Raw genomic sequence first — 55,675 nt, forward strand, 5'->3', positions numbered from 1 at the left:
TCGCCGACTACTTCCGCATCCGGCGCGAGCACGCGCTGCCGGCGCTGGAGCGGCTCGTCGCCGCGGGCGAGGTCGAGGAGGTGCGGGTCGAGGGCTGGTCCGCCCCGGCCTATCTCCACGCCGCCGCGCGGCGCCCCCGGTCGGTCTCCGGGCGCGCGCTGCTGTCCCCCTTCGACTCCGCCGTCTGGCACCGCCCCCGGCTCGAGGCGCTCTTCGACTTCCACTACCGCCTCGAGATCTACACCCCGGCTCCGAAGCGGGTGCACGGCTACTACGTGCTGCCCTTCCTGCTCGGCGACGCCCTCGTCGGGCGGGTCGACCTCAAGGCCGACCGCGCCGCGGGCGTCCTGCGGGTGCACCGGGTCGGCTGGGAGAGCGGGCGCGGGGGAGTGCAGGACCGTGCGGAGCTCGACGCCGAGCTCGACCTCATGGCGCGCTGGCTCGAGCTCGGCGCGGTCGCCGGCGTGGCCTAGGGGCGGACCCGCTCCCAGTGGTCGGCCGGTCCCACCGACCCGTCGGGGGCGGTGGCGGCCGCCTCGTGGCCCCAGCGGGAGAACCCGGCGAAGGAGAGGACGGCGTTGCTCGCCGCGTTGTCGGCGGCGGTCTGCGCGACGAGCCGGCGCAGACTGAGCCCGCCGGACTCGCGCGGGGTCAGGGCGTGCTCCGCGGCGAGGGCGGCGGCGGCCTTGGCCACTCCGCGACCTCGGGCCCGGGGGTAGAGGAAGTAGCCGAGCTCGGCGGTGTCACCGTCGGCGAGGGTGCCGCCGTGCACGAAGACGAGCACCTCGCCGAGGGCGACGTCGCTCTGCGCGTCGGCGACGCACCAGTTGACCCCCGACCCGCTCGCCATGGCGTGCCGGCGGCGGTCGAGCCACGCGTCCCACGTCTGCGCCGTCGGCAGGGCGCGGGCCGGCACGTGGTGGCTCGGGTGGTCCGGCTCCTGGACGCTCGCCCGGTCGTCGTCCCGCCACGGGCGCAGCCGGACTGAGCCGTCGGTGAGCACCGGCGGGACGACCCACGGGGTGCGCGGGCTCATCTCCTGCCCGGGGAGCAGCGAGGCGCACCACGCGTCCATCACCGCCCCGTCGCGGCCGGGGACGCGCTGGGGGAGCGTGCCGTGGTCGGTCATGCCGACCCGCCACGCGACGCGCCGCGAGCCCCAGTTGCCGACGTTGGCGTACCAGTACAGGCTCGGCGCGCCCTGCTCAAAGGCCCATGCCGCCCCGAGACGCATCGCGGCCGTCATCACGCCGCGGCCGCGCACCGCCGGGTGGGTGGCGAAGCCGACCTCCCACGGGTGCTGCAGCGAGGGGCCGGGGCGCAGGTCGAGCAGCCCGGCGAAGGGGGCTTCCTCCTCGCCGTCGCCCCCGGTGAGCTCGACGACGAAGATGCGCACACCCCCTTCGTCCTCCCACTGCGAGCCGATGTGCTCGAGGAATTCGGCGGCGTCGTCCGGGCCGTACGGGCTCGGCACGGTGGTCCACCGCAGGGTCTCGGGGTCGGTGCTCTGCTCGACGACGGCCGGCAGGTCGGCCGGCGTCATCGCGCGCAGCCGGACGCGCCCGTCGTCGAGGACCGGCACGCACTGCGGGTAGCTGCTCGTCATGGCGTCACCCTCGCCGCCCATCCCCGTGGGGGGCAAGTCAATTGCCCTGCGGGCGAAGGGGGAACCGCCGCGCGACCCTCTTCGTTGGGCGCTGCTGTGGCGAGGGACTAACCTGACCCACAGTCCACGACCCCCGAGGCTGCAGGGTCTCGCCGCGGGTCGGATGTCGTCGTCAGGAGAGACATACCCGTGAAGATCGTCGAGAAGCTGCTGCGTGCCGGTGAGGGCCGGGTCGTCAAGCGGCTGGAGGGCATCGCCGCGCAGGTCGCCGCCGTCGAGGAGGACTTCGAGGCGATGAGCGACGCCGAGCTGCGAGGTGAGACGGAGAAGTTCCGCGCTCGCCTCGCCGACGGCGAGACGCTGGACGACATCCTCCCCGAGGCCTTCGCGGCCGTGCGCGAGGCGTCCCGCCGCACCATCGGCAAGCGCCACTTCGACGTGCAGGTCATGGGTGGCGCCGCGCTCCACCTGGGCAACGTCGCGGAGATGAAGACCGGTGAGGGCAAGACCCTCGTCGCCACCCTGCCGAGCTATCTCAACGCGCTCGAGGGCAAGGGCGTGCACGTCATCACCGTCAACGACTACCTCGCGCAGTACCAGGCGGACCTCATGGGTCGAGTCCACCGCGCCCTGGGGCTCGAGACCGGCTGCATCCTGTCGCACATGACGCCGGAGGAGCGCCGCGCGGAGTACGCGAAGGACATCACCTACGGCACGAACAACGAGTTCGGCTTCGACTACCTGCGCGACAACATGGCCAACAAGGTCGACGACCTCGTGCAGCGCGGCCACAACTTCTGCATCGTCGACGAGGTCGACTCGATCCTCATCGACGAGGCGCGCACGCCGCTCATCATCTCGGGGCCGGCCGACCAGCCGACGAAGTGGTACGTCGAGTTCGCCAAGCTCGTCACGAAGCTCGAGCGCGGCACCGCCGCCGACACCCTCAAGGGCATCGCGGCGACCGGCGACTACGAGGTCGACGAGAAGAAGCGCACGATCGGCGTGCTCGAGCCGGGCATCGAGAAGATCGAGGACGCCCTCGGCATCGACAACCTCTACGAGAGCGTCAACACCCCCCTCATCGGGTACCTCAACAACGCGATCAAGGCCAAGGAGCTCTTCAAGCGCGACAAGGACTACGTTGTCATCGACGGCGAGGTCCTCATCGTCGACGAGCACACCGGTCGCATCCTCAAGGGGCGTCGCTACAACGAGGGCATGCACCAGGCGATCGAGGCCAAGGAGGGTGTGGAGATCAAGAACGAGAACCAGACCCTGGCGACGATCACCCTGCAGAACTACTTCCGGCTCTACGACAAGCTCTCCGGCATGACGGGCACCGCCCAGACCGAGGCCGCCGAGCTGCACTCGATCTACCAGCTCGGTGTCGTGCCGATCCGCACGAACCGCCCGATGGTCCGCAAGGACCAGGCCGACCTCGTCTACCGCACGGAGGAGGCGAAGTTCCGCGCGGTCGTCGACGACATCGCCGACAAGTACGAGGAGGGCCAGCCGGTCCTCGTCGGCACGACGAGCGTCGAGAAGAGCGAGTACCTCTCCGCCGAGCTGACCAAGCGCGGCGTGAAGCACGAGGTCCTCAACGCCAAGCACCACGAGCGCGAGGCCGCGATCGTCGCCGACGCGGGGCGCAAGGGCGCCGTCACCGTCGCGACGAACATGGCCGGTCGAGGCACCGACATCATGCTCGGCGGCAACCCGGAGTTCCGCGCGGTCGCCGAGCTGAAGAAGCGCGGCCTGGACCCCGAGGAGACCCCGGAGGAGTACGAGGCGGCGTGGGACGACGCGCTCGCCGCCGCCGAGAAGGCCGTCGAGTCCGAGCACGAGGAGGTCACCGAGCTCGGTGGCCTGTACGTCCTGGGCACCGAGCGGCACGAGTCGCGCCGCATCGACAACCAGCTGCGCGGTCGCTCCGGCCGTCAGGGCGACCCGGGCGAGTCCCGCTTCTACCTCTCGCTGCAGGACAGCCTCATGCGGCTCTTCAACGCCGGCTTCGTCGACCGCGTCATGGCGACGGCGAAGATCGACGACGACACCCCCATCGAGGGCAAGCTGCTCTCGCGCTCGATCGAGTCGGCGCAGAGCCAGCTCGAGGGGCAGAACTTCGAGACCCGCAAGAACGTCCTCAAGTACGACGACGTCCTCAACCGCCAGCGCACCGTCGTCTACGACGAGCGGCGCCGGGTGCTCAAGGGCGAGGACCTCGAGGAGCAGGTCCGTCACTTCATGACCGACGTCGCCGGCGGCTACGTCGACGCGGAGACCTCGGCGGGCTTCGCCGAGGACTGGGACCTCGACCGACTGCTCACGGCGCTCGGCGCGGTCTACCCGATCTCCTTCACCAAGGAGGACCTGCTCGAGCGGGCCGGCGGCCTCACCAAGCTCACGGCGACGAACCTGCGCGAGGAGGTCGTCACCGACATCCACGAGGCGTACGACCGCCGCGAGGCCGAGCTCACCCCGCCGGTGGCGCGCGAGCTCGAGCGACGCGTCGTGCTGTCGGTCCTCGACCGCAAGTGGCGCGAGCACCTCTACGAGATGGACTACCTCAAGGAGGGCATCGGCCTGCGGGCGATGGCCCAGCGCGACCCGCTCGTCGAGTACCAGCGCGAGGGCTTCCAGCTCTTCGAGGCGATGAACGAGGCGATCAAGGAGGAGAGCGTCGGCTATCTCTTCAACGCCGAGGTCGAGGTCGACCAGCGCACGAGCGTCGGCGCCGCCCCGATGAGCGTCTCCGACCTCATCGGCTCCGGCTCGGGCGAGGGCGAGGGCGACGTCGCCCACGAGCGTCCGGCGATCCGGGCGAAGGGGCTCGAGGACGAGCCGAGCGCGCGCAACCTGCACTACTCGGCCCCGTCCGAGGACGGCAGCGTCGAGGAGCGCGACGACGACGAGACCGTCACCGCCGGCAGCTCGCGCTCGGAGCGTCGCGCCGCCGCGAAGAAGCAGCGCAAGAAGCGGTGACGACCAAGCGCGACGGGCTGTGAGCCCCCGCCCTCAGGCCACCTGGAGGGCCGTGACGACCCAGCGTCCGTCACGGCCCTCCAGCCGTATCGCCATGGCGCGCAGCCGCCCGCCGTCGTGCACGACGAGGCTGGCCTCGGCGACGTCGTCGCGCGGGTGGCAGACCCGCGCGGTGCGGACCCGGACGCGGCGGACCACCCCTTCGCCCTGACGAAGGGGGTGACCCGCCCGTCGGGCGGCGAGCGCGCCGCGGCGCGCGACGACGGTGTAGACCTCGGGGGAGGTCCACCGCAGCACCTGTGCCGGCGGCCGCGCTCCGTGCATGACCTCGACGACGGCCTGGCCCACGTGGGCCGCCCAGGCCTGGGCGTCGGGGAGCTCGTCGGCCGGGGTCGGCTGGATGCCGAAGACGGCCTCGTCGCTGGCCATCCGGAAGTCGACGGCCAGCGCGTCCTGGACGTAGGGGGTGCGAGGGTCGCGCCGGTCCGCCTCGTCGCGGGTGGGGAGCGGGACGCCGACCGGCCGCGCCGAGGGCGCGGGGACGATGTGGATGGGCGTGCTCATCGCGCGGTCCACCCCGCGGCGGGCAGCGGGTCGGGTGCGTGCAGGACGGTGCCCGGCAGCACGAGGTCGGGGTCGTCGCCGATGACGGCCCGGTTGGTCTCGTACCAGTGCGGCAGGGTCGCGGCGACCTCCTCCGGGGTCGCGCGGGACCCGAGGTGACGCTCGACGACGTCCCACAGGCAGTCGCCGCGGCGCACGACGTGGCTCACGCGCGGCTCGTGCGCCGGGGCCGCTCGGCCACCGATGACCTCGAGCGAGGGCTGCTGCACCGGCCGCGGGCGGTGGGGGGTCCAGCCCGCCGACGGTGCGACGCCGGGGGGAGCGGCCGACCTCTCGTGCGGCACCGCCGTCGCCCGCCAGGAGGCGTCGGGGACCGAGGTGGGCGCGGTGGCACGCCACCCCGGGTCTGGAGCGGGGGCCGAGGACGGGCCTGCGAGGTCCCCGCTGCCACGACCGGGCGTGCCGGTCGTCGCGGCGCTCGCGGACACGCTCGCACCGGGCAGGACCACGGCGACGCTGCTCGTCGTGACGACGACGGCGAGACCCTGGCGCAGGACGGCGGGGGTGACCCGGTCGGCCAGGCGCGTCACGAGACGCCCGAGCCGGCCCGGCAGCGTGGCGACGAGGTGGAGCCCGCTCAGCGCGCAGAGCCATCCGGCACCCGCGCAGGCAGCGACGGCGCACAGGGCGAGCAGGACCGAGCCGGGGTCAGAGCGCTCGAGCTGCGCGACCGCCGTCCGGCAGGCGGCGGCGAGTGCGACCGTCACCGCCGTGGCGGTGACGAAGAAGCCGAAGAGCGCTCCTCGGCCGGTCGTCGTGGTCATCGTCCTCACCTCTGCGTCGTCGGGCTGCCGGTCTGCGACGATCATCTAATGCCGTCAAACAACAGCAAATAACATCAAACGACATCGAGCAACAGGGTGGTCGCCGAGCGGTCATCACGCCGCGCGGCCCACGCCGCTGAGCGCGCGCCCGGCGGGGGAGCCGGCGCGCGGGCAGGATGTCGCCCATGCGCTGGGACCGTCTCTTCGACGACCTCGAGTCGCAGCTCGCCGCCCAGGAGCGTCTCGAGCTCGACAGCGAGGTCGCCGAGCGCACCCGCGTCGAGCGCTCGAAGGTGACGCTCACCGACCGGCTCGTGGGGTCGACGGGAGCCGTCGTCGGAGCGCACCTTCTCGGCGGGCGGCGGCTCGAGGGGGTGCTCGTCGACGTGGGGTCGGGGTGGTTCGTGCTCGAGGCGCGCTCGCGCCCGACACTCGTCGTCACCGGCGCCGTCGTCTCCCTGTCCGGGCTGGCCCGGCGGCCGCGCAGCACGGCGAGCGCACGGCGGCTGACCCTGGGCTACGCGCTGCGAGGGGTGAGCCGGGACCGCCGGGTCGTGCACGTGCACGACGTCGGGGGAGGGCTGACGACCGGCACGATCGACGGGGTCGGGGCCGACGTCGTCGACGTCGGCGAGCACCCCGTGGACGTGCCGCGGCGGGCGGGCGACGTGCGCTCGGTGCGGGTCCTGCCGCTGGCGGCCCTCGCGGCCGTCGCCGACGCGGGGTGAGGCGGCTCAGCCCCTGGGCGAGGCGGGGTCAGCCGTCGCGCTGGGAGTCGACGAAGGCCTTCGTCTGCGAGTACATCCGCTCGATGTAGGCGTCGAGCTCGGTGAGCTCGACGCGCCACTGGCCGCGCCCGCCGACCTTGATCGCCGGCAGCTCTCCGCTGCGCACGAGGGCGTACGCCTGGGCAGCGGAAATGTCGAGGGTCTCGGCGACCTCGCTCAGCGGGACGAATCTCTTGGCCATGGTCTCTCGCACGACGGGCAGGACGGGAGCCGTCAGTCTGCCACTGCTCGCGCGGGGTGCGCCGGAGCCTGTGGAGACCGCGTGCCGCGGGGCCCCGACCTGGGCCATAGTGGGGCACGCAGCCTGCGGGCGTCGCCGAGGACACCCGCCCGTCACCGACGAGAGCCAGGGGAGCACCGTGAGCGCCGATCTGCCCGCACCGACCGCCCGACGACTCTCCGCGCCGAGCTGGAAGGACAGCCGTCTGCTCGTCGGCGTCGTGCTCGTCCTCGCCTCGGTCGTCGTCGGGGCCCTGGCGATCGGCGCGGCCGACGAGCGGGTCGGGGTGTGGGCCGCGGCCTCGGACATGACCCCGGGCGACCCCGTGCGCGAGAGCGACCTCGTGCGCGTCGACGTCTCGCTCGGTGACCAGGCGGGCAAGTACCTGCAGACCGGGCGTGAGTTCCCCCAGGGCGCGACCATCGACCGCGAGCTGCGCCAGGGCGAGCTCGTGCCCCGCTCCGCCCTCATCGACCGCGGCGACCTCACCGTCTTCCCGACCGTCGTCCACGTCCCCGCGACCGATCTCAGCGGCCTGGCGAAGGGGTCGCGCGTCGCGATCTACGCCGCCGCTCCCCTCAGCTCGCAGGACAAGCAGGCTGGCAGGCGACCCGAGTACACCGAGCTGCTCAGCCCGGTAACGGTGCACCGCGTGCCGACGCAGGGCGGCACCGTCATCGGCGGCAGCAGCGCGGACTCGTCCGTCGAGCTGCTCATCCCCGAGGACGAGGTCGAGCGGGTGCTCTCCGCGGACACCGACGCCGACCCACCCCTCCGCGTCGTGGCCAACGGCGGCACCCTCGCCGAGGTCGCGGAGTGATCGACGTCCTCGTCGCGGTCGGCCACGGCTGGGAGAGCCAGCTGGTCACCGCGATCGACGAGGTCCCCGGGGTCCGGGTGGCACGCCGGTGCCCGGACCTGGCGGACCTGCTCGCCGCCGTCGCCGCCGGGCACGGCGACGTCGCCATCGTCTCGGCCGACCTCAGGGGCGTCGGACGCGACGCCGTCGCCCGGATGTCGGGCGACGGCGTGGCCGTCGTCGGGGCGTCGACGGAGGGTGACGAGCCCTCGGAGCGCGTCCTGCGCCAGCTCGGCGTCGAGACCGTCGTCCACCCGGGTCTCGACCGCGACGAGCTGCGCGAGCGCCTGGGCACGGCAGCCCGCAGCACGGCCCGACGCGCCGACGAGACGCAGATCGACGCGCGAGGGCCCGGCGGGGCGGGCGACGACGACACCGTGACCGACGCCGAGCCGGTCCGCGGCCGGGTGGTCGCGGTCTGGGGCCCGACCGGTGCGCCCGGCCGCACCACCGTGGCGGTCGGGGTGGCCAGCGAGGCGGCGGCGCTCGGGGTGCCGACCGTGCTGCTCGACCTCGACACGTACGGTGCCTCGGTCGCCCAGGCGCTGTCGATGCTCGACGAGTCGCCGGGCATCGCGGCGGCGGCCCGGGCGTCCGAGCTGGGCACCCTCGACCTCGTCTCGCTCGCGCGCCTCGCCCCCGAGGTCGCCCCGGGGCTTCGGGTCGTCTCCGGCGTCGTCAGCCCGCAGCGATGGCCCGAGCTGCGTGCCTCGGCGGTCGAGCAGGTCCTCGAGCTGGCGCGGGGGCTCGCCCCGCTCGTCGTCCTCGACCTCGGCTTCTGCGTCGAGGAGGACGAGGAGCTCTCCTACGACACGGCTGCGCCGCGTCGCAACGCGACGACCCTCACCGCGCTCGCGGTCGCCGACGACCTCCTCGTCGTCGGTGCGGGTGACCCCGTCGGCCTGCAACGGCTCGTCCGGGCGGTGCAGTCGTTGGCGTTGGTGCCGAGCCCGCAGCCACGCACCGTCGTCAACAGGGTCCGCGCCGCCGCGGTCGGGCCCGACCCGCAGCGACGGATCTCCGAGTCGCTCGAGCGCTTCGCCGGCCTGACCGGGCTCGTCTTCGTCCCGGACGACCCCGCGGCGACGGACGCGGCGATGCTCGCGGGTGCGACCCTCGCCGAGAGCGCCCCGAGCAGCCCGGTCCGTCTGGCCCTGCGGGCGCTGGCCGCCGACCTCCTCGACGTCGAGGTGCCGCGGGCCGAGCGCCACGAGCGGCGTGGGTTGCGGCGGGCCCGCACGAGGAGCAGGTGAGCAGGCAGGCCCCGTGCGACGATGACCCGGTGAGCCAACGACTGTCCGCCCTCGACTCGTCGTTCCTCTACCTCGAGGACGCCACGCTGCCGATGCACGTCGGGTCGGTGATGATCTTCGAGCCCCCACGTGACGGCTTCGACTACGACAGCCTCGTCGAGCTCATCGCCGAGCGCATCGCGAGCTCGCCGCGCTACCGCCAGCGCGTCCAGAGCGTGCCCGCGCGGCTCGCGAACCCCGTGTGGGTCGACGACGAGGACTTCGACCTCACCTACCACGTGCGCCGCTCCGCGCTCCCGCGTCCGGGTGACGACGAGCAGCTCGAGGAGTTCGTCGCGCGGATCACCTCGCGCCCGCTCGACCGCAGCCGTCCGCTGTGGGAGCTCTACTTCGTCGAGGGGCTGACCGGCGGCCGCTTCGCGATCGTCAGCAAGGCGCACCAGTCGCTCGTCGACGGCATCAACGCCGTCGACGTCGGGCACCTCCTCCTCGACCCCGACGGGGTCCACCCGGACGAGGAGACCCGCCGCCCCACCGGGTCTCCCAGCCCCCTTCGCCTCGTCGCCGACGCCGTCATGGACTCGGTGCGCCGACCCAGCCAGGTCGCCGACAACGTCCGCGGGGGTCTGCGCGACGTCTCCGAGACCGGGCGGCGCGCCCTCGGCCTGGCCGGCGGGCTCGTCTCGACCCTCGCCCAGGTCGGCACGCGCCCGGCCCCGCAGTCGCCGCTCGACGTCACCGTGTCGGGCACCCGTCGGTGGGTCATGGTGCGCACGGACCTCGCGGACTACCGCCGCATCCGGACCAGCCTGACCCGTGGGCGCTACGTCGAGGACGTGACGATCAACGACGTCGTCCTCGCGACGATCACCGGTGCGCTGCGCACGTGGATGCAGAACCGCGGCGAGCACCTGGGCTCGACCGCCGTCATCCGCGTGATGGTCCCGGTGAGCGTCTACGACGAGTCCGGCGACCACCGCTCCGGCTCGCGCCTCACCGCGTGCTTCGTCGACCTGCCCGTCGGCGAGGCCAGCCCGTCGATGCGCCTGCACCAGATCGCCTTCTCGATGCGCCAGCAGATGGAGACCACGCAGGCGGTCGACGCCGCCTCGCTGTCCTCGCTCGGCGGATTCGCGCCGCCCACCCTGCACTCGCTCGGCGCGCGGACCGGAGCGGCGATGACCCGGCGCCTCTTCAACCTCGTCGTGACCAACGTGCCCGGCCCCCAGCAGCCCCTGTACGCCGGTGGAGCGCGGCTGCTCGCGACCTACCCCGTCATGCCGCTCTCGCGCGGGCAGGCGCTCGCCGTGGGGCTGACCTCCTACGACGGGTCGGTCTACTTCGGGCTCAACGCCGACCGTCTCGCGATGCCCGACCTCGACGTGCTCGCCCAGGCGGTCGACGAGGCCCTCGCCGAGCTGCGGGAGAGCCCGCGGGGCGGGGGTCGGTCGTGAGCGTGCGCGTCTACCTGCCGCTGGTCATGTCCGACCTCGCCGCCGTGCAGACCTCCGGCGAGGTCCCGCTCTCCTCCCGCCGCACCGTGCACGCCGTGACGGCGGGGGACCGCGCGGACCACCCGGGCGAGGACGAGGAGGACCTCGAGTTCGAGGCGACCTGCCAGGCGCTCGACAGCGCCGCTGACCGCCGCCGGACGAAGGGTGAGCGCCGCGTCGTCGTCGCCGCCGACGTCGCGTCGGTGGTCGAGCAGGACGCGTGGACCGTCGTCGTCGAGGCCCCCGTCGCCCTGTCCGACGTCGTGTCCTTCCACGTCGAGGAGAGCACCGGCACCGCGCTCGGCGAGGGCTACGACGACCTCCTCTGGTACGACGTCACCGAGCTCGACCAGCTCGTGGCCGAGGCGGGCTGACCGGCGGCCCTGTGGGCGACCCGGCGGCCGCCGGCGACGTGACGGATACGCTGACGGCACCATGCCAGGACACCCCGAGCCGCAGCGTCTGACCGAGCTCGCCACCGAGGTCGGCGGTCTCGGACGGCTCGCGCGGGCCGCTGGCGACGAGCTCCTCGACAGCCTCGTCATGGTGGGCGACCACGGCACCCAGCGGGTCGTCGACGACGCGGTCGACGCCCTCGTGAGCGCGCTGCGCGGGGTTGACGCCGAGTGCGCCGAGCTGGCCTACGTCCTCGGCAGCACCGGCGCCCGGGGCGCGGCGCGCCGCGCTCCCTCCAGCGCGGCGCGACCCGCCGAGGACCACGCCCGCGAGGGACGATGAGCGCCGCGCTGCTGGGTGACGCCGCGTCGGTCTCGGCCCTCGTCGCGTCGCTGCGACGACGGGCCGGCGACCTCGAGGTCCGCGCCGACGAGACCGACGCAGCCCACGCGGCTGCCGCTGCGGGGTGGACCGGTCGCGTGGCCGTCGGGCACCGTCGCCGGGTCGACGCCGTGACGGCGACCAGCCGCGGTGCGGCCGCGCGGATGCGAGAGCTCTCCGACGCGCTCGACGACTTCGCCGCAGCGCTCGGCGAGGCGCAGCACGACCTGCGCCGCGCGAGCGACGAGGCCCGCTCGCACGGGCTCGTCGTGCAGGACGGGCAGGTGCTGCCCGGGTGGGGCATCTCCGGCGAGGCCGACGGCAGCGCGGACGCCGAGCGTGCCGAGACGGCCGAGCGGCTGGGCCGACGGCTGCAGCGCAGCGCGGTCCTGCTCGAGCGCCGCCGAGCGGCCCTGGCCCACCGCGCCGAGGAGGTCTCGAGATGGCTACCGTGAGGCCATGCGCTTCCACCGTGCCTACAGCTTCGACGCCCCCTGCGAGCAGGTCTACGACCTGCTGATGGACGAGGGCTTCCAGCGCGAGCGGGTCGCCCGGACCGGGACCGACCCCCGCGCCGAGGTCACCCGCGGCTCCGACGCCGACGTCGTGAGCATCGTGCTCAACCTGCCCACCGACGGTGCGCCCGGCCCGGCGAAGAAGTTCCTCGGCGACTCCCTCACCGTCACCGACGACCGTCGCTGGGAGAGCGACGCCGCGTCCGACGGCGCCCGACGCGGCACGGTCGTCGTGCGGGTCAAGGGCGCCCCCGTGACGATGGACGGCACCCTCTCCCTCACGCCCGAGGGGCAGGGCTGCAGCCTCGTCGTCGAGGGCGACCTCACGTGCTCCATCCCGCTCGTCGGGCGCTCTCTCGAGGGTCAGATCGCCGAGGTCATCGGGGGCTTCGTCGACAGCGAGGCACGCGCGGTCAGGCGGCGTCTCGGCGCGTGACGGCACGGCGCTAGGCTGGGTGCTGCGAGCCGACGAGGACGTCGGCCACCCGCCGTCGAGACCGCAGATCAAGGATGCCCGAGCACATGGTTCCGCTCTCCGCCGACTCGTCCTCCACCGTCGCCGAGGGGGCCGCCACGGCGGCCGCCGCGGCTGGTGAGGACCCCACCTTCGTCCGCCGCTACCTGCGGCACGTGGACCCGGCCGAGGTCTCCGGCCGACCACCCGAGGACCTGCTCGCGCTCGCGAGCCGGCACCGCTCCGCCGCCGAGCGGCGCTCGGCCGGGCAGTCCCACCTCCACGTGAGCAACGGCTCGGTCGACGTCGTCACCGACGACCGTCCCTTCCTCGTCGACTCCGTCGTCGGGGCGCTCGAGCGCCTGGGCCACCGGGTCACGCTCGTCATCCACCCGCAGTTCGCCGTGCGCCGCGACGACGACGGCCGCATCGTCGACCTGCGCGACGCCCCCACGGGCGGCCAGGGCGTCGCCGCCGGCGAGCTCGCCGAGTCGTGGATGCACGTCGAGACCTCCGCGTCCGCCGCCGACGACGAGGTGCTGACGACGACGGTGCGCGACGTCCTCGACGACGTGCGCTGCGCCGTCCAGGACTGGGAGGCGATGCAGCAGCGCGCGCTGGAGCGCGCCGACGAGATCGCCGCGTCCGGTGACGACGACGAGCTCGACGAGGCCGCCGAGCTGCTGCGCTGGCTGACCCGCGACCACCTCACCTTCCTCGGCATCCGCGACTACACCGTGACCGACGCCGGCATGGAGCCCGTCGCCGGGTCCGGTCTCGGTCTGCTCGCCGACGACGCGTACACCCTCAGCGAGGCCGAGCAGCGCCTGGCGCAGGACCGCGTGGGCGTGCGCATCGGCAAGGGCAGCGCACGCTCGACCGTGCACCGCACCGCCTACCCCGACCACGTCGCCGTGCGCTGGCAGGGCAGCGACGGCTCGCTGCGCGAGACCCGCGTCGTCGGGCTCTTCACCTCGAGCGCCTACACCGAGCCGGTCATCACGATCCCCGTCGTCTCGGCGAAGGTCACCTCGATCCTGCACACCGCCGGGTGGAGCGAGGACTCGCACTCCGGCAACCGGGTCCTGCGCCTGCTCGAGACCTTCCCCCGCGACGAGCTCTTCCAGGACGACGTCGAGCACCTCGACCAGGTCGTGCACTCGATCCTGCGCATCGAGACCCTGCGTCAGACCTCGCTCTACCTGCGCGGCGACGCGCAGCGCCAGTACGTCACCGCCCTCGTCTACCTCTCGCGCGACCGCTACACGACGACGGTGCGCCACCGCATCGAGGAGGTCCTGCTCACCGCGATCGGGGCCGACGAGGCGACCTTCACCGCCCACGTGAGCGAGGACTCCCTCGCGCGGCTGTACTACGTCCTGCGCCGCACCGACGGCAAGCCGGTCTACACCCCGTCCTCGGACGAGGCCGGGTCGCTCGGCGACCGGGTCGCCGCCGCCTCGCGCACGTGGACCGAGCACCTCGCCGCCGCCGCCGAGGAGCGCCTGGGCGATCGCGCCGAGGCGATGCTCGCCCCCTTCGTCCACGGCTTCCCCGTCGACTACCAGGACGACTTCGACGCCGCGCAGACCGTCGCCGATCTCAAGAACCTCGTCTCCATCGACGAGGACCACCGCTTCGAGTGCGTCCTGTACGACCCCCGTCGCGGCCACGGTCGCGACGACGGCGCGACGGTCCGCCGCTTCAAGCTCTTCAGCATCGACCGGGTCTCCCTGGCCCGCGTCATGCCGCTCTTCCACGACCTCGGTCTCGAGGTCGTCGACGAGGAGCCGTACATCGTCACCCGCTCCGACGGCGAGCGCATCGGCGTCTACGACTTCGGCCTGCGGGTCGACGACGCGGGGCTGTGGGATCAGCACACCCACGAGGAGCTCCGCGAGCTCGTCGAGAGCGCGGTCACCGCGGTCTGGTCGGGTCGCGCCGAGTCCGACGCGCTCAACTCGCTCGTCGTCTCCGCCGGTCTCACCTGGCGCCAGGTCGCCCTGCTGCGGACCGTCGCGCGCTACCTGCGCCAGACCCGCACGACGTGGAGCCTGCGCTCGCTCGCCGAGGCGCTCACCGAGCATTCCCAGATCGCCCGCGAGCTCGTCGCGCTCTTCGACGCCCGCTTCGACCCCGACGTCGAGGGTGACGCGCAGGCGCGCGAGGCGGCCCAGGCCGAGATCCGCGGCCGGATCGACGAGCTGCTCGACGACGTCGCCTCGCTGGCGCACGACCGGGTCATCCGCTCCTTCGTCGGCGTGATCGCCGCGACGCTGCGCACGAGCTACTTCCAGCACGACGAGCAGGGCGAGCCGCTGCCGCGGATCAGCCTCAAGCTCGAGCCGCGCAAGGTGCCCGACATGCCCAAGCCGTGGCCCGCCTACGAGATCTGGGTGTGCTCGCCGATGGTCGAGGGCGTGCACCTGCGCTTCGGCGCGGTCGCCCGTGGCGGTCTGCGCTGGAGCGACCGGCGCGACGACTTCCGCACCGAGGTGCTCGGCCTCGTCAAGGCGCAGATGGTCAAGAACGCCGTCATCGTGCCGACCGGCAGCAAGGGCGGCTTCTACGGCAAGCAGCTGCCCGACGCCTCCGCCGACCGCGAGGCGTGGATGGAGGCCGGCCGGGCCGCGTACCGGCAGTTCATCTCAGGTCTGCTCGACATCACCGACAACCGCGTCGGCTCCGAGGTCGTCCCGCCCGAGCGCGTCGTCCGCGTCGACGGCGACGACCCCTACCTCGTCGTCGCGGCCGACAAGGGCACGGCGACCTTCTCCGACCTGGCGAACTCGGTCGCGCAGGAGTACGGCTTCTGGCTCGACGACGCCTTCGCCTCCGGTGGCTCGATCGGCTACGACCACAAGGGCATGGGCATCACGGCCCGTGGCGCGTGGGAGTCGGTCAAGCGGCACTTCCGCGAGATGGGCGTCGACACCCAGAGCGAGGACTTCACCGTCGTCGGCATCGGCGACATGTCCGGTGACGTCTTCGGCAACGGGATGCTCCTGTCCGAGCACATCCGCCTGCTCGCGGCCTTCGACCACCGTCACGTCTTCCTCGACCCGGACCCCGACGCGGCGAGCTCCTTCGCCGAGCGCCGGCGCCTCTTCGACCTGCCGCGCAGCTCGTGGGCCGACTACGACACCTCCCTCATCAGCGAGGGCGGCGGCGTGTGGCCGCGCTCGGCGAAGTCGATCCCCGTGAGCGAGCAGGCCGCGGCCGCGCTCGGTCTCGACGGGGCGACCTCGCTCGCGCCGAACGACCTCATCCGCGCGATCCTCCTCGCGCCGGCCGACCTGCTGTGGAACGGCGGCATCGGCACCTACGTCAAGGCGCAGAGCGAGAGCCACGACGAGGTCGGCGACCGCTCCGGCGACGCCTACCGCGTCGACGGCGCCCAGCTGCGGGCGAAGGTCGTCGGTGAGGGCGGCAACCTCGGCGCCACCCAGCGCGGTCGCATCGAGGCCGCGCAGAGCGGCGTGCGGATCAACACCGACGCCGTCGACAACTCCGCCGGCGTCGACACGAGCGACCACGAGGTCAACATCAAGGTCCTCCTCGGCGACGTCGTGCGCGAGGGCGGTCTCGACGAGCCGGCCCGCGTCGACCTGCTCGCCTCGATGACCGACGAGGTCGGCGAGATGGTCCTGCGCGACAACTACGAGCAGAACGTCCTGCTCGGCAACGCGCGCGCCCAGGGCGGCTCGATGCTCTCGGTCCACGAGACCTTCATGACCGACCTCGAGGAGCGCGGCGAGCTCGACCGCGAGCTCGAGTTCCTGCCGAGCAAGACCGAGGTCGCCCGCCGTCAGGAGGCCGGGCAGGGGCTCACCTCGCCCGAGCTGTCGGTGCTCCTCGCCTACAGCAAGCTCGCGCTCAAGGTCGACCTGCTCGAGTCCGCGACCCCGGACGACCCGGCGACCGAGGACATGCTGCTCTCGTACTTCCCGCAGCGCATCCGGGACGAGTACGGCGACCAGGTGCTCGCGCACCCCCTTCGCCGCCAGATCGTCACCACCGTCCTGGCCAACGACGTCGTCAACCGCGGCGGCATCACCTTCGTGCACCGCGCGGTCACCGAGACCGGCGCGACGCCCGAGCAGGTCGCCCGGGCCTACGTCGTCATCCGCGAGGTCTTCGGTCTCGACGACTACGTCGCCGAGGTCGAGGCGCTCGACGCCGTCGTGCCGACCGAGGTGCAGACGCGGCTCTACCTCGAGTTCCGCCGGCTGCTCGACCGCGGGGTGCGCTGGCTCCTCGCCGCGCGCCCGGGACGGCTGGCGATCCGCGAGGAGATCGAGCGCTTCGCGCCGGTCGTCGCCGAGCTCGGCTCGAGCGTCGGCGGCATGCTCCAGGGCTCGGAGGCGAAGCGGCTCGAGGACAACACCGCCGACCTCGTCGAGCGGGGCGTCCCCGAGCAGCTCGCCGCCCGCGCCGCGTCGCTGCTCGACGGCTACTCGCTGCTCGACATCACCGACATCGCCGCCGACTCGGGGCAGACGCCGGAGCAGGTCGCCGAGCTGTACTACCTCGTCTCGGAGCGCTTCGGCATCGACGACCTGCTGCTGCGCGTCACCGCGCTGCCGCGCGTCGAGCGGTGGGACAGCCTGGCCCGCGGCGCGCTGCGCGACGACCTCTACGCGACGCTGCAGGCGCTCACCCGTTCGGTGCTCGAGTCGAGCTCGGAGCTCAGCGACCCGACGCCCGAGGAGCGGTGGCAGAGCTGGCTCGACGGGCACGACGAGTCGTGGGAGCGCGTGCGCACCTCGCTCGCCAGCATCCGCGCGCTGTCGGCGCCGACCGTCGCCGCCCTGTCCGTCGCGCTGAGGATGCTGCGCTCGGTGACGCGGTGACCCCAGTCCGCACGACGACCGAGGTCTTCGCGGCCAGCGGTCTGACGCAGGCCGAGGTCGAGCGGCTGCGGCTGGTCCTCGAGGACTGGCAGCTGCTCGCCGACCTCGGCTTCTGCGACCTCGTCATGTGGGTGTGCCTCGACGAGGGCTGGGTCGCCGTGGCCCACGCCCGCCCGATGACGGGGCCGATGGCCTTCGTCGACGACATGATCGGGCGGCACGCCTTCGACGACCTGCGCGAGGTCATCGACGCCGCCGCGGACGCGGGTCAGTGCATCGACGCCGACGGCCTGGAGGGCACGACGAAGGTCGCCGCCGTGCCCGTGCGGCTCGGCGGGCGCACGGTCGGCGTCGTCACCCGGCACCAGCCGGGTGGTCGTGACCGCTCGACCAGCCCGCTCGAGCGCACCTACGGCGAGCTCACCGACACGCTGAGCGAGATGCTCGTGCGGGGGGAGTGGCCCTCGGCGTCGGCCCCGACGGGTCAGCGCCGCGGTGCGCCCCGGGTCGCCGACGGGGTCATCCAGCTCGACGAGCGGGGCGAGGTCCTCTTCGCCAGCCCGAACGCCGTGAGCGCGATGCGTCGTCTCGGCCACGACGGCCAGATCCTCGGTGCGGTGCTCGCGCAGGCGATCGGCGGTCTGCCGCGTCTCGACGGCCCGCTCGACGAGGGCCTGGCCATCGTGGTCATGGGTCGCGCCGCGTGGCGCGCCGAGGTGACGGCGGGCGGCCAGGCCGCGACCCTGCGGGCCCTCCCGCTGACACGGGGTGGCGCCCGTCAGGGCGCGATCGTCCTCATCCGCGACATCTCGGACCTGCGGCACCGCGACGAGCAGGTGCTCAGCAAGGACCAGACGATCCGCGAGATCCACCACCGGGTGAAGAACAACCTGCAGACTGTGGCGGCGCTGCTGCGCATGCAGGGGCGCCGGGTCGAGGACGGCGAGGGCCGGCAGGCGCTGCGCGAGGCGGAGCGCCGGGTCGGGGTCATCGCGATGGTCTACGAGACCTTGAGCACCGGCTTCTCCGAGGAGGCCGACTTCGACGAGATCGCCGTGCGCGGGCTGCGCGGCATCATCGAGGTCGCGCGCACCCAGGGCTCGCTCGACTCACGGGTCGAGGGCAGCTTCGGCTGGATGGGCCCGAACGAGGCGACCTCCGTCGCGCTCATCCTCTCCGAGCTCATCCAGAACGCCGTCGAGCACGGCGTGCCCGACGGGGGAGCGATCGTCGTGCGGGCCGAGCGCACCGCGGCGGACGGCGAGGACATCCTGCGGGTGAGCATCACCGACGACGGGGCGGGTTTGCCGGCGGGCTTCCGGCCCAGCCGGGCCGGGCTCGGCACCCGGATCGTCACCTCGATGGTGCAGGACCTGCGTGGCACGATCCGCTGGGAGGACAACCCCCAGGGCGGGACGACCGTGCGCTTCAGCGCCCGGCTGCGTCAGCGCAGCTGACCCCGGGCGACGGGAGAGCCGGTGGCCGCTCCGTGAGGAGCTGGCCGCCGGCTCGGGTCGTGCAGGTGGGTGGGCGTCTCAGCCGGCGCGGCGGGCGCGGGCGTTACGACGCTTGAGCGCGCGGCGCTCGTCCTCGGACAGACCGCCCCAGACGCCGGCGTCCTGGCCGGACTCGATGGCCCACTTGAGGCAGGTGTCGATGACCTCGCAGCGGCGGCACACCTTCTTGGCCTCCTCGATCTGAGCGATCGCGGGGCCGGTGTTGCCGATGGGGAAGAACAGCTCGGGGTCCTCGTCGAGGCAGGCTGACCGGTCGCGCCAATCCATGTAGTCGTGCTCCTTGTCTGTCTGTGGGGCCTAGCGGTGGTGGCCTGGGATCCTGACCCGGGCAGGGGTCAGGGGTGGATCACCAGTCGATCGGCGTTGACGGACGGTGCTCGCTCGGGAGTCCCGGTCGGGGACACCCTGTGCCAACGATCCACGCAGGCTCGATTGTTCCGGGCCGGGGCGCGTGAGGGCAGGCAGGAGCCTGTATCGGGGGCGACCCTCGATGTTAGCCGGGGACGGGCATGTCCCGCTAGGGGTAGCGGCCGGTGAGTTGCCGGCGGGTCTCGGCCCCGTGGTCGTCCCACCCCATCACGGGGGTCCGACGACGCGCCCACCGGGTCGCCCGCGAAGGGCGGCCGACGCGCACCCGGGGCTGATGCCGGGGCGGAGTCGTAGGGTGCGGCCTGTGAGCACCGCACCACGACCCGACGGCGCCCGGACGGGCCTGGCCCCCGCTGCCCTCGTCGCGGGGGCGGTGTGCGCGGTGTACGCGCTCGCCCTGCTCGTCGCGGCCGGCCTGTACCTGCGCGAGCTCGTCACCGGTACGACCGACGTCGCCTCCGCCGCGGCGCTCTCGCTCGTCGTCACCGCGATCTTCACCGTGCTTCTCGCCGCCATGGCCCGCGGGTGGCTCACCGGCCGCCGCTGGCCCCGGACCGCGACGGTCGTGTGGTGCCTGCTCACCCTGCCGGCGATCTGGACCCTCAACACCTCCAACGGCCTGCTCGTCGCCGCCCCGCTCGCGGTGCTGTCGATCGCCGGTCTGCTCGCCGCGATGTCCTCGCCCGCCGCCGACCTGCCGGAGGACACCGTCCACTGAGGCGGTGGTTCGAAGAAGGATCGTCACGTCGAGGTGACAGATCTTCTTCGAACGACGCGGGAGCGCGGGGGTGGTACCTGATCACCGCGGTTGTGTCGCAGCAGGTGACTGACCCGCTGCCCGAGCCGGGAGCGCGACCTGCACCTCGACGGCGACCCCGCGGTCGACGAGGTGGCCCCGGCCCGGGACCCGCGGCGAGGCCAAGACCCGGACGCCCAGGACGTCACCGTCGGAGCGGGCCTGGGGCTGCAGCAGCAGGCCCCGACGCGACCGGCACATCGTCGCGGTCAGCCCCCTGAAGGACGTGGCCGCCGTCGAGCTGCTCGCGGCGAGGAGGACGTCGCCCGAGCGCGAGCAGTGACTGGCGTAGCTGCGCAGGACCGGGTCGAGGGGCGTCTCGTCGAGCGTGTCGAGGTCGTCGACGAGGACGACGAGGTCTTCGTGCGACTGCACGGCGCGCACGAAGGGATCGACCTCCCCGGGACCGATGACGGCGAGCGACGACGAGACGAGCCGCGTCGCCCGTGAGGAGACCTCGAGGACGGGCCGACCCCCCTTCGCCAGCTGCTCGCCGAGGAGCCGCAGAGCCGTGGTGCGTCCCGACCGGCCGGGCCCGACGACCACCCAGGGCCCGCCGTCGACCTCGACCACGACGGGACGGTCCGGGTCGCCGGAGTGGCCGAGCACGAGCCCTTCCGCGTGCGGCAGGTCGTCGAGCGCGACGCTCGCCGGCAGGTCGACGACACGCCACCGCCACGGGTCGCAGGAGTCGGTGGACGGTCGTCCTGCCGGCACGGGCAGTGCCACCTGGGCGAGGACGCCGTCGGGCAGGAGGGCACCACGGCCGGGCACCGCACCGGCGGGCACCAGCGACGGCGGCGCACCGGCGGCCAGGACGTCGCCTCGATCGGGCAGGTGGAGCACGAGACGCCGACGAGCCAGCGACCCGAGCCGTCCCGAGGACAGCTCCCGTCCGCCGGTCACGACGAGACGGATGCCCAGGGACGTGCCGTCACGAGCCACGGACTCGAGCGCGTCGGCGCTCTCGAGGTCGGGCTGGTCGGGCGCCCGGGAGACGAGCGACCAGCCGTCGACGGCGACCACGAGGACGGGCGGGGGCGGGTCCGCCTCGCCCCGCCGCCAGTCAGCCCACCACTGCTCGTACCCGGGACGGCCGCTCGCCCGCAGCGCCTCGCGCCGTGAGCCGATGTCCTCGCGCAGGCGGGCGACCAGCCGGCGAGTCGTGGACCGGTCGCCGGGGTCGACGAGGGACGCCACGTGCGGCTGCCCCCGGGCGCGGTCGGTCGCCGGGGACGGCGGCGCGACGAGGTGGACGACGACGTGAGAGCGCAGGGCAGAGCCCATCCGGCTCACGAGGGAGTGCAGCGCGGTCGTGCGACCTGTCCTCGGGCCGCCGACGACGAGCAGATGACCGTCGCCGAGCGCCCAGGTGAGCGGGTCCTGCCGCTGCTCGTCAGGGTGGTCGGTCAGCCCCCAGACGACGACGTCCGGCGGTGCCGACGGCACCGTGTCGACGACCGCGGGCAGCTGGGGGAGCCACGGCCGGTGCGGCGGGGGTGCGCCGGTGCACTCCCACGCCTCGCGCGCGAGGTCGACCGCCTCGCGCAGGTCGCTGCCTGCTCCCGCCGGGACCTGGTCTGCTCGAGACCACAGGAGCTCGCCCCCTTCGCCGCGGACGGTGAGATGGTCACCGCCACCGCTCCGCCCGCCGACGTACGCGGCCTGGACGGCGGTCGGCGGGCCGTCCCCGGTCCGCAGCAGCCCGCGACCGGGCATCCCCTCCGGGATGCTCGCGGCGTCGGCGCACCCGATGACGTCGTCGCTGTCGACGCGGTCGCGGACCCGCAGCGAGATGCGCAGGTTGACGTTGGCCTTGATCTCGGGCGTGATGATGCCGCCCGGCCGCTGCGTCGCCAGGACGAGGTGGATGCCGAGCGAGCGCCCGACCGCGGCGAGACGCACCATGCCGCTGAGGACGTCGGGCTGCTCCTGGGCGAGGACCCGGAACTCGTCGACCACCACGACGAGCCGGGGCAGGGCGCCCCCGGCCTCGCGGTAGGCGATGATGTCGGCTGCGCCGAGCTCGGCGAGCAGGGCCTCGCGCCGACGCAGCTCGGCGCCGAGGCTGACGAGGGCCCGCTGCGCGCCGTCGGGGTCGAGATCGGTGAGCACCCCGACGGTGTGGGGCAGCTCGGCGCAGGCGGCGAGGGCGGCACCGCCCTTGTAGTCGACGAGGACGAAGGTGAGCCGATCCGGTCCGTGCGCGAGGGCGAGGGAGCAGATCCAGGACTGGAGGAGCTCGGACTTGCCCGAGCCGGTGGTGCCGCCGACGAGGACGTGGGGGCCGTCCGTCACGAGGTCGACGGTGAGGGGTCCACCTTCGCCGGCGCCGAGGACGGCCGCGAGGCCCGACGACGGGGCCCGCCATCGTTCGAGGAGGGCGCCGGGGCCCGTCGGGACGTCGGTGACGTCGGTCAGGGCGACGACGGCGGGCAGCCGTGACCGACGACGACCGGGTGCCGCGTCGCGCAGGGGCGCCAGCGCGCGGCCCACCTCCTCCGCCCACGACAGGCCGACCCCGTCCGCGACGACCGCGTCGTGCCGACCGGGGCCGCGCACGACCCCCCGCCCGTCGCGCAGGGCGAGCACGGTGCGGCACTCGTGGGGCAGCTCGCCCCCGGCGGTGGGGGCGAGCAGGACCCGGACCCCGACCGCAGGGCCGTCGTCGACCACGGTGCGCCACGCCTCGGAGCGGCGCCACGGCCCGGGGTCGTCGACGACGACGAGGGTCAGGTCGTGGGTGGATCGTGGGTCGCGGCGACGTACCTCCTCCGCCAGGGAGTGCAGGCCGTCGGCGCCCGCCGACGAGACGTGCGGGGCGCGGGCGAGCCCGCCCATCCACCCCACCCGGCCGAGCACGAGCACCTCGACCTCGGAGGGAGGGTGCAGGACGAGCACCTGCCCGACCACCCAGCGGGCGACCCCGGCCACCTCGGCCGGGTCGCCCTCGACGCCGAGGACCGGGTGCGCGTCGAGGTCGAGCGCGACCGGCACACCGGTGAGACGGGGGTGCGTCGCGTCGGCGCCGGGAGCTGTGACCTGGAGGTGCGCCGCGGTCTCCCCGACGCCCACGCGCACCAGGCACGCACCGGCGTGGTCGCGTCGTCGCTCCCAGAGCCGTGCGCCCGGCCCGGCGGCCACGAGCCGCAGCTCGTAGGGGTCGGGCGAGGACCGCTCGAGCCGAGATGCCTCGTCCTGCAGCGCCGCCTCGAGCCGCGCGCGGGCGCGACGGCTGGCGTCCACCCAGTCGGCGCGCTCGCGGCGGGCGTCGGCGCGGGAGCCGATCCGGTCCGAGAGGTGGGTGCCGAGCATCATCACCGGCGACAGCAGCGCGAGCAGCAGCATGCGGGGACCGAAGAGGTAGGCCATCGCGCCGGCCAGCGGCAGCGGTGCCACGAGCATGACCCACGGCAGACGTCGGGCTCGCGGTGCTCGTGGCTCGGCGGGGAAGGCGACGGCCCGGGCCGGCTCCGGGGGAGCCGGGAGCGGCTGGGTGCTCACCCGCAGCGTCCCGTCCCCGGTCGGGACGACGGCCAGACGTCGTCCGTGCGTCCCCCGGACGGCGAGCCGGTGAGCCCCGGCGGTCAGGACGGAGCCTGCCGTGAGGGTCTCGCCCGCGTCGTCGAGGTCGTGGTCGTCGAGCCGCGTGGGGTTGGTCGTCGACGCGGGTCGCACGTGCACCCCCGAGGAGCCGACCTCGACGACGAGATGGGTCCGGGAGAGCGAGGGGTCGTCGAGGGTCAGGTCGCACGAGGGGGAGCGGCCCACGGTCCAGCTGCCGTGGGTCAGGGCGATGTCGTGACCGGCGTCCGGCCCCCCGACGACCGCGAGGCGAAGGGGGGAGCCGCGCGCCCCGCCGTGCGGGACGTGGCCGGCCGGCCGGACGAGGAGGTGCGCGCCGTGGAGGAGCGGGGGAGAGCCCGCCGCCATCTGCTCATCGACGACCTCCTCGCCGACCCAGACCTCGCTCGCGGGGTCGAGGTGGAGCGCCTCGAGGAGCGCGTCGGCCAGGCAGCGGCCGTCGTGAGCCCCGGCCACGTCGACCGTCACCTCGTGGGTGCGGCCGTCGGTCGTCGAGAGGGTGAGGCCGAGGTGCATGTGCGGGGACGGTAGACGAGGTCGGTCGACCGGCGACCTGCGCTGTCCACAGGTGCCCTGGCGCACCGTCCGCGAGGGTGACCTGTGGATCTCGCCGCGCCAGGTGAGGCTCGAAGCACTACCTTCTTGTGATCGGCCGGGGGGCGATGGGGAGACGGGGACGCAGCGGAAGGGGATGGCGTGGAGGCGCACGCGGTCGTCGAGGCGGAGGTCAGGGAGCTGATCCGGCGCAGCGGGGTGGACCCCGTGCGCGACCACCGGTCCGTGAGCGAGCTCGTGCGCGAGGCGGTGACCGACTACGACGAGCGCTCGATGCACGGGGGCCTGCCGCTGCTCGGCAACTTCGAGGCGGCGGTCAAGCAGGTCATGGACGCGGTGGCCGGCTTCGGCCCGCTGCAGCAGTACTTCGACGACCCGGAGGTCGAGGAGATCTGGATCAACGCGCCGAGCCAGGTCTTCGTCGCGCGTCAGGGGATCGCGGAGCTGACGAGCACGATCCTCACCGCCGACGGGGTGCGAGACCTCGTCGAGAAGATGCTGAAGTCCTCCGGCCGACGGGTGGACCTGTCGTCCCCCTTCGTCGACGCGGTGCTGCCCGACGGCAGCCGCCTCCACGTGACGATCCCCGACATCAGCCGCGAGCACTGGCTCGTCAACGTGCGCAAGTTCGTCGTCAAGGCCGACCACCTCGACGACCTCGTCCGTCTCGGCACGCTGACGCAGCACGCGTCGACCTTCCTGCAGGCCGCCGTCGCGTCGGGGCTCAACGTCCTCGTCGCCGGCGGCACGCAGGCAGACAGGTAAAGAGTCCTATGGCGACTACGGACTACTTGCTCGATCACCAGCGCCGAAAGTTGGTGCGGCTGTAGTTTCGCTCTATGCGGACGCGTGTGCACTTTGTCGACGGGCCCTTGAAGGGCGAGCCTCTCGCGATCGAACACCACAGACTTCATGATCGAGCTCAGATGGAGTTTCGCCTTGAGAGTGGCCGAGTCGCGGTATACGAGATGTCCTCCTGGCACTCGCGAGACGGTTGGCAGTGGGACTTCACTTTCGTCGGATACGCGCACTAGTCCCCGGTCAGGGAGCTTCGACCAGCACCTGATCGGACTCGCAGCTCGGGCACAGCACCGCAGCCCACGCCTCAGACGCAGAGCCGAAGGACTCGTCGAAGTCCGCCTCGGCCCTGTTGAGCCGGGCCTGCTTGCCCGCCCGATTCGAGTAGCGGTTGCCCGAGGAGCCGATCATCGAGACCGCGTCTGCGCCGCGCAAGAAGGTGGACAGGGCGCCCCGCTCGTTGAGGAGGCGGTTCAGCGCCCGCCCGTCGATCTGGTACGAGCAGCCGCAGTGCTGGCAGACCGCGTTGAGCACCTGCTTCTTGGTCTTGAACTTCCTGCCCTTCCACTTCCCGAGCCAGGCCGACCCCGGGGGTGGGGGGTTCTTGTCGAGGCGCACGCGATCCGGCGGCTGCTCGGCCGGTGCCGGGGCGGCATAGCCGTGGTGCTGCTGCTGCGGGTACTGACCTGCCGCGGGCGCCGGAGGGTGAGGCGGAGGCGCGGCCGGCCAGGGGTTGGCGAAAGGAGAGGCGTACTGCCCTGCTTGGGGTGCGGAGGACTGCGGGGGTGCGGAGTCGGGCATGACCGAGATGAGTTTGACGACCGAGATGATCAAGGTCAGATCGGCCCCGGTCCGTGCCTCGAGCAGCTGCCACGCAGCTGACTCGTGCCCCGCGCGGATCAGGGCCATCACCTCTGGCGACTCGAGAGCCGTGCGGTGGATCGCATCGAAGTCCATCGACCGATCGTAGGTAGCCGGGCCTCGACAGGCAGCGCCTTTGGCCGAATACGCCCGCCCGTTAGGGCGCTCCCGGCCGCACGAAACCGCGACATGTTCGACTTGCGCCGCCTCACCAACCAACGACCGGGCGGCGCAGGAGGAGCGGTCATGAGCAAGAAGGCAAAGCCCGCCGTCGACGGCGAGCGCACGGCGAACAAGGGGCTCCTGTGCTCCGAGAAGGGCTGCACGAAGCCGGCGACGGCGCGGTCCAAGTGCAGCGCTCACTACGCCGCGGCCCGACGTCTCGACCCGGCCGTCCGGCAGAAGGCTCGCGAGGCGAGTGCTCGGGCCTACGCGAAGAAGAAGGCGGGGGAGGGGGAGTGAAGGCCGACGAGCTGCGGGGCCACGACTTCCTGCCGCCCCCCTCGTTCCTCGGGCAGGTCCCGCCGCTGTACGCGACGGAGAACCTGCCCGAGCGCGAGCGTCTCGTCTGGATCCGCTACTTCTGCGCGCCGGACTTCGAGTGGCTCGTGCTGGAGTACGAGCCCTCGACCGGCGTCGCGTTCGGGCTGGCCGACCTGGGTCACCCCGAGCTCGGCTACTTCTCCCTGCGCGAGCTCGCCGACCTCGTCGCCCTGCCCCGCCCCGGCTACCCGGTGATCGTGGAGCGCGACCTGTCGTGGGAGCCGAAGCCGCTGTCCGAGGCGCGCGGGTGACCACCGGGCGCACCGCTCGTGGCCGGTACTTACACGCGTGTCATTCGCCGCTACGATGCTGCCAGACGCCTCGAACTTCGGTTGTCGGTGGCCACGGCTACCGTCCAGCAGCGTCTACGAAAGAGGAGAGACGTTGACGACGAACGCGACCGCAGCGAGCGAGCCGGCCCTGACCGTGGCCTCGTTCTTCGCCGGGATCGGCGGGTTCGACCTGGGCTTCGAGCGCGCCGGCATGCGCACCGTGTGGCAGTGCGAGATCAAGTCGTTCTGCCAGGACGTGCTCAAGCATCACTGGCCGGACGTGCCCAAGGCGACAGACATTCGAGAGGTGAAGGCAAGTGACATCCCGGAAGCAACCATCTGGGCAGGTGGGTTCCCCTGCCAAGACGTCTCACTTGCTCGAATGGGCCCGCGCAGTGGACTCCGGGGTAAGCAGTCGGGGCTCTTCTTTGAGTTTGCTCGACTACTTGAAGAAGCTCGCCCCCCTGTTGTCGTCCTCGAAAACGTTGCGGGTCTCCTCTCTTCCCACGAAGGACGAGATTTCGGACTCGTCGTTCGGACGCTGGCCGACCTCGGGTATGGCGTGGCGTGGCGAGTACTTGACAGTCGCTACTTCGGCGTCCCCCAGTCACGCACCCGAGTCTTCATTGTCGGAACTCTTGGAGGTCCGGCCCGTGCCGGATCAATACTTTTTGAGCCCGAACGCGGCGACCGGGATCTTGAGAAGGGCCGACAGGATGGGCCGAAACCTGTTTCCCCCTTTCAGATCAGCGTTGGAGATCCTCAGCGGGGCTTCGTCAAGAAGCTAGCTCACTGCCTCTACGCCGAGAGCGCTCGCCACACCGGCACCGACTGGTCGCGGAACTACGTCTCGTACCCCGAGGGCCGGGTGCGTCGGCTGACGCCGCTGGAGACGGAGCGTCTCCAGGGGTTCCCCGACGGCTGGACCAACGTCGACTCGTTCGGAGGGAACGTCGACAAGCTCGACTCGGCCCGGTACCACGCCTGCGGCAACGCAGTCACCGTGAATGTCGCCGAGTGGATCGGCGGACGCCTCGCCGAAGTGATGAGCGACTACGCGACCGGTGATGCTCAGGCCGGCGTCGCCTAACTTCAGGCCTCTTCGCCCGGCTCCTCGTACAGCTTCTCGATGTACTGAGGGGCCGGGCGTTCGCTTGCCCGGGCTGGCAGGTGATCAGCCGGGATCTCTCCGGTCGCCTCGTCAAGAGCCCTGACCGTGTCAGGGTCGATGACATCGCTGTACACGGGGTTGAGGTCCACGAAATAACGACCGGCGTCGTGACGAAGCAGTACGACGTGCGAGTCGAACAGCCAGTGATCTCTCTTGCAGAGAAGAATGCCGTTTTGCACAACGTCCAGGTCGAACTGCCCCCACGGCAGGATGTGCGCGGCGTCTACGCCGCTACGAGCAAGGCCTGGGATGTCGAGTGCGAGCATCCCGCAGAAGGCGCACCGGTGGCCGTACGCGCGCTGCACGGCCTTCTTGAACTGAGTGTGAGATGCGCCTCGAACCCGCCGCTGCCGGAACTCGGACTCCAGCCGAAGCTTCACCTCGGGCAACTCGGGCGGTGCCTTGTCAGGCGTGGGCAGCTGAACCTCGTCGGTGAGCCCGCAGAGAACCTCGAGCGCAGGCAGGGGGTCAGCGCCGGGCAGGTAACCAGGGGCGCGATAGGCAGTGAGAGCGTCGATGACGTCTCCGACCGCCGCCTCCGCTGGGATGCCAATGGCGGTGCTGTTGATGACCTGCGTGCGGTGACCATTGACGGTGTCTCGGATCCTCGACGGGAGGATCCCGTCGGCTTCCCACACCCGCTGGAGGCGCGTCAGGCGGTCCTTTGCGTCGATGACGGTCCGGGTTGCCGCCTGAGACGCGGGTCCTGATCGAGCGATGAAGTACGTCGGCGTGACGACAGCCGCCCCGCCGTCGGTGGACACGAGGTCCACCTCGATGTCCAAGATGTATCCATTCTTCAGGACAATCGGCTGGCCGTGGGAGACCTTCGACTCGTCTCGAATGCTCCTCGGCAGAAGTGCCAAGGCTGCCGCCTGCCGCTGTACGTGCACCCCGTTCCCGGTGATTCGGAGTCGTCGCTTGCCGCCCTGAGGGCCCAGCATGACCTCTGAGTCCTTGACGCCGAAAGGCGTGTCCCACTCGAACCGGTGGTCCATGAGGTCGGCGGCTGAGACGCCGCCAGAATTGCCGACGAGCTCGTATTCGCCGCGACCGCCGGACGGCTGCTTTCGGAAGGTGAGGGGCACCCGGCCGAGCGTACGGGTAGAGCGCGGTGATGTCCTTCGACCTTGAAGAATGCCGAGCGGTGGCCGCCTACACTTTCACGGCGTGAAGGGTCCTCTAGCGCCGGACGATCCCCGGCACGGCACCACCAACGGCTACCGCAATCGGGGCTGCCGGTGCGACGCCTGCCGGGAGGCTCACCGAAAGAACCACCAGGCGTACGTGGAGCGGGTTAGAAGTTCAGGTCAGCTCACCGGGGCGGAGCTCAAGCACGGGACTGCGTACCGCTATCAGGTGGGCTGTCGCTGTGACGAGTGCCACGAGGCTCGTAACGAAAAGTCTCGGCAGGACAAGCGACGAAGGCGGCGTGAGCGCCGAGCGGCTGAGTGAGCCGGTCCCTGCGGCCCGCCGCGCTAGCCATCGAAGGATCCTGACGACGAAGGGCCCGCCCTCCGAGGAGAGCGGGCCCTTGGTGCGCGGCGACGGTCAGGTGTCGTCGTCCTGTCCGGTGACGGTGTTCGAGGCGGCGGTGAGTCCCAGGCCGACGCCGAGAAACGAGAAGACGCTCAGCGCGACGGTGAGCCAGGTGGGCTGACCTGCCTGCGCAGATGCGTAGCCGACCTGGGTGGCGCCGAGGCACAGGCCGACGGCGCCGTAGGCGTAGTAGATGACGGCGCGTGTCTTGGGCGGGAGCGCGGTGAGGTCGACCGTGGACATGACCGGCCCCCTCAGTTGTAGAGCCAGGTCGCGGAGCCCGGCCGGACGTCGACGTGCGCGACGGTGCCGGTCCGGGCGGTGACGCCGACGCCGCCGAAGACGCCGAGGGCGCGGACGGACTCGGCCTTGACGATCGACGGGATGTCGGCGGCCTTGCCGCTCATGTGCTGCGAGGCGGTCGCGCCGCCGACCGCCTTGTTGTGAGCCGGGCAGCGATAGCCCGAGACGACGTTGAGGCCACGGGGGTAGTGCTTGGCGCGAAGCTTCTCGAGGCCGCGCACCAGGTCGCGGTCGACGACGATCCGTCGGCACCCGGCGTACTTGCCGCCGCACTTGCAGGCGAACTCGGTGAAGTTGAAGTTCGGGGACGCGGTGCCGCCGCGCTTCTTCGAGCTGCGGAACGAGCTGGACTCGAGGATCGCGGCCATGGTCTTGGCGCCGAGAACCCCGTCGGCCTTGAGCGTGGTGCGGGTGTAGCCGCCCTGGAAGTCTCTGATGGCCTGGTCGAGGCGGGCCCGGCCGCTGGTGTTCCAGCCGAGCTTGCGGAGGTGCCAGGCGGCGCGGCGTCGGTCGATGACGTTCATGTCTTTTCTCCTTGGACGTGACAAATCGCCCGGCCAGGACGGTCGGGTTCGAGAGGGGTGAGTCAGCGGCGGGTGGTGCGCTGCAGCAGCCACCAGCCGACGGCGGCGGTCACGACGAAGGCCACGAACGCGGCCTGGTCGGCGTACTCGAAGCGGATGCGGCGCAGGAGGCCGACGGAGAGGAGCACGACCATCGCGCCGAGGGTGAAGAGCAGCGCGCGCTCGGTGTCCGTCCGGGGTATCCGCCGTCCCAGAGCCCGGACGAGCGCGACGGCGATGAGCACGAACGCCACGACGTTGACGACGACGAGCGACCCGGCGGCGGCGGTCATCCTGTGCCTCCGGCCGGGCCGTCGTCCTCGGGCGGTTCTGTCTCCCGCCAGACGGTGACGGTCTTGTACGCCCAGACGACGGCGACGGCGAGGTAGGCGACGATGGAGCCGTACGTCAGCCAGTCGGTGAGGTCGACGGAGTCGATCCGGGAGTCGATGCGGCGCGCCGATCCGACGCCGACGAGGAGAGTCATCGCGGCCCCGCCGAGCATGAGCATCCGCCCGAGCGGGTCTCTCCACCACGAGGACCTGGCGCGGTAGGCGTAGACGGCGACGAACACGGAGACCGACAGCAGAGCGAGCGCGGTGACGGCCTCGAGGAGGTTCTGGGCGTGGTCGCTCATGCGGGGTGCTCTCCTCGGTAGGCGGCGCGCATCCGTTGCGCGAAGTGGTTTTCCTGGCGGTGCCGACGAAGGCGCTCGGCGACCTCGCGCGCCTCAGAGGCGAGGATGTGGTCCTCTGCTGCTTCGACCCGGGCGAGGTCCCGCACTCTCTGGGCTTCGGCGATCTCGACCCGGTCGGAGGGACGGGTGAGGATCTTGGCCAGCAGGGCGAGGACATCAGGACGTCGCATCGGAGTCCTCCGTCCCGACGACCGGCAGCGCGAGGAGCACCTTGTCCGCCGTCGTGCCGTGCTCGTTGGCGAGGTGCTCGAGGGCACGGCGTAGGTCGCGGTTCGCGTCACGCAGGTCGCCGATCGTCTCCTTGTAGGTCGAGACGATGGACTCGTGAACACGCCGCGGGACGAGGTCGCCGCGGATGATCAGGAGCACGGCGAGGAAGATGAGACCGCCCCAGCCGAGGCCCGACCACGGCACGGAGGACAAGATCAGGTCCATGACCTCACCTCTCGTAGGTGACGCGGATCTTGGGGCGGGTGTAATTCGGGGAGTCCGTGTGGCCGTTGAAGCGCAGGTAGTAGGTGCCGGAGGTGGAGTCGATCGCGACGGTGAAGAGGCGCGAGCTCGCGAAGCTCGTGTCGACCGTGACCCACTTGCCCTCTCCGGACTTCAGGTTGTACGTCTTGGCCGTGCCCGTTCGAGTGACGCCGGACCACGTCGACGGCATCGAGGTCTGAGTCGCCCGCATCAGGCTGACCGTGCCTCCCGCGCCGAAGTAGGTGTGGTTGGCGTAGAGGTAGATCTCGACCTTCTTGACCGTGGCGCCGGACAGCGCCGCGCTCATGGTCTTCGTCGTCTCTCCCGAGGTCGCGCTGCCGCTGAAGAGGAACGCGCCCTTCTGCAACCCGTTGTAGCTGTTGTAGCCCTGGATGATGTCGCCTTGGGCGTCAGACCCGCGCTGCGTGCCGTCCCCCTTGTAGGTGACCGAGCTCGTCGCTGTCCACGTCGAGACGTAGGTCCGCTCCGTCACCGTGGTGCTACCGCCGCCTCCGCCTCCGGAGGTCTGGCCGCCGGTGTTGTAGGACCCGCCGCCGTAGGAGCCAGTTGGGCCGACGTCCTCGATCCACAACTCGGCCTCGGACATCGTCGCGGTGCCGCCGTTCGCGCCGTAGTACGTCAGGAGCATCTCGACGTCGGTCGTCGAGTCGACGCCGGCGAAGCCCTCCAGGATGCCCTGGTAGTAGTACTCGCCGATCGTCGGCCCTGAGACCGATCCCTGAGCCTCCATCGGAGAGCTGATGGTGATCGGGTCGCCGTCGGTCGCCAGGCGGAGGCGGACGGTGATCGCGCCGGAGTTCGTGCTCGACTTCGTCATGCACGTCGCCCCGAGGCGGTAGACGCGCCCCTTGATCATCGTCGCGCCGAGGGAGGCGTAGCCCCACTCCTCACCGGCGGCCCGGGTCGAGGAGGTGACCGTGAAGCGCTGCCGAGCGATGACGCCCCACGGCAGCTGGTCGAGCCAACCAGGATCGAGGGAACCGTTCTCGGCATCGGCCAGGGTCCCGAGCAGGGGCAGGCCGGCAGCGAAGACGTCGCCGGAGAAGTAGCCGCTCTGGCCGGTGACGGTGCCGTCCTCGGCGAAGCCCGCGATCCTGTCGCCGTTCGCATCGGTGATCCAGAACGTGTCGGCGCCGCTGCCGCCGATGCTCGTCGAGACGTACCGCCCGCCGTCGCCGTCGACGTCATACAGAGAGAGGCCTTCTTCGTTCAGCTCCGCCGCTCGACCTAGCGAGTTGCCGGCGACGATTGCCCCCCCGGTAGAGATGTTCATGACGACATCAAGGTTCCCGGCAAGCAGCTGATCAACCGTTAACTGGACGTAGGTACCCACATCTGCGCCGATGCGCTGGGCAGTCACGGTGTTCAGGTGAGCATCACCTGTGACGACCAACTTCCCGATGTTGGCTTCCACAAGATCAGACACACCGGCAGCGATTCGCTGAGCGACAACACTGTTGAGATTGCTGGTGCCAGTAGCCGTCAGCTGCTCCACCGTCAGATTGATGAACTGAGCGGTATCTGCAGCGATGCGCTGAGCAACCACGGTGCTCAGGTGAGACGTACCGGTCACCGTCAGGTTCTCGATACGCGCCGTCACAATGTCGGCAATCTCAGCAACCAACTTCGTAGTAACCGCCTTGCCCATGACTGCGTTGCTCGCAACCAGCTTGGACAAGTCAAGCGTCATGGAAGGCGAGTACGGCGTGGCCTTGGCTCCGAACTCAATCTTGATGTTCTTCACCGTGAGGGCCTGACCCGTAGCACCGGCCAGTTCCACGGCTCCTGCGCTTGCCGCCGACCATCGCTTCACAGTTGTCGTGATGCTCTGCCTTGACCAAACGTCGTCAACCGGAACAACCGCTGTGTCAGCAACTGATACACCGGCATTCTGGTATGGCCTGATGGTCAGGTCACCCGCTGTACCGCCCTTGACGTCAAATGACATGGTGATGGTGACTGGCGTGAATGCAGGATCAGTGAAGTTAGACACCGTTCCTGAAACCGCACCCGTGTACTCGCTGGTGTACGCCTGGTCAAACTGGACAGACTGCCCATTAGGCGCGTCCTGAGACTCCTTCAAGAAGTCGATGGCCTGGGATGCCACCAACTGCGCCTGAGACTCGGAGAAGCCCTTTGGAGGCGCTGTGGTGCCGTTCACCTGCGTTGCGGAGTGTCGGAAGACACCGGGTGCGTCAGATACGGCTAGAGCCGTCCATGCCGCGTTAGCGACAGCAGGCCAGGTCTGGAACTCGTAAGGCCACGGTGCCTGCGTGTAGGACACCTGGACCCACTGCCCGTTCCTTCCTGTGGTGTTGCGCATCCTCAGGATGGTGTTCATTTCCTCGGAGTAATCCAGACCCATGCGCTTCTTGAACAGAAGAACTCCAAGAGTTCCTTCAAACCACACAAGGCTTGGTGGGTTGTTGTATCCCCTGCCATACGGCTTGTACCCGTTTAGCGGGCCTGAGTTCTCATAATGCTTGTTCCAGTGCTCCGTCGTGGAGTTCTTCTCGATGCTCGCGTTCTTCACCTTGTAGACACCAAGGTGAGCCAGGGCGCTAACAGCCTTGGAGTTCTCGCCAACGGCGTTGAGGAACATTCCACCCCATGAATCGCAGTCAAGGGCCTCAGCGTCATCGTTGTAGCCCTGGTTCAAGCGCCCTTCCTGCTCATTCCACAGCCTTGTCAACATGCCGTTCTCGACCTGCTGACGTGCTGTGTTGAAGCGTGCTAGACCAGTCTGCTCGTAAATGTCACGGAAGACGAACCAAGCATCAATGTTGTGCTCAGTTCCCGCGCCTTCAATCTGACCCTCTACGAAGTCACCGTTGGCTAGATAACGTCCCTCACCAAGTCGGACTAGGCCGAAGGTGGGTGCAGAAGCGTTCTTGTCCTGCTGTGCAATCAAGTAATCGGAACCCTTGATAGCCATAGCCTGAAAGGTGTCTAGACCTGTTACGCGCTTGTGGTGGATCGCTGCCATGACCACCCATGCCACCGCGCCGGTCCTGATGTAAGGATCGTCAAACGATAGTGACTGAGTGTCATAGTTGAAGCACCATGAGCCGGAAGGGTTCTGGACCTTCTCCAAGGCTCGTAGGATTGCCTCCGCACGCTCAATCTCGCCATAGTCAAGGAACGCCAGAGCCGCTAGACCATCGTCATAAACCGCGGATCGGCGGTTCAGGCGGGGATCATATGCAGGGTCGTCCTTCTCCACGTTGAATGAACGCACGAGGTTCTTCTGCGACCATTCGCTAGATGCAAGGACTTCTCCCGTGCTGGTACGAATGACGCGTGCCATCTTCTCACCGGCTCCGGTGACATTGGCCTTGAATGCTCCATCTGCACCTAGCGGAACGGTGTCCATCAAGTAAGGAACATCAAGAACCGCGTACACCTGGACAGAAACGTCCTTGTAGGGATTCTTGGGGTCCTTGTTGGTCGTGATGACCTCGGCGTCAGACTTGCGAACCAACTTGACGATCTTCTCGCCAGTCCTGATGCGGGTCGTGCCTGAGGTCCAGGTTCCGTTTGCAGCAAGGTTGAACGTGCCCTGTAGATAGTCGGTGTCAAGGCGCGAATACACCTTCACCTGGTAGCCAGTTGCCGGTGTGACACCGGACCATGTACCCGTGACCTGAGTGCGATCTGTCGCAACTGTGTCGAACTGAGGATCAATACCCACAGCCGGTGCTGCTGGCGTCAGAGCCTCACCAACACCGGCAAGAGCAGACTCAACAGGGATAACTACAGAGCCAGTTCCGGTCCGCTCAGCGGCGCCATCTATGAGGATGTTGACTCCGACGGTTTGGTCTACGCCAGCTAGGTTGGATAGGTCGAGGCGAGCACGCTCTATGTCGACCTTGGCGTCCGCTAGTTCGCCCTTCGCGTCGTTGATGGCCCCGGTGTTGGTGTCCAGGCCAGTCTCGAGTTCGGCAAGGCTCGCCTCTGCTCTGGTTAGAGCCGCTTGAGATTCCGCGAGCTCGGCCTCCGCCTGCCCGAGACGGGTACCCGCATCGGTGACCGCCGCCTCGTTCTCGTCGAGCACCTGGCCGAGCGTCTTCATGCGCTCCTGCAGGAGGAGCTCGTCCGCGTCGGGGATTCGCTCGGCGGGCACCGTCGGGTCGGCGCCCAGGACCTCGACGACACGGAGCGCGCCGGTCTCGGTGTCCTCCGTGAAGCGGACGAGGTCACCCTCCGTGAGGCCGTTGAACGCCTTCATGCCGAACGGGATCTCGACGAGGAGCGCGTCCTCGCCGACCTCGGTCATGACTTGCGCGTAGGTGGTGACGGCCGGGGGGTCGACGAACACCCGGTCGCCGTCCTCGAGCGCGACAGGGAGCCCGCCGGCGGCCAGGGTGACGGTGTTCGCCTCGTGGTCGGCCGACAGCACGCCCACGACCGTGTCGCCGATCCGGGCGCTGCCCTCGATCTCGGCGAACTCGGAGGCGTCGTCGAGCTGGAGCACGGTGGTGCCGACGGGGTGGTCGCCGACGGCGTTGCCGCCGGCCTCCTCGACCTCGACGCCCTGGACCTGGCCGATCTCGGTGTCGCTCATCGCTTCAAGGACCTCCTTCGCAGCGGCTTCGTGTAGCCGACCGTCATGGGCTCGTCGTGGGTGAGCGGGATGGTGAAAGCGGAGAGGCGGTACCCGGTGACGACGCCGTCGGCGCTGACCTGCTGCACGTCGCCGAGCTCGATCCCGGGCATCGGGAGAGCGGTGAAGGTGACCGAGCCGTCTGCCGCGAGGAGCTCGCGGACACGGCGGTCGGCAGCGGCCTGCGCGTCCTTCTTCGTGCGGATGGTCTCGTCGACGATCTCTTCCCACACGAAGCGCGGCACGCCGTTGCGGCCGTACTTCTGAGGGGAGAGCCGGTGCCACGCGGGGATGTACGCGCGGCCCTCGATCCGCCAGGTCTTCTTCCCGGCAGGGGGCTTGCCCTTGACGATGACCGCGTTGACGACGTCCGCGTCGTCCTCTACCCGTTGGGGCACCGACGTCAGGGTCGACTCGTTGAACCAGGCCGACGTGCCGGTGGGCCACTCTCGCAGCCGCATCGCGCCGGCACCGTTGAAGAAGACCTGGCCGCGCATCGACCGGCCCTGCATGACGATGTAGGACCAGCGCTGCTTGCCCGCCCGGATCTGCAGCGGGGCGCCGAGGGTCGCGGTCCACGCGGGCAGGTCGAACCGGCGCTCGCCGCAGTCATACGCGAGGTCACGCATGACGCCGACCCGGGTGAGGCCCTTGCGGTAGGTCTTGACCCCGCGGACGGGGGAGCGCAACAGGGAGGACTTGCACAGCAGGTCAAGGTCGAGGACGTCACCGGCGAGCACGGCCTTGTCGACCGGCCCGGTGAACAGGGGAGGCCCGTACCAGCCGAACGGAGTCAGGACCTCGCGACGCAGGCGCACGACGTCGCCGCGCCGGGGAGTGCGCTGCAGGTCGTCGACGCGCATCGAGAGCTGGGCGGACATCTGCACGGACGAGGCGAGGTCCCCGACCACCTGGCCGGCGGTCACCCGGCCCGAGATGGACCCGACGTAGTTCTCCGAGGAGTCGAGAAGCGTCGTCAGCACCCGCATGCGGTGCGGGCGACGCAGCGTCTCGAAGTACTGCGCCCGCTGCGCGGTGGTGAGGCCGAGCTCGATCACCCGTAGGCCTCCCAGTCGTGCGCGCCGGCCTCTTCGACGTCGAAGGAGAAGGCGTAGACGAGGTCGCCGCGGGTGTCCTTGGCGACGGGGGTCGGCGGGGCCGAGATGTTCTTCGCGGTGACCGGCACGGCGATGTCGCCCACGAGGAGAGTTGCGCGGAGCTGGTCACGCTTGATGCGCAGGAGACGGTCCCGCCACGTCGCCGAGGAGACGTCGTCGAGGTCGGAGCCGGTCCGGGTGCGGACGAGCTGGCCGCTGACCGAGCCGGACCAACCCTTGAGCCCCTGCACGATGCGGACCGCCGGCGCGTCGCCGAGCACCTCGTGATCGGTCGCGACCTCGACCATCGCGAGGTCCTGGTCGGTCCCGGCGAGGAACACCTCGAAGTCGTCGGTGACGAGCCATCGGCCCTTGACGACCGGGTTGAGCGAGGCGGACGGGTTTCCCCAGCCCATCTGCCCGTTGCTCAGCGGGCGGACGGTCCAGGTGTTGAGCCGCCCGGTCCTCGGCGCGCGATCGAGCCAGATATACGAGCCGTCGCCCTGCCGCAGCGCGGCGAGGTCAGCGGCCTCGATGTCGGCGACGATCTTCCCGTCGCGGGAGATGATCGTGCGGTCGGGGACCGAGTCGGTCGTGAAGCGCACCCGGACGTAGGGCCACAGCCCGACCTGCGAGACTGAGACGGTCTTCGTGGGGGTCGTCGCGGCGTTGTCGTTGAAGAAGAACTCACGCTCGACGACGTACGCGGCGGGTGAGCCGGGGGTGGTCTGCCGGTCGAGGGTGTCCCACAGGCTCAGCCGGATCTTGTACCGGCGGTCGTCGTAGGTGAGCTTGCGGGCGGGCAGCGTGACGGTCTGCGCCGTCGACGTCCGCTTCCCGGAGTCCCAGACGTCGAACCAGACGTCGGCTGTCTTGTGCTTGCGGAAGAGCTCGAGCCGGTATGCCCGCTGTGTCGCGCCGGTCAGGGTCCACGCGATCGGCGGGGTCGGGTCGCTGACCTTCGGCGACGCGGCCGACGGCGAGACGAGCGTCTGCGTCCCCTTGGGCAGGTAGCGGGTCGACACCGAGGCGGAGTAGTCCGACCACAGGCCCGCGCCGTCCTTGACGCGCACCCGCCAGTACCGGGACGACCCGTCGGAGGGCAGCCCCGGGTAGGTCATCCCGTTCGCGAGTGCGGCGAGGTTGAGCGAGGCGTCGTCGACGGGCTGCTCGCCGGAGTCGAACGCCGGCGCGGCGAACGACGCGGTGTTCGAGATCTGCACCTGCGCGGCGACGATCGAGGTGTCCCCGTTGACGTCGAGCTGCGCCCATCGCAGCACCGGCTTCGGCTCGGAGACGACCCGGTTGCCGGACGGCGCGAGGTCCGACGGGGCAGCGGGCGCGTCCGCGACCCACACGCGCAGCTCGGGCTCGAGCTTCTGCGCCCAGGACGCCGTCGAGTCCGTGGAGTAGAGCTTGATCTCCGAGGTCGAGTTGGTCGAGATCTCCCACCCGTCGAAGTCGGCGCCGTCCGACCACTTCTGGACATGGGACGCGACCTCGAAGACGAGCTCGGTGCCAGCAGCCAGGGCGCCGGTGGTCGTGACGGTGACGCCGTCGCTGTGCGCAGCAGGCTTGTTGGCCCAGGTCAGGTTCTTGTAGAGCGCGGTCCGGTTGCCCTGGCGCTTCGCGGTGAACGTCCGTGTGGCGGAGGGGTAGTTGCCCATGACGCGGAGCACGAGCTGAGCCCTGGTGATCGTCGACCGCGGATTGAACGGGCGGGCGGGTGAGACGTACGCGAGCATCGCGCCGGACTTGACCCGCAGCACGGATGCCTCGGAGTAGTTCTTCGAGGGGTACGCGCTGCTGACGTAGGTGTCGAACGCGTTGCGGGTCTCGGCGTAGCCCATCAGGCGGTCCTTCCCAGCGCGGCAGCGCCGGTCGAGAGGTCGGAGTAGACGTCCTCGGCGATGCCCTCGATGTAGGCCCGGCCGTCACGGAGCTTCAGCTCGCCGGTGACGAGCAGGCGACCGGGGCCGTCGCTAGCGGCCAGGCGCATCGACTGCCGGTGGGGCATGACGCGCTCGCCGCCCCGGAACCACAGCAGCTCGGGTCCGCGCTCGCCGACCCAGGCAGGACCGGAGGCAGCGCTTCGGGTACCGCGGGCGTAGCCGCCGGCGCGGTTGTAGGCGTTGGACAGCGACCCGTATGTCGCGATCGCGTACCGGAAGGACGCCAGGATGTTCGACAGCGGGTCGTAGATGTCCCGGTCGTAGCCCTTCATCGCGTAGGCGCGGAAGGTGCTGCCGATGACCTGCATCAGGCCCTTGGACGGGTCGCCGCGCTTGGCGTTGATGTCCCAGTTGTTGATCGCCCGCGGGTTGCCACCGGACTCCTGCATCATGCGGCGCAGGACCGTGCCCACCAGCAACGGCGACTGCCCAGTCATGAAGAGCGCCTTGCGGACCGTCGTCCGCCAGCGATCCACGCCGCCACCAGGGGCGCCGCCGGGCATGTCGCCCGTGTCGCTCGAGCCGAACATGCTGCGGGCCTTCTCCGCGATGACGCCCGTGATCTTGCGCATCGCGCCGACCCCAGCCTGGGTCCAGAAGTCACCCGGGGCCTTCGACAGCAGCGCGTTGAGCGCGGACTTGCCCTGGTCGATGACCTTCCCGGCGAGACCGCCGAGGATGCCGCCGCCACCCGGGAGACCGCCACCCTGACCGTTGCCGATGTCGACGTGAAGGTGATCGAAGTGGTTCGCCGCCCGCCAGATCGTGTTCCAGCCGTCCCGGCGCAGCATCGCGTTGAGCTTGTCCAGCGCCGCCATCTCGTTGCTGAACTTGGAGTTGAACGGGTCAGCGTTGACGTCCAGCGCACCGGCCTTGTAGTGCCAGCCCGTCGCGGAATGGGCGCCCGGGGCGACCCCGCCGAAGGCGGGGTGCTCCGAGACGTGGTAGCCCATGCCCTGCAGTCGCTTGCCGAGAGCGACGATGCCGCCGCTGGCGTACCCACCACCCATGAACTTCGCGAAGGGAACGCCTCGCTTGGCCGCCTCGTTCGCGGCAAGGAACATCGACCGCGAGTGGTGGTCGCGCAGACCCTCGGAGACGAGGACGCCCTCACCGGAGCGCATCGGGGTGAGCTGGTCGTCACCGCGGTGCATGGGGGTGTAGCCGGGCAGGATGCCGCCGCGAGCGCGGCCACCGGGGCGGCCACCGGTGTAGAAGCCGCCGGCGTCGTAGCGGCCCTTGCCGCCCTTGCCGCCGTTCGGGTTCGACCCCAGCGTCGGGATCTTCTTCGCCAGGTCACCCGCGCCGATAGCGTTCAGGACCGAGCGTACCTTCGACAGGAAGTTGTTCTCGATCCAGCCGAGAGCGATGCCGATCGGACGCGAGATGGTGGAGGTCAGCCCAGACCAGATCCGCCCGATGCCGTCCTTCGCCGTCTTGAACGCATCCTTGACCTTGCCGATCCCGGTGCGCATGTTGTCGAAGGCGCTCTTCGCCTTCTTCCACAGCCACGACGCCTTGTCGCCGATGACCTGAAAGGCGCCGCGTACGGCGGGTACGCCGGTGTTCTTGATCCACCCGAAGACCGACTTGACCCGGTTGAGGATGAACGTGAAGTAACGCTTGTAGACGTTCGTCCACAGCCAGGAGACGACCTTGCCGATCGCGCCGATAGCGGTACGCACCCACGGCAGGCCGGTGCTGCGGATCCAGCCGAACACGCTGGCCGCGATGCTCTTGATCTTCGAGAACGCGGGCCGGATGTGGTTGGTCCACAGTCGCGACGCAGCGGCGCCGATCTTCGTCAGCGCGTCGCGCATCCACGGCAGGGCGGTGTTGCGGAACCAGGCGACGACCCTGCCGACGGCGACCTTGATCGAGGCCCACAGCTTGTTGATGAAGTTGCGGAACGTCGCGTTCTTCTTGTATAGCAGGACCAGTCCGGCGACGAGCGCCGTGATCGCGAGGATGACCTTCCCGATCGGCGACATGTTCATCACCGCGTTGAGAGCACGCTGGGCGACGGTCTGCGCCTTCGTGAAGAAGAGCCGGGTCTTGGCGAACGCCAGCCCGGCCTTCTCCGCGACGGTGCGCGCCTTGACGGCACCGGTACCACCATTGACGGTCGCGGTGTAGACCCGCTGCGCCGCGGCGTAGGAGTACGTCCCAGCTTTCCAGGCGGCTTGGGCGGCGTGGAAGGCCTTCTCGACGCCGTGGTAGATCTTCTTGGCGACTCCGGCGGCCTTCGTGGCGGCGGTCGCGACGTTGGTCGCGGTCGTGTACGCGACCATCCCGACCCGGTACGTCGCGTACGCGCCGGCGAGGCCGAGCACGACCTGCTTGTGGTCGACGAGGAACCCGGCCGCACTCTTGAGCTTGTCGGCGAGGCTGGAGACCACGTCCCGCGCCTCGCCGCCCGCGCCGGTCCCGGCCTTCCACTCGTCGACGAAGCCCTGGACCGCGGGCACGACCGTGTCGTTGAGAACCTTGCCGCCGTCGGTCAGGACGGGCAGCAGCCCTTCGCCGAGGCTGGCCTTGACGTTGTCGAGCTGGGCCTTGAGACGCTGCTGCTGGCCGGCCGCGGTCTCGGACTCACGCCCGAACGCACCCTGCGCGTCGGTGGTCTGCTTCTGGATCAGCGAGAGGGCCGCCTGGGCCTTCTCCTGGTCCGTGAGCTGGGTCTTCTTGCCCTCCATCGCCTTCGAGAGGCGGGAGTTCGCACCGGCCAGCGCGGCCTCGGCGCGGAGATACTCGTTGGAGCCCTTGCCGTGCTCGCGGAGCGCCTCGTTGTAGTCGCGCTGGGCGAGGATGGCCTTGTTCTGGGCGACCTTGATCGCCTCGGTGTCCTTCGTCCGCTTGACGATGCCGGTGGAGTAGGCCTCCGCCTCGAGCATCGTCGCGTTGAGCGAGACGCCGTACCGCTCGATCGGGTCGGTCTCGCCGCGCATCGCAGAGGCCAGCGCCTCAGCAGCCTGCTTCGTCGGCCCGCCGAACTGCGCGCTCAGGTCAGAAGACAGGCCGAGCAGGTTTCGCGTTTGGTCGGCGTAGTCCTTGATCCCCTTGTTCTTCAGCCCGGCGCCGAGGGTGGATGCGAGCTCGTTGTACTCGTTCCGCGAGAGGCCGAGGTTTTGGGCGGCGCCCTTGCTCGCCTTGTCCATCTCGCCGAAGGACTTCTTGAAGACCGCCTCGAGCCCGCCGGTCGACTGCTCCAGGTCGGAGGCCTCGGAGACGATCGAGCGGATGCCCTGCGCGACCCCGGCGGCGCCGATGCCGGCGAGGAGCCCCTTGCCGAAGACGCCGCCGGCGCTCTTGCCGGTCTTCGCGGCGTCCTTGCCCGCGCCGTCGAGCTCGCGGTCGATGTCGCGGCGCATGCCCTTGGTCGACGCGACGATCGAGATGTACGCGGTCGCGAGCTCCAGCGCGGGGGCGTCAGCCATACGACGTCCTCCTTCGGGCATGCGAAAGGCCCCGCCGGTGACGGGGCCTTGAGGTGGGAGAGAGCGGGTGGTCAGCCGTCGATCTCGCGACCCCACTGAAGGAAGTCGGCGAGCTCGTCGAGCGGGATCGCGTCCGAGCCGAACTGCTGGGTCTCGGCGGACCGCGAGGTGTCCTCGACACCCGGCCGCTTGACCAGCCGTGGCCGGTTCCGGTTCTTGCGGCCGTCCTCGGTCTTCGACCACTGGAGCCAGTTGACGACGTCGAGGATGGCTGCGAGCAGCTGCTCGGAGAGACCCCATGCGGCCTCGGCGACGTCGTCGGGAAATGCGGCGGCCCAGACGGCTGCGTCCTTCGGGAGGTAGGCGACCGCGGAGGCGTATTCGAGGAGGGTGAGGCGCTCTCTGGCCTCGCGAGGGGTGAGGTTGTAGGTACGGAGCAGGTCGGCGGTCAGTGGCTCTCGGTGGCTTGCCAGGAGCCACGAGAGCCGCGTCAGTTTGGGGCGGCCGCTCCGAGCATGTCCGAGACGAGCTCGGCTCCGGCCTCGATCGAGACGCGCCCGGTGTCCTCGTCGCGCGCCAGGTCGAGGGCCTGCGCGTACTGGTCCTTGCCGACGAGCCGACGCAGCACGCCCGGCAGCTTGGTGGCGTCGCCGTCCTCGAGGGCGCTCAGGTCGTCGAGGAGCTCGAAGTCGTCGAAGGCGTCGGCCTCGATCGTGAACTTCTCGCCGCGGACCTCGACGACGCGCTTGCCGTCCTCGGTCTCGGTCTTCGGCTTGTGGTCCTGCGGCTTCTTCGCGCCGGCCGGGACGGTCTTCGTGTCAGACATGCGGGGTGCCTCTCGTTCGTTCGGGGGAGCCCTGGTGAAGCCCCGACCCCGGCGTGGGCTCCCCGCGATGAAAGAACGCCGGGGCCGGGGGTCTGGGGGAGGTCAGGCGGTGGTGACGCCGTTGTCGGTGAAGATGTAGGCCTTCACGCCGTTCGCGTCGGGCATGGCCTGCGCGGTGACCTCGTAGCGGACGACGTCCGAGTGGACGAACGTCGCGTCGCTGGTCTCGGTGATCTGGAGGTTCGGCACGACGATGCGCAGGCGGGCCGCGCCGTCGCGCATCTCGAAGACGTACGCCCGCTCGGGCAGGGCGTCGCCCTTGACCTGGATCGCCTGGAGGGTGCCCTTGGTCGAGGACGCGGCGGTGGTGGTGACGTTGGCCGCGCCGTAGACCTCCTTGAGCACGTCGGCGTTGGTCTCGAGGAAGGACCACGAGAAGGTGACGTCGTGCTCGGTCTGCAGGGTGCGGACGGTGTCGCCGCCCCAGGCCTTGATGGTCTCGACGGAGCGCTCGGTCGACATGGTGACGCCGTCCTCGCCGACATAGCCGGTCGCCTTGAACGCCGGGGGGAGCGCGGTGGACGAGTCGGTCGGGAGTGGGGTGGTGCCGGTGGGGGCGACGAGGACGCCGCCCGTGCCGGTCAGCGGGGCGCCGGCGAGGATGTCTGCCTTGGCCATTGCGGCCTCCTTCGGGTTCTGCGGGGAGCCCGGAAGGTCGACGGCGTGCCCGGCCGTCAGCGGGTGGTCTGGAGGACTACGCGTCCTTGGGGAGCTCGGTCAGGCGCCAGCCCGACTTCTGCCATGCCTTCGCCTGGTCAGTCGGCACCTCGTGCGACACGTCGGGGAAGACGGGGTGGTAGACGCGGCGGGTGGTCGGCTTTGCCTCGTCGGCGGCCTTGGCGGCGGCAGGGGTCTTGTCGCTCATGCGAGGGGCTCCATTCGGGAGTAGACGGTGGCGACGAACTGGAAGCGGAAGCGCCCGGGCCGTCCGACGTCCGGGTGGTTGACCGGCAGCTGGGCGAGCACCTTGCGGAAGGTCATCCCGTGCAGCTGGCCCTGGGTCTCGGAGAGGTGCGCGTGGGCGCGGCCGGCGAGCCCGAACGCGTCGCCCTCGTCGTCGGCCCAGCACTCGACGAGCACTCGCGGCTCGACGAGCACGAGGTGGCGCGGGGCCTGCCCGCCGACGGCGGAGACCCTGACGACCAGGGGAGGCTCGGGCGACGAGGACGGGTATCGGGTGCCGACCCGTGCGTCGGGCAGGGCGTCGCGGAGAACGCCGACGACGCCGACCTCGACGTCCGGCGGCGCGAGCAGCTCGGTCATCAGCTGCCCCCGAGCGCGCGGATCATCGCGTTGGACCGGCTGTTCGCCTCGCGGGCGTCACGGGTGACGGCGATGACGGCGGACCGGGCGCGGGTGTGCGGGTTCTCGGTCTGCCGCGCGACGTGCCCGTCACCGGCTGCCTCGGCGACGCGCTCGGCATGGCCGTGCACGAGCGCCTGAACGGCGGGGGAGGTGAGGAGCTCGGAGTAGGCGCGAGAGTGGTGGACGACGCGTGCCATGGCTCTCCTCTCCCCTCAGCCCGTGGTGCGTCGCAGGTTGACCTGCACGCCCGGCTCGTAGTCGAAGGGGCCGTGCGCGAAGTCCTCGACCGGGCCCGTCACGTCGAAGGCGCCGAAGCCGGGGAGGACGACACGGTCGTTCGGGCCGGGTCGGAAGGTCGTGGGCGCGAGGACGACGGCGTCGACGTCGGTGCGCTCGTGGCCGGCCACTCCCGGCTCGGAAGGGTTGCCGGTGTACCACCCGAAGACGAGCACCTCGACGGGGTCGGCCCACGTCTCGACGTCGTTGCCGCGGGGGTCGGTCGTCGTGCCGGAGTAGACCTCGTGGCCGATCGGGCGTGCGGCTCTCACGGCGTGGTCTCTCCGGTCTCGAAGATCGGTCCGCGGCCGCCGTTGAGGACGGAGCCGCACGAGCACGGCGCGCCCCAGTGGACGGAGCAGGTCGCCGAGTGGATCGCCTGTCGGCCGGGGGCGGTGTCGACCCCGAACGCCTTGCGCCCCTGCCGACCCGCGAAGGTCGAGCAGAGGTCCTGGAGCTGGCGGATCTCGGAGGGCCAGAACATCGCCCGGCGCTGGACGCGGGTGTCGAAGGACTCCGAGTGGCCGAACGGGCCTGCGGACTCCTGGCGCTGGCTCAGGACGCCCGACCCGGCCTCGTGCCACCGGAGAACGGCCCCGCGAAGGACCGCCTTGACGGCCTTCGACCGGGTGTCGTCCTCGGCGAACTGAGGGCTGGAGAGGCAGGGGGCGGCCGTGGCTGCCATGGCCTCGGCGTCCTCGATCATCGCCGCGGCCTTCGCCGCGTCGATGTCCGCGAACGGGACGAGGTCGTCGGGTGTCAGGTACACGTCGCCCCCTGCCTTCTTCAGTTGTCCTCGGAGCCGTCGGCGTCCCCGGAGGGAGCCGCAGCTGCCTTCTTGGCCGCGCGCTTGGGCGTCGGCTTCGAGGTGCTCTCGAGGTCCGTCCACGAGCCGACGAGTCGTGCCGCCGTCTCGGTGTCGACGTTGACGACGACCCCGTTCGCCTCGTTGCGGAGGCGCGGCATCAGGCGACCTTGTCCTCGATCACCGCGAACTGGTCGGCGTCGACGTACCAGGCGTAGATGATCTCGGTGCGGAGGACGACCTCGTTGTGGCCCTGAAGGTCGCGGCCGGTGTTGTCCGGGTCGCCATACTCGATCACCTTGAACGGCAGCGAGCGCTGGACGCCCCACTTCACGCCGCCCTGGAAGTTGCCGACGATCGCGCGGACCTTGTTGTCGGCCGACGAGCCGTCGACCGGCTTGCCCGAGACGGTGCTGGAGACCGCGGCGTTGACGCCCTCGAAGGAGGTGACGTTGCTGCCGAGGCCGAGCTCCGGGTACTTCTTCCGGCCGTCCGCGTAGCGGGCGGTGGACAGGGTCCAGGCGTGGGTCGGGTCGAAGGCGACGCCGTTGACGGAGTAGCCGTCGCCGATGACGAGACCGGCCGCGGCCTCGAAGTCCATGTCGGCGTCCGCCCCGACCTCGACGCGCTTGGTCGTCGAGTTGAGGTAGTTCGTCCAGGCGGTGATCTCGTTGCCCGTCCGCGGGTTGATGCGGAAGTACAGGCCGAGGTCGAGAGCACGGGAGAGAGCGCGGCTGCACTTCTCTTCGTACTTTGCCATGATGCCGAGCTGGTACTCCTCGTCGGCGTAGACGAACTCGTCGGAGGTGCGAAGCTGGACGACGGCCTTGTGCGGGACGGCGAGGACCGTGGACGGCTTGGCCTCGTCGCTCGACTTGGAGCCGGACTCCTCGACGAACTCCGCGGTCAGGTCGTCGTCGAAGGTGACCATGGTGGTCGCGCCGAAGCGCTGCGGCACCTGGCCGGAGAGGGCGGCGACGGTGGAGCCGGTCTTGGCTCGCTCGATGATCCCGGCCTCGATGTTCGAGGGGAGCACCGTGTCGGTGGTCTTGACGGTCATGACGTTCTCCTAAGAGGTGGGTTGAGCGCCCTAGCCCTTGTTCAGGACGGTGCGAAGGAAGTCCCTCGTCGGGTCGGGCGGGGAAGCGGGGTTGGTCCCCTCGCCGGGGACCGGGTTCGTGCGACGGGGCTGCGACGTCCGTGCGACCAGCGCCTCGGCCTGAGCGGTCAGGGAGGCCTCGTCCGAGCCGGTGAGGAAGAGCTCGGCGTCCTCGTCGGTCAGGCCGTGCCGGGCCTGGACCCGTGCTCTGGTGGCCTCGTGCCGGGAGGTCGTCAGCTCGGTCTCGAGCTCGTCGACCCGTGCGGCCTTCGTGCGAAGGTCGTCGTAGTCGGCGAACTTCGAGCGCTCGCGGCTCAGGCGGTCGCTGACGACGCGGTCGAGCTCGGCCTGCGTGAAGGTCTTTGGCTGCTCCTCGACCACGGAGGTCTCGTCAGCTGCCTCGGGGGCCTCGACCTGGGCCTCGGTGGACTCGTTGGCGTCGGTGCCAGGGTTGCCGCTCATCGCGTGCTCTCTCTTCCGTGTGTAAAGCCCCGGTTTGAGCGCACCGGTAAACGCGACCCCGCTGAGCGGGTAAGTCTTAGCTTCGCTCGAAGGACTCGAGGTACTTGGCGGCCGCACGAAGGCGGTCGGGGTCGTCCCTGAAACGACCTAGGCCGTTGTTGCAACGACCGCAAATCAGTCCACGAATGCACTGCTGGCACCCGAACCTTCCGGGGCAGTGCTTGTGGTCATGGTCGATAGCAAGACGGCGAGGGCGACCCGTGTGATGGTCGATAGCAGTTTCAGGCTCTCTGCAAATAGCGCATAGACCCTGTTGACTTGCTGCCAACAGCTCGTACTCGCCAAGCACCAATCCGTGCTGATAGCCGGGATAAGGGTTGTCTGGCCTGGCGTTTCGGGTCGGACTCGTGGCTCTCCGCGCCGCAGACCGTTGCAGTTCGCTAGCTCGGTAGGCAGGATCGGTGTACCGAGCGGAGTTGTAGAGGGAGACGCACTCCCGGCACCGAGAGTTGCGGCCGTCTTGGGAAGCGCGGTTCTTACAGAAACCCTCGAGAGGTTTGAGTTCGCCGCACTTGTTGCAGCTCTTGGTCTGGACGGTAATGTCGCTCATGGCGATGCCTCCACATCGTCAGCCCGTCAGGAGGTGCAACTCCTGGCGGGCACTTCTAGTTCTTGTTAATCTGCCGCGTTCTTCAGGTAGTCGTAAACGCGCTGATTTTCTTGCCGCTTGCGATCTTCAGACCAGTTCGCTTTTCGCTCGCTGTACTTGAAGGGCACCCCGATGACCTTCGTGACGTTCGAGGCGAACTCGGGCTTCGCGGTGCAGTGGCAGTTGTCGTGGCTCTTGAACTCGACCGACGACTCGCTGTAGACGCCGCCGCGACCGGCGAGCATCCGGCAGAAGCCGCACGCCCCCGCTCGGGTCGCCCGCCTCCATCCGCTGGCCGCGGGGTCGGCGACCGACGACTCGACGACGGTCAGCCGGTGCTGGTCGGCGATCGAGCGCTGCAGCCCGCCGGACACGAGCGACAGCGCCGCGGCAGTGTCGGGCTCGGCGGCGAACAGCGGGTCGACGCCCCAGCGGGCGAGCGCCTCCCACCGGGCGGGCGGCAGGTCCTGGGGCACGACCGGCTCGAACCGGCCCTTGGCCTCGGCGCGCTCGCGCTCCGTGTCGTAGTACTCGGCGGCGAGGGCGGCGGCGGCGGCGCCGTAGCGATCGCCGAGCGCGGGCAGCACCTCGATGAGGGCGTCACGGACCTCGACCGCGTCGGCCGCGGACATCCGGTCCCACACGGCACCGAGGTCGTCCAGGGCGGCCTTCGTGAGCTCCTGGAGCGCGTCGCGCTGCCTGGCTACCGGCACTACTTCTCCTCGAGACCGGCCGCGTCCGCCTCAGGGAGACGGAGCGACACCGGGGTGGCACCGGTGAACTCGATCCCGGGCAGGCCGAGGCGTGCCGCGGCGTCGTTCGGGCTGACGCCCGATCTGATGGCCGCGCCGAGGGCGTCGAAGCGAGCCTTGAGCTCGGCGGCCGTCTCGGCCTCCTTGGACGGCGCGAGCGTCTCAACGAGCGACCGGCCAGCGGCGAGCTTGCGCTCGCCCTTGAACCGGCGAATCTGGTCGGGCGTGAGGCCCATCAGCTCGAGGCCGACGTCGGTCTCGGCAAGGCCGGGCACCGCCGCGACGACCTTCGTCCCGGCGTCGGCGACCTGGGCGCGGCTCTCGAAGCGCGGGTTGCGCCACTGCGTCGAGATCGAGGACCAGGCGGCGGGTGCCTCGTCAAGGTCGTTCTGCATCAGCAGGCCGCGGCGGATCGCGCGCTGGATCGGACGGTCGAAGTCGTCGACCGCGCCCTCCGCCTCGGCGACGAGCTCGTACTGAGACGCGTCGTACGCGCCCTCGGAGGTCGGGTTGGCCATGTCGGTGATCGCCACGGCGGAGTCGGGGAGCGACGCCTCACGGGCGAACATCTTCGCCAAGGCATTGAGCTGGGCGAGGTGCGGCTCGGGGCTGGCGGCCGGGAACTGGAGCACCTCGGCCCGCGCGAGCGACGGGTCCGTCTGCTCCTCGTCGTCGGGGATGCCCTTGACCCGCCCGAGCATGGCCTGCCAGGCCGCGAGGGTGTTGCCGTCCTCGTCCTGGAAGGCCCCGCCGTCGGCTCCGAGGATGACCATCTCGGGCCAGGAGTAGACGTCCATGTGGCCCTCGGTGCGGATGAGCGCACGGACGGCGGCGTCCTGCAGGCCCATGATCGGCCGCGAGATGCGGGAGTACCCGAACGGGCGGCCCTGCGGCTTGTAGATCAGCGGCTCGACCGGGACGCCGTAGACGTGCTCGTGGCGGTCGGTAGCGACCCAGCGCCCGTCGACCTTCAAGACCGGGATCGTCAGGCCGTCGAGGTACAGGACGAAGCCGGTGACCTTGTCCTTCTCGCGCTCGGTGACCGACAGGAAGGAGTCGAGCCGCCGCGTGCGGCTGTTCCACCGGCCGGTGCCGTTGAGCGCGTCCTTGGCGTGAAGCAGCGCCTTCGGCTCGCCGTCGCCGCCGGTGGTCCCGACGAGGAAGGAGACGCCGTGGGTGAAGGCCTTGACCCGTGCGCCGGAGAGCTCCGACAGCAGCATGTTGTCGTCGGCGAACTCGCGGAGGCCGAGCGAGTCGAGGTCGCCCTCCGCCCAGGTGAAGCCGTCGAGGTGGCAGCGCCGGGCGAGCGCGTCGACCGACTTCGCTGCCCAGCCGAGCACGAGCCCGAGGTTGTCGTAGTGGCCCGGCATGACGGCGCTGAGCTGACGCAGTGCGCGCTTGCCGTCGTAGTAGTCGGACCGGACGCGGTTCCGCGGGGCCCGGGCGTCGAGCTGGGCGAGAAGGGCGTTGGCGAGCCGGTTCTCGTCGTCCGAGAGGCCGCTGACCCTGACGGGCTCGACGGTCATCAGGGCCTCCTATCGGCGGGTGGAGTGGCGCCGCGACCCGGCTCGTCGGGAGCCGCGGGACGACGGGGCGCCGGGCTCGGACGCGAGCACGCGGGCGGCGCCGGGCTTGGTCGGCCGGTCGGCGACGGCGCCGACGAGGGCGTACGTGGCGGCTTGGATGGGCGTGACGTCGGAGTCGGCGGACCGTCGGTTCCAGACCCACATGCCGGTGTCGCCGAGGGGCCGCTTGCCGACGGCCAGGGCCGCGGCGGTCAGCTGGGGCTGGTCGATGTGGTGGACGTCACCGGTGACGACTCCTGAAAGGAGAGCCGCGCACCCGGCGCCGAGCTCCTTGACCTTCAGGGCGTGAACGGCGACGCCGGGCCGGTCGCCCGCGCCGTCGCGCTTCAGGAACCACCTCGGCCCGCGCTGGATGAGCAGCGCGCTGACGGGGGAGGCGACGTCGACGACGACGGCTCTGATCTCAGGGTTCGCGGACAGGAGCTGCTCGACGAGCGGGACGACCCACCCGACGCCACGGCCCTTCGTGTTTTGGTCGGCGACGAGCTCGACGTGCCAGGCGCCGTCGGCTCGCTGGCCGGCGACGGAGACGGAGGCCCAGGCGAGGTCGGGTCCGACCTCGACCCCGAGGGCGAGACGGTCGACGGCGCGCGAGTGCTCGTCGGCCGCGTCTTCCCAGGCGAGCGTCGGCACGACCCCGCGGGACGCGGCGGACGCCCACACGCCGAGGCGCTCCTGACGGAACTCGTGGTCCGACATCGACGCCCGCTCGGCCAGCACGGCCTCGCGGGGGATCCGGTACGGGTAGGCGGGGTTCGCCTTGCGCCAGGTGTCCTCGTCGTCAAGGTCGTCCTCGGCCTCGGCGGACCACTCCAGCCAGGCCGTGCCCTCGACGGGCTCGCCGGCCGCGCCGCGCATGCCGGCAGCTCGGATCTTGGCGAAGACAGCCCCGGCCCCGGCGGTGTCCGAGGGCGGGGTCCCGAGCACGAGCACCTGAGGGTTCGGCCGCGCCGAGAGCGTCGGCAGCAGCGCCGCCCAGGAGTCGGCGGTGAGGATCTGGCCCTCGTCGCAGATGACGAGGTCGGCCGAGAAGCCGCGCATGCCCTGCGTGGAGCGAGCCTTGAGCAGAACCTGCTGGCCGGTCTTGAAGCGGATGACCTCGCGCCCGGGAGCCTGGTTGACCTTGTCGACCCGGGCCTTGAGCGACGGGTTGTCCTCGACGACGTCGATCAGGCGTTGAAAGACCTGCTTCGCGGTGTCGGTCGCTTGCGCCGAGAGGACGACGAGCTGCTCGTCGAAGAGGAGGATCCCGGCGAGGATGCGGGCGACGGCGACCGACGACTTGCCCTGCTGCCGTGCGACCGAGAGGCCGAACGTCCGGGCGGCCCAGTCGCCGTTCTCCTTCTCGCCGAGCATGACCTCGAGCGCCTCGACCTGCCAGGGGTCGAGATGCAGGCCAAGCCCGGCGCAGAGGTCGACCACCTCGGGGGTCGAGTTCTCGACGGAGGGGGGCGCGTAGCGAACTCGCGGGGGAGCGCAGGCGATCGCGCCCGGCTCAAGAAGCGGCGCCACGCCGCTTCCGTCGTCGGGTGGCGACCTCGTCGATCGGGTCCGCTGCGGGGGCGGCGGGGTCGAGGATCTCGATCCGGCCGAGGACGTCGGACAGGCGCAGGTAGAGCGCTGCGCGGTCTCGCATGGACTCGCAGGTCTCGAGGTCTCGGACGATCGCGTCTCGGACCGCCTTCAGCGCCTCCACGGTCGTCCCTGAGGCCACGACGGACAGGTCCATGTCGCCTCCTGCCGGGCCCGCGGAGGGCTTCGCTATACAAGTTGTCCTGTGGCGTAGGGACCCTCACGCACAAATGGGCTACGCCGAGAATGGTTCCGGGAGCACGAACGGGGGGATTCGCCCCCTGGGGCGCTTCAGCTTCGCAACGATCCCGAGGATCGGATGACGGGCGCGACGCGGCGTCGTCCCTTCGCGCGGTTGCACTTCACGCCGCAGGTCTCGCACTCGGCGAAGTGGTGCGCCGGCCGCATGTTGTGCGGCTCGTCCTCGCCGTCGAGGTAGAGGGGCACGACGTGGTCCATGCAGTCGGCGCCGGGGTGGCCGCAGAGATGGCAGATGCCGCTCGACGCCGCGAGCAGCGCCTTGTTGCGCTGCCGGGTCTGATGGGACGTGCCGCGCGGTGTCGCCATGCTTCGCCTCGCTGACGCATTTCGAGATGGGCGTGCCGTCCGAAGAACACCCTGTCGCGGTTCCGCGACGTCGGGAGCCCCCCCTACGCCGAGATCTTCCGCGTCTTCCGGTCGTGGCGTCGGCGGTCGCGCTCGGCGGCCAGCTCTTGCACGTCGCCGAGGCGGTACAGAGGTCGCTGCCGGCCGAGCACCAGGCGGGTCGTGCCGTGCCGCAGGAGTCGGCCCTCGTCCTGCCAGCGGAGGACCTCTTTCGCAGTCACGGGCTCAGGCCCGAGCCAGTCCGACGCGTCGGAGAGCCGCTCGATCTCGGCGGCCGTCATCAGGCGGTCGGGGATCTGCTCGAGCATGCGGGCGGTCGTCTCCTCGACCCCGTGCTGCGCCCCGCACAGCCCGCACACGACCGTGGGCTGCCACCGCTCGGCGAAGAGATGGCCGGCGCAGCCGGCGACGTCGCAGGTCCCGACATAGCGGCGCTCGGGCGGCAGGTCGACGGCTCGGGTCGCGTCGGCCACCCACCTCCCGGCGGTCGAGGCGATCGTCTCCGCGTCCTCGTGCGCCCGCAGCGCCGCCGGTCCGAGCTCGCCCCGCAGCTCGACCTCGAGCCAGTCGAGCCCGGCCCGGATCGTCGCCCGTAGCTCGGAGGCGCGGGGGTCGAAGGGCAGCGGCCGCTCCGCGCCGCCTCGCCGTCCGCCGCCGCCGCCCGTCCCGACCCGGGACTGGCGCGAGGCGGTGACGTCGAGCTCGTCGACGAGCCAGCGCAGCGTCACGAGGTCGTCGGCCGCCGAGCGGGCGCAGGTCCAGCAGATCGCGCCGTCGTCCTGGATCGGGCGCGAGCATCGACATTCCGAGCCGCTCATCTGGTCTCCTCGATCTGGGCGCGGACGTCGGCGACCGCGCAGTCGAGCGCCTTCTGCGCCGCCTCGTGGTCGTGCAGGTCGAAGCTGAGGTCGATGGACACGCCCGGGGAGGTGCGAACGGTGCCGACGCCTGCCCGTTCGAGGCTGTACGCGTCGAGGCAGTAGGTGGCGGTGACGCGGGGCCGGGTACTCATCTGGTCCTCCTGGGGCGGTGCCTGCGGGTGGACATCGCGTCTCCCGAGGTGAGTTCGTGCTCCTGGGCTTCGAGGCGGTCGATGACGGGCTTGACCGTGCGGTGCACCTCGGCAAGTGCCTCGCCGATCCGGCGCCAGGTCTCCTTCGTCTCGGCCTCGGTGGGCGGGTCGTAGCTCATCGCTCGGCCCCGTCGCGTCTCGTCATCAGGCCGATCAGCTCCTCGCGGGACGACGGCCCAGGGGAGAAGGGGTCAAGCACGTGCTCAGGAGCCCACGGAGGCGCCCCTGGACTCCCCGTGCCAGAAGGGAGGACATTCCCACCCCGGGCCTCTTTCGACGCTCCAGGAAGCTCCGGTTCACGAAAGGCCGGCAGGGGATTGCCCGGGGTTTTCATGGGGACGATGCTGTCGCGTCCAGGGCGATTCGCGAGCGGCTCGCAACTCTTCGTTCTCTGTCGGGTTCTGAAAGTTCTGTTTCTCCAACGTGTTAATAGATTCTGAAGTTCTGTCAAGTTCAAACGCTTCTCTACGGTCAAAGCGGTGCAGCGGTACGCGGGGCATATAGATGTAACCCGTACCGCTCCGCTTTCACTCTGCGGATGCGGGTCACCGGAAAAGCGGTACGAGAAGCGGTGCATGCGCCGCTCCGCTTTACAAGTACACGAAGTCGCGGCGCGCAGCGAAAAGGTTGGTTTTCCAAGGCTTACCCGCCACCCGATGACCTGCCCGCACCAGTTTTGGACCGTCGAGGGCCACGTACCGCTTCGCCGTCCAGACCTGCCGAGCAAGCGGTACGGGAAGCGGTACGGACGCTCCGCCCCGCTCGAAGCGGTACGAGGCCCTCCGTACCGCTTTTCGGTCGGCCGGCCGCACGAGAAGGGCCCGCACGGCTGCCGAAGCAACCGCACGGGCCCGGGAGGGGAGTCAGGCGACGACGTCCGCCTCGGGTGGCTCCGACGACCCGCGTGACTGCCACTTGTGCCCCATGCCGCTCTTCCACTGCTGGACGAGGTCGACGATGCGGCCCTCGGAGGCGAGGCGGTCGAGGATCGGCGAGATGTATCGGCGGTCGACGTGGACCTCCACCGGCCCTCCCTCGGCAGTGGGACGCTCGGCCAGAGCCTGCATGGAGCGGACCGCGTCGGCGTTCGACCACACCAGATCCCTGTCCTTGCCGGTCGAGTCGGTCCACAACTCGCCCTCTTTCGGCATCAGGTGCTCGAGCCACTCCGCGGTGCGCGTGTCCTTCTGCACGTCCCTCTCGGCGTCCTCGGCGACCTTCAGATCAGCCGCGTCGGCGCCGGTGAGGACCCACCGGAGCTGCGCGGTGCCGACCGCCGGGCCGGTGTCGAACTTGGCCGTCGCGACGCCCTGGGGCTTGCCCAGACCCTTCCTCTTGGTGACCTCGAGGCTCAGGACCTCGTCTCGGTCCTTCGTGACGACCATCGCCGTGTCGACCTTGCCGAGGATGTTGATCGAGCCGGAGCCGCGGTCCTGCGAGTGCGTCGTGTGGTGCAGCAGCAGGCCGAAGGCGTCACGGGCGACGCACCAGCGGCGCAGCTTGTCGATGAGCGGCGTGACGGCCGTGCCCTTGTAGTCGTCGACGCCGCCGAGCATGTCCACCTGGGTGTCGAAGACGTACAGCACAGGGTTCAAGCCAGCGCTGTCGACGTCGTGGCCGATGCGCTCTAGGGCCGACATCGAGCCGTCCGGTTCGGCCAGGAGCAGCTCGGGCTCCTCGATGAGCCACACGTCCCGTCGCGCGCTCCCGTCCACGGTGCCGAACCGCGCGGCCTCCTGCTCGGCGAGGTAGCCATGAACGGTCTCGGAGGCCTCGAGGGCGACGTACACGACCGCGCCGTGACGGAGCACCCGGAGCCCGGCCCAGTAGGCCGGGTCCCCGTCCATCGTGGGGTTCGAGACGGCGATGCAGAGGTCTGCGGCAAGCGGGCTCTTGCCGACCCCCGGCTTCGAGGCGAGCTGCCCGAGGCCGCTCCGGTGGAGCAGGCCCTCGACGAGGCACGGCATCGGGCGGGGCGTCCAGGCGGATGCCCTGACCGCGCGCGACGGGAGCGCGGCATACGGGTTCTCGTCGGCCTCGGTGGTCAGTGCCGGAGCGCCGATCGCACGGTCTTCCACAGCTCTTCCTCCCTCGTCTCACCGGGCGTGGACAGCGTCAGCGACGCCGCCACCAGGGGCTTGAGCTGGTCCTCGGTGCATGCGCCTTCCTCCACTGCTCTCTTCGCCGCCCAGAAGAGGGCGCTGTTCCGGTTGTTCGGCTGGCTGACGAGCCATCGCGACAGGCCGGCGACCGTGTCCTCG

General features: G+C 70.6%; 56 protein-coding genes and 1 pseudogene (2 of these 57 cut by a window edge). 17 read left to right on the top strand and 40 right to left on the bottom strand.

Going from position 1 to position 55,675, the window contains the following annotated elements; translation table 11 throughout:
- On the top strand, window positions 1-473 hold the 3' end of the coding sequence (locus EEW87_RS00525; RefSeq protein WP_123091094.1) for a winged helix-turn-helix domain-containing protein. The gene continues 739 nt to the left of window position 1, outside the view; 473 of the gene's 1,212 nt are visible here — the last part of the coding sequence; the start codon falls outside the window, past its left edge; the stop codon is at window positions 471-473.
- Here the strand turns inward: EEW87_RS00525 and EEW87_RS00530 are convergent.
- Entirely contained in the window at window positions 470-1,606 is a 1,137-nt protein-coding gene (locus EEW87_RS00530) for a GNAT family N-acetyltransferase (RefSeq protein ID WP_163562353.1), read from the bottom strand. The two genes, EEW87_RS00525 and EEW87_RS00530, sit on opposite strands and share 4 nt — an antisense overlap.
- Before the next feature lie 189 nt (window positions 1,607-1,795).
- Between EEW87_RS00530 and secA the strand changes: the two genes are divergently transcribed.
- Complete coding sequence (gene secA / locus EEW87_RS00535) at window positions 1,796-4,591, top strand: preprotein translocase subunit SecA (RefSeq protein WP_123091092.1); 2,796 nt, start codon at window positions 1,796-1,798, stop codon at window positions 4,589-4,591.
- Window positions 4,592-4,624: 33 nt separating this feature from the next.
- Here secA and EEW87_RS00540 read toward each other — a convergent pair whose 3' ends face one another.
- Window positions 4,625-5,155 carry an Rv3235 family protein gene (locus EEW87_RS00540; RefSeq protein WP_123091535.1) on the bottom strand — a complete coding sequence of 177 codons (531 nt, stop codon included), beginning with the start codon at window positions 5,153-5,155 and terminating at the stop codon, window positions 4,625-4,627.
- Complete coding sequence (locus EEW87_RS00545; protein ID WP_148041524.1) at window positions 5,152-5,979, bottom strand: LysM peptidoglycan-binding domain-containing protein; 828 nt, start codon at window positions 5,977-5,979, stop codon at window positions 5,152-5,154. The genes EEW87_RS00540 and EEW87_RS00545 overlap by 4 nt, the downstream gene beginning before the upstream one ends.
- A gap of 185 nt (window positions 5,980-6,164) precedes the next feature.
- Between EEW87_RS00545 and EEW87_RS00550 the strand changes: the two genes are divergently transcribed.
- Window positions 6,165-6,707: a hypothetical protein gene (locus EEW87_RS00550; RefSeq protein WP_123091090.1), complete on the top strand. Its 543-nt coding sequence runs from the start codon at window positions 6,165-6,167 to the stop codon at window positions 6,705-6,707.
- Window positions 6,708-6,735: 28 nt separating this feature from the next.
- On the opposite strand, the gene EEW87_RS00555 is transcribed toward EEW87_RS00550, so the two are convergent.
- Window positions 6,736-6,948, bottom strand: a complete 213-nt coding sequence (locus tag EEW87_RS00555; protein WP_068273548.1) for a helix-turn-helix domain-containing protein — start codon at window positions 6,946-6,948, stop codon at window positions 6,736-6,738.
- A gap of 178 nt (window positions 6,949-7,126) precedes the next feature.
- On the opposite strand from EEW87_RS00555, the gene EEW87_RS00560 reads away from it, so the two are divergent.
- The 9 genes from EEW87_RS00560 (at window position 7,127) to EEW87_RS00600 (ending at window position 18,648) form a co-directional block, all read left to right on the top strand.
- A complete protein-coding gene (locus tag EEW87_RS00560) occupies window positions 7,127-7,807 on the top strand; it encodes a hypothetical protein (protein ID WP_123091089.1) in 681 nt (226 codons plus the stop codon).
- A complete protein-coding gene (locus EEW87_RS00565) occupies window positions 7,804-9,099 on the top strand; it encodes a CpaE/TadZ family protein (protein WP_123091088.1) in 1,296 nt (431 codons plus the stop codon). Before EEW87_RS00560 ends, EEW87_RS00565 begins: the two co-directional genes overlap by 4 nt.
- Window positions 9,100-9,128: 29 nt before the next feature.
- Window positions 9,129-10,553, top strand: a complete 1,425-nt coding sequence (locus EEW87_RS00570) for a WS/DGAT/MGAT family O-acyltransferase (RefSeq protein ID WP_068273556.1) — start codon at window positions 9,129-9,131, stop codon at window positions 10,551-10,553.
- The gene (locus tag EEW87_RS00575; protein ID WP_123091087.1) at window positions 10,550-10,966 is read left to right on the top strand and encodes a DUF6912 family protein; all 417 of its coding nucleotides are present in this window, start codon (window positions 10,550-10,552) and stop codon (window positions 10,964-10,966) included. Before EEW87_RS00570 ends, EEW87_RS00575 begins: the two co-directional genes overlap by 4 nt.
- 61 nt (window positions 10,967-11,027) lie before the next feature.
- Window positions 11,028-11,330, top strand: coding sequence for a hypothetical protein (locus tag EEW87_RS00580; protein ID WP_123091086.1), 303 nt, complete (start codon window positions 11,028-11,030; stop codon window positions 11,328-11,330).
- Window positions 11,327-11,824, top strand: a complete 498-nt coding sequence (locus tag EEW87_RS00585; RefSeq protein ID WP_123091085.1) for a hypothetical protein — start codon at window positions 11,327-11,329, stop codon at window positions 11,822-11,824. The genes EEW87_RS00580 and EEW87_RS00585 overlap by 4 nt, the downstream gene beginning before the upstream one ends.
- 4 nt (window positions 11,825-11,828) lie before the next feature.
- On the top strand, window positions 11,829-12,320 hold the full coding sequence (locus EEW87_RS00590) for a DUF2505 domain-containing protein (RefSeq protein WP_123091084.1): 492 nt from the start codon (window positions 11,829-11,831) through the stop codon (window positions 12,318-12,320).
- An 86-nt stretch (window positions 12,321-12,406) separates the two neighbouring features.
- Window positions 12,407-17,191 (top strand): NAD-glutamate dehydrogenase, encoded by a 4,785-nt coding sequence (locus EEW87_RS00595; protein ID WP_225985059.1) that lies wholly within the window; start codon window positions 12,407-12,409, stop codon window positions 17,189-17,191.
- Complete coding sequence (locus EEW87_RS00600; RefSeq protein ID WP_240341623.1) at window positions 17,188-18,648, top strand: sensor histidine kinase; 1,461 nt, start codon at window positions 17,188-17,190, stop codon at window positions 18,646-18,648. Before EEW87_RS00595 ends, EEW87_RS00600 begins: the two co-directional genes overlap by 4 nt.
- 78 nt (window positions 18,649-18,726) lie before the next feature.
- On the opposite strand, the gene EEW87_RS00605 is transcribed toward EEW87_RS00600, so the two are convergent.
- Window positions 18,727-18,975 carry a WhiB family transcriptional regulator gene (locus tag EEW87_RS00605; protein ID WP_068273570.1) on the bottom strand — a complete coding sequence of 83 codons (249 nt, stop codon included), beginning with the start codon at window positions 18,973-18,975 and terminating at the stop codon, window positions 18,727-18,729.
- 406 nt (window positions 18,976-19,381) lie between these two features.
- On the opposite strand from EEW87_RS00605, the gene EEW87_RS00610 reads away from it, so the two are divergent.
- Window positions 19,382-19,795, top strand: coding sequence for a hypothetical protein (locus EEW87_RS00610; RefSeq protein WP_123091082.1), 414 nt, complete (start codon window positions 19,382-19,384; stop codon window positions 19,793-19,795).
- Window positions 19,796-19,876: 81 nt separating this feature from the next.
- On the opposite strand, the gene EEW87_RS00615 is transcribed toward EEW87_RS00610, so the two are convergent.
- Entirely contained in the window at window positions 19,877-23,974 is a 4,098-nt protein-coding gene (locus tag EEW87_RS00615) for an FtsK/SpoIIIE domain-containing protein (protein ID WP_123091081.1), read from the bottom strand.
- A gap of 180 nt (window positions 23,975-24,154) precedes the next feature.
- On the opposite strand from EEW87_RS00615, the pseudogene EEW87_RS00620 reads away from it, so the two are divergent.
- Window positions 24,155-24,775 (top strand): annotated as a pseudogene (locus tag EEW87_RS00620) (ATPase, T2SS/T4P/T4SS family); the annotation flags it as partial.
- A gap of 279 nt (window positions 24,776-25,054) precedes the next feature.
- Here EEW87_RS00620 and EEW87_RS00625 read toward each other — a convergent pair.
- The gene (locus EEW87_RS00625; protein WP_123091079.1) at window positions 25,055-25,768 is read right to left on the bottom strand and encodes a hypothetical protein; all 714 of its coding nucleotides are present in this window, start codon (window positions 25,766-25,768) and stop codon (window positions 25,055-25,057) included.
- A gap of 150 nt (window positions 25,769-25,918) precedes the next feature.
- Between EEW87_RS00625 and EEW87_RS00630 the strand changes: the two genes are divergently transcribed.
- From EEW87_RS00630 to EEW87_RS00640, 3 genes are all read left to right on the top strand, one after another.
- Complete coding sequence (locus EEW87_RS00630) at window positions 25,919-26,134, top strand: hypothetical protein (protein ID WP_123091078.1); 216 nt, start codon at window positions 25,919-25,921, stop codon at window positions 26,132-26,134.
- The gene (locus tag EEW87_RS00635) at window positions 26,131-26,466 is read left to right on the top strand and encodes a DUF2958 domain-containing protein (protein WP_205473757.1); all 336 of its coding nucleotides are present in this window, start codon (window positions 26,131-26,133) and stop codon (window positions 26,464-26,466) included. Before EEW87_RS00630 ends, EEW87_RS00635 begins: the two co-directional genes overlap by 4 nt.
- Window positions 26,467-26,599: 133 nt before the next feature.
- Window positions 26,600-27,577 (top strand): DNA cytosine methyltransferase, encoded by a 978-nt coding sequence (locus EEW87_RS00640; RefSeq protein WP_225985060.1) that lies wholly within the window; start codon window positions 26,600-26,602, stop codon window positions 27,575-27,577.
- 2 nt (window positions 27,578-27,579) lie between these two features.
- On the opposite strand, the gene EEW87_RS00645 is transcribed toward EEW87_RS00640, so the two are convergent.
- The 33 genes from EEW87_RS00645 to EEW87_RS00805 all read right to left on the bottom strand — a co-directional run.
- On the bottom strand, window positions 27,580-28,746 hold the full coding sequence (locus tag EEW87_RS00645; protein ID WP_123091076.1) for an HNH endonuclease: 1,167 nt from the start codon (window positions 28,744-28,746) through the stop codon (window positions 27,580-27,582).
- A gap of 463 nt (window positions 28,747-29,209) precedes the next feature.
- The gene (locus tag EEW87_RS00650) at window positions 29,210-29,440 is read right to left on the bottom strand and encodes a hypothetical protein (RefSeq protein WP_123091075.1); all 231 of its coding nucleotides are present in this window, start codon (window positions 29,438-29,440) and stop codon (window positions 29,210-29,212) included.
- A gap of 11 nt (window positions 29,441-29,451) precedes the next feature.
- Window positions 29,452-30,024 (bottom strand): YcbK family protein, encoded by a 573-nt coding sequence (locus EEW87_RS00655; protein WP_123091074.1) that lies wholly within the window; start codon window positions 30,022-30,024, stop codon window positions 29,452-29,454.
- 62 nt (window positions 30,025-30,086) lie between these two features.
- A complete protein-coding gene (locus EEW87_RS00660) occupies window positions 30,087-30,356 on the bottom strand; it encodes a hypothetical protein (protein ID WP_123091073.1) in 270 nt (89 codons plus the stop codon).
- Complete coding sequence (locus EEW87_RS00665) at window positions 30,353-30,700, bottom strand: putative phage holin (protein WP_123091072.1); 348 nt, start codon at window positions 30,698-30,700, stop codon at window positions 30,353-30,355. Before EEW87_RS00665 ends, EEW87_RS00660 begins: the two co-directional genes overlap by 4 nt.
- Window positions 30,697-30,930 (bottom strand): DUF7620 family protein, encoded by a 234-nt coding sequence (locus EEW87_RS00670; protein ID WP_123091071.1) that lies wholly within the window; start codon window positions 30,928-30,930, stop codon window positions 30,697-30,699. The genes EEW87_RS00665 and EEW87_RS00670 overlap by 4 nt, the downstream gene beginning before the upstream one ends.
- Window positions 30,917-31,195, bottom strand: coding sequence for a hypothetical protein (locus EEW87_RS00675; RefSeq protein WP_123091070.1), 279 nt, complete (start codon window positions 31,193-31,195; stop codon window positions 30,917-30,919). The genes EEW87_RS00670 and EEW87_RS00675 overlap by 14 nt, the downstream gene beginning before the upstream one ends.
- A 4-nt stretch (window positions 31,196-31,199) precedes the next feature.
- A complete protein-coding gene (locus EEW87_RS00680; RefSeq protein ID WP_163562354.1) occupies window positions 31,200-35,819 on the bottom strand; it encodes a hypothetical protein in 4,620 nt (1,539 codons plus the stop codon).
- The gene (locus tag EEW87_RS00685; protein WP_123091069.1) at window positions 35,816-36,916 is read right to left on the bottom strand and encodes a hypothetical protein; all 1,101 of its coding nucleotides are present in this window, start codon (window positions 36,914-36,916) and stop codon (window positions 35,816-35,818) included. Before EEW87_RS00685 ends, EEW87_RS00680 begins: the two co-directional genes overlap by 4 nt.
- On the bottom strand, window positions 36,913-38,805 hold the full coding sequence (locus tag EEW87_RS00690; RefSeq protein WP_123091068.1) for a glycoside hydrolase family 78 protein: 1,893 nt from the start codon (window positions 38,803-38,805) through the stop codon (window positions 36,913-36,915). The genes EEW87_RS00685 and EEW87_RS00690 overlap by 4 nt, the downstream gene beginning before the upstream one ends.
- Window positions 38,805-42,344 carry a transglycosylase SLT domain-containing protein gene (locus EEW87_RS16885; protein ID WP_225985061.1) on the bottom strand — a complete coding sequence of 1,180 codons (3,540 nt, stop codon included), beginning with the start codon at window positions 42,342-42,344 and terminating at the stop codon, window positions 38,805-38,807. The genes EEW87_RS00690 and EEW87_RS16885 overlap by 1 nt, the downstream gene beginning before the upstream one ends.
- Window positions 42,345-42,415: 71 nt before the next feature.
- Window positions 42,416-42,838 (bottom strand): DUF5361 domain-containing protein, encoded by a 423-nt coding sequence (locus EEW87_RS17245; RefSeq protein WP_163562490.1) that lies wholly within the window; start codon window positions 42,836-42,838, stop codon window positions 42,416-42,418.
- Window positions 42,835-43,170 (bottom strand): hypothetical protein, encoded by a 336-nt coding sequence (locus tag EEW87_RS00705; protein ID WP_123091067.1) that lies wholly within the window; start codon window positions 43,168-43,170, stop codon window positions 42,835-42,837. Before EEW87_RS00705 ends, EEW87_RS17245 begins: the two co-directional genes overlap by 4 nt.
- A gap of 102 nt (window positions 43,171-43,272) precedes the next feature.
- On the bottom strand, window positions 43,273-43,848 hold the full coding sequence (locus EEW87_RS00710; RefSeq protein ID WP_123091066.1) for a phage tail tube protein: 576 nt from the start codon (window positions 43,846-43,848) through the stop codon (window positions 43,273-43,275).
- A 76-nt stretch (window positions 43,849-43,924) separates the two neighbouring features.
- A complete protein-coding gene (locus tag EEW87_RS00715) occupies window positions 43,925-44,095 on the bottom strand; it encodes a hypothetical protein (protein WP_163562355.1) in 171 nt (56 codons plus the stop codon).
- Window positions 44,092-44,493: a hypothetical protein gene (locus tag EEW87_RS00720; protein WP_123091065.1), complete on the bottom strand. Its 402-nt coding sequence runs from the start codon at window positions 44,491-44,493 to the stop codon at window positions 44,092-44,094. Before EEW87_RS00720 ends, EEW87_RS00715 begins: the two co-directional genes overlap by 4 nt.
- Window positions 44,493-44,732, bottom strand: a complete 240-nt coding sequence (locus tag EEW87_RS00725) for a hypothetical protein (protein WP_123091064.1) — start codon at window positions 44,730-44,732, stop codon at window positions 44,493-44,495. Before EEW87_RS00725 ends, EEW87_RS00720 begins: the two co-directional genes overlap by 1 nt.
- Before the next feature lie 15 nt (window positions 44,733-44,747).
- Window positions 44,748-45,083, bottom strand: coding sequence for a hypothetical protein (locus tag EEW87_RS00730; protein WP_123091063.1), 336 nt, complete (start codon window positions 45,081-45,083; stop codon window positions 44,748-44,750).
- The gene (locus tag EEW87_RS00735; protein WP_123091062.1) at window positions 45,080-45,580 is read right to left on the bottom strand and encodes a hypothetical protein; all 501 of its coding nucleotides are present in this window, start codon (window positions 45,578-45,580) and stop codon (window positions 45,080-45,082) included. Before EEW87_RS00735 ends, EEW87_RS00730 begins: the two co-directional genes overlap by 4 nt.
- A gap of 17 nt (window positions 45,581-45,597) precedes the next feature.
- Window positions 45,598-45,777: a DUF7302 family protein gene (locus EEW87_RS00740; RefSeq protein WP_123091061.1), complete on the bottom strand. Its 180-nt coding sequence runs from the start codon at window positions 45,775-45,777 to the stop codon at window positions 45,598-45,600.
- Window positions 45,777-46,676, bottom strand: coding sequence for a phage major capsid protein (locus tag EEW87_RS00745; RefSeq protein ID WP_123091060.1), 900 nt, complete (start codon window positions 46,674-46,676; stop codon window positions 45,777-45,779). The genes EEW87_RS00740 and EEW87_RS00745 overlap by 1 nt, the downstream gene beginning before the upstream one ends.
- Before the next feature lie 30 nt (window positions 46,677-46,706).
- Window positions 46,707-47,177, bottom strand: a complete 471-nt coding sequence (locus EEW87_RS00750; protein WP_123091059.1) for a hypothetical protein — start codon at window positions 47,175-47,177, stop codon at window positions 46,707-46,709.
- 76 nt (window positions 47,178-47,253) lie between these two features.
- Window positions 47,254-47,787, bottom strand: coding sequence for an endonuclease VII domain-containing protein (locus EEW87_RS17250; RefSeq protein WP_123091058.1), 534 nt, complete (start codon window positions 47,785-47,787; stop codon window positions 47,254-47,256).
- Between the two features lie 65 nt (window positions 47,788-47,852).
- Window positions 47,853-48,539, bottom strand: coding sequence for a VG15 protein (locus EEW87_RS00760; RefSeq protein WP_123091057.1), 687 nt, complete (start codon window positions 48,537-48,539; stop codon window positions 47,853-47,855).
- Window positions 48,539-50,104 (bottom strand): phage portal protein, encoded by a 1,566-nt coding sequence (locus EEW87_RS00765; RefSeq protein ID WP_123091056.1) that lies wholly within the window; start codon window positions 50,102-50,104, stop codon window positions 48,539-48,541. Before EEW87_RS00765 ends, EEW87_RS00760 begins: the two co-directional genes overlap by 1 nt.
- A 9-nt stretch (window positions 50,105-50,113) precedes the next feature.
- Window positions 50,114-51,586 carry a terminase large subunit gene (locus EEW87_RS00770; RefSeq protein WP_123091055.1) on the bottom strand — a complete coding sequence of 491 codons (1,473 nt, stop codon included), beginning with the start codon at window positions 51,584-51,586 and terminating at the stop codon, window positions 50,114-50,116.
- 73 nt (window positions 51,587-51,659) lie between these two features.
- A complete protein-coding gene (locus EEW87_RS00775) occupies window positions 51,660-51,893 on the bottom strand; it encodes a hypothetical protein (protein WP_123091054.1) in 234 nt (77 codons plus the stop codon).
- A 134-nt stretch (window positions 51,894-52,027) separates the two neighbouring features.
- On the bottom strand, window positions 52,028-52,303 hold the full coding sequence (locus EEW87_RS00780) for an HNH endonuclease (protein WP_123091053.1): 276 nt from the start codon (window positions 52,301-52,303) through the stop codon (window positions 52,028-52,030).
- Window positions 52,304-52,386: 83 nt separating this feature from the next.
- On the bottom strand, window positions 52,387-53,160 hold the full coding sequence (locus EEW87_RS00785) for a hypothetical protein (RefSeq protein ID WP_123091052.1): 774 nt from the start codon (window positions 53,158-53,160) through the stop codon (window positions 52,387-52,389).
- A complete protein-coding gene (locus tag EEW87_RS00790; protein ID WP_123091051.1) occupies window positions 53,157-53,354 on the bottom strand; it encodes a hypothetical protein in 198 nt (65 codons plus the stop codon). Before EEW87_RS00790 ends, EEW87_RS00785 begins: the two co-directional genes overlap by 4 nt.
- Window positions 53,351-53,533, bottom strand: a complete 183-nt coding sequence (locus tag EEW87_RS00795; protein WP_123091050.1) for a hypothetical protein — start codon at window positions 53,531-53,533, stop codon at window positions 53,351-53,353. The genes EEW87_RS00790 and EEW87_RS00795 overlap by 4 nt, the downstream gene beginning before the upstream one ends.
- A gap of 744 nt (window positions 53,534-54,277) precedes the next feature.
- Window positions 54,278-55,492 carry an ATP-binding protein gene (locus EEW87_RS00800; protein WP_148041523.1) on the bottom strand — a complete coding sequence of 405 codons (1,215 nt, stop codon included), beginning with the start codon at window positions 55,490-55,492 and terminating at the stop codon, window positions 54,278-54,280.
- Window positions 55,459-55,675, bottom strand: the final stretch of a protein-coding gene (locus EEW87_RS00805) for a bifunctional DNA primase/polymerase (protein ID WP_123091048.1). Its footprint extends 617 nt past the window's final position; 217 of the gene's 834 nt are visible here — the last part of the coding sequence; the start codon falls outside the window, past its right edge; its stop codon occupies window positions 55,459-55,461. The genes EEW87_RS00800 and EEW87_RS00805 overlap by 34 nt, the downstream gene beginning before the upstream one ends.

Source organism: Janibacter melonis, assembly GCF_003721155.3.
In the GTDB taxonomy this organism is placed as follows: domain Bacteria; phylum Actinomycetota; class Actinomycetes; order Actinomycetales; family Dermatophilaceae; genus Marihabitans; species Marihabitans melonis.

Excerpts from the sequence above, each read along its gene's own strand:
- EEW87_RS00590 (WP_123091084.1), top strand. The coding sequence starts at position 11,829 with ATGCGCTTCCACCGTGCCTACAGCTTCGACGCCCCCTGCGAGCAGGTC.
- EEW87_RS00650 (WP_123091075.1), bottom strand. The coding sequence starts at position 29,440 with ATGTCCACGGTCGACCTCACCGCGCTCCCGCCCAAGACACGCGCCGTC.
- EEW87_RS00715 (WP_163562355.1), bottom strand. The coding sequence starts at position 44,095 with ATGAGCGACAAGACCCCTGCCGCCGCCAAGGCCGCCGACGAGGCAAAG.
- EEW87_RS00615 (WP_123091081.1), bottom strand. The coding sequence starts at position 23,974 with ATGCACCTCGGCCTCACCCTCTCGACGACCGACGGCCGCACCCACGAG.
- EEW87_RS00580 (WP_123091086.1), top strand. The coding sequence starts at position 11,028 with ATGCCAGGACACCCCGAGCCGCAGCGTCTGACCGAGCTCGCCACCGAG.
- EEW87_RS00605 (WP_068273570.1), bottom strand. The coding sequence starts at position 18,975 with ATGGATTGGCGCGACCGGTCAGCCTGCCTCGACGAGGACCCCGAGCTG.
- EEW87_RS00790 (WP_123091051.1), bottom strand. The coding sequence starts at position 53,354 with ATGAGTACCCGGCCCCGCGTCACCGCCACCTACTGCCTCGACGCGTAC.
- EEW87_RS17250 (WP_123091058.1), bottom strand. The coding sequence starts at position 47,787 with ATGAGCGACATTACCGTCCAGACCAAGAGCTGCAACAAGTGCGGCGAA.
- EEW87_RS00585 (WP_123091085.1), top strand. The coding sequence starts at position 11,327 with ATGAGCGCCGCGCTGCTGGGTGACGCCGCGTCGGTCTCGGCCCTCGTC.
- EEW87_RS00655 (WP_123091074.1), bottom strand. The coding sequence starts at position 30,024 with ATGAACGTCATCGACCGACGCCGCGCCGCCTGGCACCTCCGCAAGCTC.
- EEW87_RS00710 (WP_123091066.1), bottom strand. The coding sequence starts at position 43,848 with ATGGCCAAGGCAGACATCCTCGCCGGCGCCCCGCTGACCGGCACGGGC.
- EEW87_RS00660 (WP_123091073.1), bottom strand. The coding sequence starts at position 30,356 with ATGACCGCCGCCGCCGGGTCGCTCGTCGTCGTCAACGTCGTGGCGTTC.
- EEW87_RS00540 (WP_123091535.1), bottom strand. The coding sequence starts at position 5,155 with ATGAGCACGCCCATCCACATCGTCCCCGCGCCCTCGGCGCGGCCGGTC.
- EEW87_RS00675 (WP_123091070.1), bottom strand. The coding sequence starts at position 31,195 with ATGGACCTGATCTTGTCCTCCGTGCCGTGGTCGGGCCTCGGCTGGGGC.
- EEW87_RS00670 (WP_123091071.1), bottom strand. The coding sequence starts at position 30,930 with ATGCGACGTCCTGATGTCCTCGCCCTGCTGGCCAAGATCCTCACCCGT.
- EEW87_RS00720 (WP_123091065.1), bottom strand. The coding sequence starts at position 44,493 with ATGACCGAGCTGCTCGCGCCGCCGGACGTCGAGGTCGGCGTCGTCGGC.
- EEW87_RS00555 (WP_068273548.1), bottom strand. The coding sequence starts at position 6,948 with ATGGCCAAGAGATTCGTCCCGCTGAGCGAGGTCGCCGAGACCCTCGAC.
- EEW87_RS00785 (WP_123091052.1), bottom strand. The coding sequence starts at position 53,160 with ATGAGCGGCTCGGAATGTCGATGCTCGCGCCCGATCCAGGACGACGGC.
- EEW87_RS00630 (WP_123091078.1), top strand. The coding sequence starts at position 25,919 with ATGAGCAAGAAGGCAAAGCCCGCCGTCGACGGCGAGCGCACGGCGAAC.
- EEW87_RS00680 (WP_163562354.1), bottom strand. The coding sequence starts at position 35,819 with ATGAGCGACACCGAGATCGGCCAGGTCCAGGGCGTCGAGGTCGAGGAG.
- EEW87_RS00795 (WP_123091050.1), bottom strand. The coding sequence starts at position 53,533 with ATGAGCTACGACCCGCCCACCGAGGCCGAGACGAAGGAGACCTGGCGC.
- EEW87_RS00705 (WP_123091067.1), bottom strand. The coding sequence starts at position 43,170 with ATGTCTGACACGAAGACCGTCCCGGCCGGCGCGAAGAAGCCGCAGGAC.
- EEW87_RS00745 (WP_123091060.1), bottom strand. The coding sequence starts at position 46,676 with ATGACCGTCAAGACCACCGACACGGTGCTCCCCTCGAACATCGAGGCC.
- EEW87_RS00725 (WP_123091064.1), bottom strand. The coding sequence starts at position 44,732 with ATGGCACGCGTCGTCCACCACTCTCGCGCCTACTCCGAGCTCCTCACC.
- EEW87_RS00625 (WP_123091079.1), bottom strand. The coding sequence starts at position 25,768 with ATGGACTTCGATGCGATCCACCGCACGGCTCTCGAGTCGCCAGAGGTG.
- EEW87_RS00740 (WP_123091061.1), bottom strand. The coding sequence starts at position 45,777 with ATGCCGCGCCTCCGCAACGAGGCGAACGGGGTCGTCGTCAACGTCGAC.
- EEW87_RS00530 (WP_163562353.1), bottom strand. The coding sequence starts at position 1,606 with ATGACGAGCAGCTACCCGCAGTGCGTGCCGGTCCTCGACGACGGGCGC.
- EEW87_RS00780 (WP_123091053.1), bottom strand. The coding sequence starts at position 52,303 with ATGGCGACACCGCGCGGCACGTCCCATCAGACCCGGCAGCGCAACAAG.
- EEW87_RS16885 (WP_225985061.1), bottom strand. The coding sequence starts at position 42,344 with ATGGCTGACGCCCCCGCGCTGGAGCTCGCGACCGCGTACATCTCGATC.
- EEW87_RS00545 (WP_148041524.1), bottom strand. The coding sequence starts at position 5,979 with ATGACCACGACGACCGGCCGAGGAGCGCTCTTCGGCTTCTTCGTCACC.
- EEW87_RS00550 (WP_123091090.1), top strand. The coding sequence starts at position 6,165 with ATGCGCTGGGACCGTCTCTTCGACGACCTCGAGTCGCAGCTCGCCGCC.
- EEW87_RS00665 (WP_123091072.1), bottom strand. The coding sequence starts at position 30,700 with ATGAGCGACCACGCCCAGAACCTCCTCGAGGCCGTCACCGCGCTCGCT.
- EEW87_RS00690 (WP_123091068.1), bottom strand. The coding sequence starts at position 38,805 with ATGGGCTACGCCGAGACCCGCAACGCGTTCGACACCTACGTCAGCAGC.
- EEW87_RS00750 (WP_123091059.1), bottom strand. The coding sequence starts at position 47,177 with ATGAGCGGCAACCCTGGCACCGACGCCAACGAGTCCACCGAGGCCCAG.
- EEW87_RS00765 (WP_123091056.1), bottom strand. The coding sequence starts at position 50,104 with ATGACCGTCGAGCCCGTCAGGGTCAGCGGCCTCTCGGACGACGAGAAC.
- EEW87_RS00595 (WP_225985059.1), top strand. The coding sequence starts at position 12,407 with ATGGTTCCGCTCTCCGCCGACTCGTCCTCCACCGTCGCCGAGGGGGCC.
- EEW87_RS00775 (WP_123091054.1), bottom strand. The coding sequence starts at position 51,893 with ATGGACCTGTCCGTCGTGGCCTCAGGGACGACCGTGGAGGCGCTGAAG.